Consider the following 57,671-nt stretch of genomic DNA (forward strand, 5'->3'; position numbering starts at 1 on the left):
TCAGGGATGCTTCAAAAAAATGGAGTATGCCGATCCAGAACTGGCGGCTGGCGATGAGCCGTTTTATTATCGAGTTCGGTGACCGCCTGAGCGATCACCTTTAATACGGTGGCAGTTACACAGAATTATTTACAGGGTCTCACTCCCGTTTTTGCAACACCGATTTTGACGATAAGCTGTCTTGCTTGAATCTATCCGGCACCTACATGGGATTTTTTTCCCGCGCCTCGATGAGTTCGGCGCCTGATGAACCTCCAGAAAATATACGGCTTCTGCGAGCCTTTCCGTTTTACAGGTTCCTCAACAGGCCGTTTGCTCGCCTTGTAGCAGTTCTGGCTTACCTTCTGTCGGTTTCCACAGAGGGCCGGACACAGACTTACTCAACCACATCAGTATAAACCTTCGCCGTAAAAGCCCATATTGCGGCACTTGGAACAAGGTGCCGTCTGTTCAAATTGCTTAACCCAGTTACTTTCTGTTCAAAATTAGTCCTAACGTACAATAAATTCAGTTTCCCAAACGGATCCCTTGGGGCACGAGTGTTGTTCTGAGGTGAGCTTATCACCTCTGTTAAGTTGGCAAAATCCAGTAAACCACTTCACTCTCACTTCCTCTCATGACACATAGCTGCCCTTACCCCGTTCCCCCCGCGTTGCGTTCTTATTACATCTACCATTATTCACAAAAACTTAATCCCTTCACCGACCCCCTCCGAACATCCCTTCTCCCTCAGTAGTCTACACTCACCTTTCCTGCTTCGATCGCTGTCACATAATTTCACAGGCAATTATTACTCTCAGGCTAACGATCCATTCCACAGCTTAATTGATGTCCTACTCCTTACGGAGCAGACTTACTGCAGCATAAATCCAGGCAAAAATGATTTGCTGAATCAGGAGGTTGATAATGAATGCTGGCCAAACTCCGGCCCGGAACTGGAACACACGCCGTAGCGAAAAAGCACGCCGTGTCGCTTCCCTTTCGGTGCAGGGTAAGGTAATTCCCACCGAGGGTCTGGTGGATGCGCTGGAAAAACTGATTGCCCCCGGCGACCGCGTGGTGCTGGAAGGTAACAACCAGAAACAGGCCGATTTCCTCTCGCGTATGCTAGCCGAAGTCAATCCGTCCAAAGTCCATGACCTGCATATGATCATGCCGAGCGTCGGACGTAGCGAACACCTCGATATCTTCGAAAAAGGCATCGCCCGCAAACTTGATTTCTCTTTCTCCGGCCCACAGAGCCTGCGCATTTCGCAGCTTTTGCAGGACGGTCAACTGGAAATCGGGGCGATCCACACTTATATCGAACTTTACTCCCGTCTTTACGTTGACCTTTGCCCGAACGTGGCGCTGATTGCCGGTTTTAAAGCGGACCGCAAAGGCAACCTCTACACCGGGCCAAGCACCGAAGACACCCCGGCGCTGGTTGAAGCCGCTGCGTTTCGTGACGGGATCGTCATCGCCCAGGTTAACGAACTGGTGGATGACGAGTGTGACCTGCCGCGCGTCGATATTCCTGGCTCGTGGATTGATTACGTGGTCGTCGCCGATAAGCCGTTCTTTATTGAACCGCTGTTCACCCGCGACCCGCGCCTGATCAAACAGGAACACATCCTGATGGCGATGATGGCGATTAAAGGCATCTACGCCGAGCATCAGGTGCAGTCGCTCAACCACGGCATCGGCTTTAACACCGCCGCCATCGAACTGCTGCTGCCGACCTACGGCGAACAACTCGGCCTGAAAGGCAAAATCTGTAAACACTGGACGCTCAACCCGCACCCGACGCTGATCCCGGCGATTGAAAGCGGTTGGGTGGAAAGCGTGCACTGCTTCGGCGGCGAATTGGGGATGGAAGAGTACATCCGCGCCCGCCCGGACATCTTCTTTACCGGGGCTGACGGCTCGATGCGTTCTAACCGCGCGTTCTGCCAGTTAGCGGGCCAGTACGCGGTCGATATGTTTATCGGCTCGACGTTGCAGGTTGATGGCCTCGCCAACTCCTCCACCGTGACTCGCGGTCGTCTGTCTGGTTTTGGCGGTGCGCCGAATATGGGTCACGACCCACACGGTCGTCGTCATGCAACGCCTGCCTGGCTGAACATGATAACCGAACCGGACCCAATGCAGCGCGGTAAGAAACTCGTCGTGCAGATGGTGGAAACCTTCCAGGCGGGCGCGAAACCGACGTTCGTGGAAAAACTCGATGCAGTCGACGTCGCGCAGTCTTCCGGTATGCCACTGGCTCCGGTGATGATTTATGGCGATGACGTGACCCACGTGCTGACCGAAGAAGGCATTGCCTATCTCTACCGTGCCAAAGACATGGAAGAGCGCCGCGCGATGGTTGCTGCAGTTGCCGGTATCACCGATATCGGTCTTGGCGTTGATGCTAAACGTGTTGCTGAACTGCGTCAGAGCGGCAAAGTGGTGTATCCGGAAGACATGGGCATTCGTCGCAGCGACGCCACCCGTTCTCTGCTTGCCGCAGGCAGCGTGGCGGATCTGGTCGAGTGGTCTGACGGCCTTTATAACCCACCTGCGAAATTCCGGAGCTGGTAATGAAACTCCTGTCACAGACTCATGCCGAGGGTCAGGCCCAGCGACTGGCGTTTATCGCCCGCGACTGCCTTATCGACGAAGCGCGATTAAGCCCGAAGCCGGGTCTGGTGGACAGCCGGGGAAACGGTGCCCATCACGACCTTTCATTGGCACTGATGGAGCGCTCGGCGCACAGCCTGACTCCGACGTTTCTGCAACTGGCCCGGCACAGCTGGCAACGCCCCGCCGATATCGCCCTGCGCGAAACCGTCGGTCGTCTTGGGCGCGAAGGCGAACAGCAAATGATGGCCGCCACTGAGGGCGTGAATACTCATCGTGGCGCGATTTGGGCGCTCGGCCTGTTAGTGAGTGCGGCAGCAATGCTGGACGAAACGGCAAACGCGCAGCACATCGCCGATGCCGCTGCTCTGCTCGCTCGTTTACCGGACAGCGCCGCGCCAAAGGTTTTCAGTAAAGGCCTGAAAGCGACGCACCGCTATCGCGTTCCCGGCGCACGCGAAGAGGCACAGCAGGCATTTCCGCACGTGATGAAACTGGCTCTGCCGCAGCTCTTACGCAGCCGCGCTCAGGGCGCAAGCGAAAGCGAAGCCCGTCTCGATGCGCTGATGGCGATCATGACCTCGCTCAGTGATACCTGCGTGCTTTCCCGCGCCGGAATGCCTGGTCTGGAAGCGATGCAAAACGGGGCGCGTGCGGTGCTGATTGCCGGTGGCAGCGCAACAGCGGCAGGCAAAAAAGCGCTCGCCCGTCTGGACGCGCAGATGCTCGCCCTCAACGCCTCGCCCGGCGGTGCCGCGGATTTGCTCGCCGCCACGCTGTTTCTCGACAGGGTATGCCCGCCCGTGTCTTGCTCAATTTAAAGAGGATGTTATGGAACACATTACATTGTCATTCCCTGCAAACCGCACCTCAAGCGGTAAAGCCCTGGCAGGGGTTGTTGGTTCCGGTGATATGGAAGTGCTGTTCACCGCAGCCGCAGGGGAAACGCTCAGCATTGATATCACCACGTCGGTGGACAACAGCACCCAACGCTGGAATGCGCTGTTTGACCGCCTGAACCTGACGAACGGCCTGCCTGCGGGCAAGCTGATTATCCACGATTTCGGCGCGACGCCCGGTGTGGCGCGCATTCGTATCGAACAGGTTTTTGAAGAGGTGAGCCATGCGTAACGACCCTAGCTTTATTGAATTACGGGCCCGCGAACGCGCCCATGCGCTGCTCGATGACGGCAGCTACCGCGAACTGCTCGATCCGTTCGAAGGCATTATGTCGCCGTGGCTGCCACAGCAAGGCGTCGTGCCACAGTCCGATGACGGCATGGTGGTCGCTCGCGGCACGATTAATGGTCAATCTGCGGTGGTGATTGCCATCGAAGGCACCTTCCAGGGCGGCAGCATGGGTGAAGTCTCCGGCGCAAAAATGGCCGCAGCCCTCGAACTGGCTGCAGAAGACAACCGCAACGGCATTCCGACTCAGGCGGTGTTATGCCTCGAAACCGGCGGCGTGCGTTTGCAGGAAGCCAATCTTGGTTTAGCCGCGATTGCCGATATCCACGCCGCAATTGTTGATTTGCGTCGCTACACCCCGGTCGTCGGCATCATCGCCGGGACCGTCGGCTGCTTCGGTGGGATGTCCATCGCCGCCGCGCTGTGCAGTTATTTGATTGTCACCCGCGAAGCGCGTCTCGGCCTGAACGGCCCGCAGGTTATCGAGCAGGAAGCCGGGATTGAAGAGTACGACTCCCGCGACCGTCCGTTTATCTGGAGCATGACCGGTGGCGAAATCCGCTACGAAAGCGGCCTGGTCGATGCATTGGTCGGTGACGGCATTCACGCAGTGAAATCTGCGATGAACGACGCCATTGCCAAAGGCGTTCCTGCGCAAAACCGCAGCGATAAATATGCCGAGTATCTGGCTCGTCTGACGAATTTCGATACCCGTCAACAAGCCGATACCGCGCAAATCAAACAGCTTTTTGCCGGGGAGGTGAAATGATGAATCAGTCGACTAACCGTGCCGCCGTGTGGCTGGAAAAACTGGCCCCGAACGCGCCACGCATGAGCGGTCTGTGCCCATCCGTGCAGGTCGCAGACAGCGAACTGAATGGCGAAAGCGTGCGTTACATCGCCGTAGTGCCGGATGCCAACAACCATTATCCGCGCGCCGCTAAAGGTGAAGTGGGCCTGCTGGAAGGCTGGACGCTGGCGAAAGTGGTGAACGAAACCATCGACGCCGACGCGAACAGCGACGTGAAGCGCCCAATCATTGCAGTGATTGACGTGCCAAGCCAGGCGTATGGCCGCCGTGAAGAAGCGTTCGGTATTCACCAGGCGCTGGCTGGTGCGGCGGGTGCTTACGCGAAAGCGCGTCTGGCGGGCCATCCGGTGATTGGTCTTATCGTCGGCAAAGCCATGTCTGGTGCGTTTCTGGCACACGGCTATCAGGCCAACCGTCTGATTGCCTTCAACGACCAGGGCGTGCTGGTGCATGCGATGGGTAAAGAATCTGCCGCGCGTATCACTCTGCGCACCGTTGACGCGCTGGAAAAACTGGCGGCGACCATTCCACCGATGGCCTATGACGTCAGCAACTACGCGACACTCGGCCTGCTTTCCGACCTGTTGAACATCAGCAACCCGGACGCGCCAACCGATGCCGACCTGGCGCAGGTGTTAATCATTCTGCAACAGTCGGTGCGTGAAGCGCGTCAGGATCCAAGCCTTAAAAACCGTCTCGGCGCGGACAATCGCCGTAGCTCTGCCCTGGTCCGCGAACGGATGCGCGCAAGCTGGTAACGAGCAGTATCAGAAGTACGTAAAAAAAGACCTGCCGAAAGCGGTCGCCGTCGGGCGCAGTTATAGCGCCCACGGTAAGCCCGCTTTTAGAAAATTATAAACATCGCAAATGTTCAATACGTTACATCGTTCACGCTGGCTCAAAGCGGTAACTGAATGATCGAAAGCAGCCAACGCACAGGCAGCCTGAAAGATGACGCGTATTTCTTTTTTTATCTACAGGTGATCTATGACTTACGTAATCGTTCATGCTCTTGCTCCGATTTTTATCATCATGCTGCTGGGCTTCTGGGCCGGCAAAGCCAAAATGGTCGACAACAAAAATGTGTCGCTACTGAATATCTTCGTAATGGATTTCGCCCTGCCCGCCGCGCTGTTTAGCGCCACCGTGCAGACGCCGTGGGCCGGGATTGTCGCGCAGTCACCGTTGATTGTGGTGCTGACTGGCGCGATGTGGATCACCTATGCGGCTATCTACTTCCTCGCGACCAGCGTCTTTAAAAAATCGCCGCAGGATGCTGCGGTGCTGACCCTGACCGTGGCGCTGCCAAACTATGCAGCACTTGGCCTGCCGATTCTTGGCAGCGTGCTGGGTGAAGGTTCAGCGACATCCCTTTCCGTCGCCGTGTCTATCGCCTGCGGTTCCGTGCTGATGACGCCGTTCTGCCTGTTGATCCTTGAGCGTGAAAAAGCACGCGCTGCCGGTGAAAACAGCGGTTCTACAATGGCGATGCTGCCAGTTCTGATGTGGCGTTCGCTGAAAAAACCGATCGTGATGGGCCCGCTGCTGGGTGTGATCCTGTCGGCAATCGGTATCAAAATGCCGGACCTGTTCCTGTCGGCGATTAAACCGCTGGGCCTGTCTGCCACCGCTGCGGCGCTGTTCCTGACGGGGGTGATTCTGTCTGCCCGTAAGCTGAAACTGAACGCGATGGTAGGCATTGCGACTATCACCAAACTGCTGATCCAGCCGTTTATCGCCTGGGCGATTGTGCTGGCGTTCGGTCTGCACGGCTCAGTGGCCATCACCGCTATTCTGATGATTGCGCTGTCTGCCGGTTTCTTCGGTGTGGTGTTCGGTAACCGCTTTGGTGTTCAGTCGCCAGATGCAGAAGCCGTGCTGCTGTTAAGCTCGGTTCTGTGTATCCTGTCGTTACCGCTGTTTATCACGTTAACCTCAGGCATTTAATATGACTTTCACACCGCGCCCCCACGATTTACTGTGGCTGAAAAAGACCGACGCTTTACTGAACATTCAGGAGGCGTGGGTCGCCAGCCAGTGGCATACCGGATTACCGGTGGTGGTGCGGCGCGATGTGAATAAAGAAAGTGATATTCCGGTTGGCGTGCGTGGCATGAAGCGCGAACAACGCGCCGCCGGATGGGTGAAAGCAGAGGCGGTTTCCCGCGTGATGACGCCAGAAACGCTCGCAGAACGCGAACGCCTGCTGCATTCCCCGTTTGTTTCCCAGCAGCCTGTTCAGGCGGCTATTTTGCTCACCACCTTTGCGTGGCCGTGGCACTGGGGCATTACCGGCAGCACCGGGTATGCGCTCGCCACCGAAATTCCCGTTCTGCACGCCGACAGCGATCTCGATTTGATTATCCGCGCCCCGCAACCGCTGACCGTGGATGAATTACGTCAGTGGCAGGCGCAGGTCGACAAACTGCCGTGCCGTGCCGACACACAAATTGAAACGCCCTTTGGCGCTTTCGCTTTAAACGAGTGGCTACGCGAAGGACGCGTCCTGCTGAAAACCGCCGCTGGCCCGCAACTCACCGCGACGCCGTGGCACAGGGAGCCATCATGAAAATCCTCTTTACCTTTCCCGGTCAGGGCACACAGCGCGCCGGGATGCTGCAAAATCTGCCGGACGGCGATGCCATGCTTAGCAGCGTACGCGCCGTTCTGGGTGATGAAACCGATTCACTCGATACGCCAGAAGCGTTAAAACACACCCGTGCGGTGCAATTGTGTTTACTGATTGCCGGCGTGGCGTGGGCGCGCGAGCTAATTCGCAACGGTGTTGCTCCGGATATCGTCAGCGGTTTGTCGATTGGCGCGTATCCTGCCGCCGTGATTGCCGGGGCGCTGGCCTTTGACGATGCGTTGCGTCTGGTGGCGCTGCGCGGTGACTTGATGGAGCAGGCGTATCCGCACGGCTACGGCCTGACAGCGATTGTCGGCTTGCAGCTTAATCGCGTTGAGCAGTTGGTGGCGGGCAGCAACACCTATATTGCTAACCTGAACGCCGAAACGCAGATTGTCATCGCCGGTCGCGATGAAGACATGGCTGCTGTGGCGCATAAAGCGCTGGAAGCCGGAGCCAGCAAGGCCACACGGCTGGCGGTAAGCGTGCCATCGCATTGCGCGTTGCTGGATAAACCTGCCGTTAAGCTGGCAGAAGCCTTTCAATCAGTGACACTGTCACGCCCACAGCGCGCCTATCTTAGCGGTTCGACCGGGCGCGTGCTGTGGGAGCCGCAAAAAATCGCGGATGATTTGGCGTTTAATATGGCGCGCACGGTGCAATGGCAGGACGCCATGGTCGCCGCCAATCAGCGTGACGCAAAACTGGCAATCGAGATGCCGCCCGGCAGCGTGTTAACCGGGCTGACTCATCTGGCAGGCTGGCAAGGCGACGCCATTTGCATGGATCGTAACAGCGTCGAAGTCGCACAGCATTTGATGAAACGCCTTAACCGCTAAGGCTACGGGCGTACATGCGCCCTTCTGCCGCCAGCGCCAGCAAGTCCTGATCACGTTCGCGGTGATGCGAATACACAATCGAAATCAGCTGGCGCATCTGGTACGGCTCCGCCAGCTTCAACAATTGCACATCGTTCTCATACACTTTTTTCATTCGCCCTGGCATCAACGCAAACCCGACACCTGCCTGCACCAGACTTATCATCGAAAAGATGTCGTTCACGCGCGTCACAATTTCCGGCTCAAAACCCGCGATGTGAAACGCTTCCTGAAATCCGTCATAAGTGGCAAACCCTTCGGCTAACGAAACGAATTTGCGGTCGGCGTAGTCGCGCAGATCGGCATCCAGATGAGTGTCCAGCGGCACGCTAGCGGGTGCGGCTAAAAAGATATCGTCGTGGAACAGTGGAATTACGTCGAATTTCGACCCGGCAAATTCGCCTTCGTTGGTGGAAATCAAAATCGCATCCAGCGCGTCGTCTTCCAGCATATCCAGCAGCATCTGGTTAGAGCCCATGGTTAAATCCAGCTCCAGCGACGGACGGCGCAACTTCATGCCCATGATGATTTTCGGCACCGTTTCCAGTGTCAGCGAATAAAGCGTGCCGATACGCAGACGACCGCGCCCGACGCCTGCCACTTTACGCGTCTGTTCCAGCCCTTTACTCATCAGGCTTATTACGTCCTGACAATATTCCAGCAACGTCCAGGCGGCAGGCAACGGCACCAGATTGCGTCCTTTATGGCTAAACAACGGACAGCCGACGCCTTCTTCCAGCGTATGCAACGCCCGATGCACGCTGACGCTGCTGAGTTCCAGCGCCTCCGCGGTACGCGCGATGTTGCCCTTGTTCATGAACATCATAAAGACGCTGAGTTTACGAAAGGTAATGTCCTGATTGATGTCGTCTTTCATGGCGGCCATTTTGTATTTTTGAGATGAATGATTATACCCGGTTTTATTCATTTCAAGTGGTTATCGTCCCGCTACAGAATCATACAACGTCCTCTCCCTGTTGGAAGAAACAGCGACAGGGAAAAACTAAATTCGTCCTCTCATCAACGGCTTTTGCGGATCGTCTTAACGACGTCTTGCTCCCCGACAAATAATTGCAGATACTGTATGCATAAACAGTAGTTAAGAGGTTGTTTACTGATGAACCCTATTGATGCCGAAGTCGCTATCACCCTGCCGCTTTTTACCGAACGCGTTTCCTGCGGTTTTCCGAGCCCCGCCGCAGACTACATTGATGAGGCTATCGATCTGGTCAAAAGCCTGATCTCGCATCCATCGGCCACCTATGTGTTACGGGTGTCGGGCGATTCGATGCGTGATGCGGCAATTGTCGCGGACTCTATGCTGCTGGTGGATGCGAGTTTGCAGGCCGGCGATGGCGATATCGTGGTGGCGCGTTTGAGCAGTGGATTTACGGTCAAGCGGCTGCGGCTGCATCCTAAGCCGCATCTGATGCCAGAAAACCCGGCCTATGCCCCTATCCCGATTCACGAGAATGATGACGTGCAGATCCTCGGCGTTGTGACGACAGTGATCACCCGCCCGCAGCGGCATTTGCCTTGATTCCCGCGTTCCCTTTATTGTCCCGGCACGCTGATGGCGTTTTAGCCGCTGGGTTATATACTTTCGATATTCTCCGGCCTGCTGTTAATCCTTAACCCTCTTGCGAGACACCATGAAAATCACTCCGACATTGTGTTTGGTCTGTCTTCCCGTGGCTGTTCCCTCCTTCGCCGTGTCTTATTTAAACGGCGATCCTGCGCAATATCAGCATGATGGATTATCGCTCAATGCCTCGCTGGGCTATTTAGGCGGGGAGTCGAAAGAGTTTGTTTATTATCAGGGGCGACAGCTCAGTCGCCTCGACTGGAAATTGAAAAATGCGGCGATTATTAAAGCCGAAGCCAATTATGATTTGTTACCCTGGCTGAGCGTCAATGCGCGCGGCTGGACGACGCTGGCTTCTGGCAGCGGTCATATGAACGATTATGACTGGCAAGATTTACAGTCCAGCCACTACACCGACAGCTCTTCGAGCCCCGCCACGGTGAATGAAGCCAATGAATTTGATTTAAGCGTGCGGGGTTGGGTGTTGAATCAGCAAAATTATAAACTGGGCGCGGTGGCGGGTTATCAGGAAAACCGTACGAGTTGGCTCGCCAGCGGCGGAACCTACGATTATGCAGGCACCGACGCCGATGATAATTACGATCCGAATGCGGCCCGTGAGCGTGGCACGTTTCCTGCTGGGAAGCCCGCCGTGGGCTACCGCCAGGTATTTAAAACGCCTTATATTGGCCTGGCGGGATATTATTCCCTCGAGCAATTTGAATTTAACGGGCTACTGAAATATAGCCATTGGGTCGATGCCACGGATCATGACGTCCATTATATGACCAACGCCACTTCGAGCACGGGCACGAACAATGGCGAACTGTGGGCTGGCGTGGTGAACGCCGGTTATTGGGTCACGTCACAGGCCAAACTCTTTACGGAAGCGAGCTACACGTTTTATCCCAATAAACACGGGGATGAAAATCAGTGGGATAATGACGATCATGAATATGGTCCGGGCGGCGGCGGATTACAAAGCCGGGCATGGAGTCTGACGGCGGGTATGCAATATCTTTGGTGACCTGGAAGAAACAGGAAATGACCGCGATTGTCAGTAATCTTCGGGCAACTTGCGGTCAATCGATACAAGTTTTCCTTTTTTCACCGTAATGTATTCACCTTCTTTCAGCTCTGCCAATACACGGAACACGTAGCTGCGCGACAGATTGGTGCGGCGGATAATAAAGTTCGCGATCCCTTCTGTTTCGTCAATATTCACCGTGCGGCGATAAAGATAGCGTTGCATCATGGCTTTGATGGTGTGATACCCCGAATCCAGTCGCCTTTCCACGTGAACATCGAGAATAAATATCAACATATAAGTCAGAATCGTCGCCAGCTCTTTCATATTTTCCGGCGACGATCCGAAGAAAATACGGTCAAAATCTTCCATGGATATTTTCGATACCGTTGCAGAGGTCATGGCGACATAATTAAACTCAACAATAGGACAAAACCGCTCAAGCAGCCCAATCGGCATATTTTCGATGGTGGTGCCAATGATCCGTGGATCATCGCTTTTCGCTAATGAGATAACGCCTTCGGAGACAAAATAAATACAGTCTTTGTTAAGAACCAAAGGCTCATTAATCTTGAGGCTGAATTTTTCCGCACAGGCTTCAACGTCTGCATGATGCTTATCCAGCTCAAGCGTACGGTAATATTGGTGAATGATTTCAAAGTCAAATTTCATGATGCCTCCTGAGCGAAACACCTATGACTATGCCAGCCGACAGGCCTCGCGACAACGCAATTTCTGTTTTTTAACAGAAGTCCCACCATGGACTTTGCAGGCTTATTCAGGCCGTTAAACTATTCTCTATCTTAATTGGCAACGCAGAGTTGCTCACTTTATAACTCTCTTTTTTTTGAGATAGCCGTCTCAGGCCATCGGGTTTGCGGTCTTTTTTATGCATTTTCCCGGCGTTTTCTGCAAATAACACTAAGTTATCTTGGATAAGTAACCCTTTGTTTACCGGAGTTTTGATGAAAAAGAACGGTTTTACGTTGCGTCTGCTCGCAGGCGCAGTACTGGTCTCCTGCCTGGCCAGCACTCACGCGCTTGCCGCTGATACTGCAGCCCCGATGTCCCCGCTGATGAAACAGCTGAACAACGGTAACTGGTTGCCGCAACAGGAAGCTCAGTCTCTGAGCGACGATCTCTATTATCAGGACGCCGTCCACGCTTATATTCAGACACTGCCCCTGCTGAATACCATCGGTCTACGCGATGGTTCCGAAGCGGCATTTGGCAAGGGTTACAACGTGCTGCCTATCTGGAAAGAGCGTATGGACAGCCGCGCTGTCGTGCCGACGCCAAACGGCGACGTTATCTATTCCATGAGCTATCTGGATCTGAAAGAAACCGGCCCACTGGTTGTCAAAGCACCGGCTAACGTCATCGGCATGTTTACCGATTTCTTCCAGAAAACCATCACCGATGTCGGTGCCATTGGCCCTGACCAGGCTCGCGGTGGTCTTTATCTGCTACTGCCACCAGACTACGAAGGCCCAATTCCTCAGGGGTACTACGTCTTCAAATCCTCCACTTACAACGTCTTCCTGTTCTTCCGCACCATCATGGGCAAAGGCGATGGAAAACCTGATCCGGCACCGGCTGTGAAAAACGCGGAAACAACCCGCATTTACCCACTGTAGGATGTGGAAAAAGAAGTGAAACCGATGCAGTTCCCGGATGCCAGCGGCAAACACGTCAATATGATGTACCCGACCGACAGCGCTTACTGGAAAAAACTGAAAGACTTCATTGATTACGAGCCGTTAACGGCGATCCCGCAGGAAACCCGTAGCGCACTGCTGAGCATTTGGATGGTGAAAGGCAAACCGTTCGCTCCAACCGCGAAGCAACAAGAGTTGCTGAAGAAAGCCGTTGAAATGACGCCGCGTATGATCCTCGCCCGCCGTCAGGTTGGCCGTGACGATCAGCGCCAGCTGTACTACAAAAACCGTCAGTACGAGAACTCCTGGGCGGGCGCGACTGCAGAGTGGATGCAATATGGCACACTGGATGAAAACCAGCGCGCAGCCTTCTTCCAGATTGCTTACTCCAGCGCCGCGGCGATGGTGATGCACACCACTGGGGCCGGTTCTAAATATCCGTACACGGCCAGAGATAAAGACGGCAAGTTCCTGGATGGCAGCAACTCCTACAAACTGCATCTGCCGCCTAACCCGCCTGCGGGTCTGTTCTGGGCAGTCACCGCCTATAACATCACCGATGGCACCATGCCGGAAACCGATCAGCTGCTGCCATCGACCAACGGTTACTACAATTTGCCGAAGAACGAAGATGGCTCTCTGGATATCTGGTTCGGCCCGACGAAACCAGAAGGTGTAGCAGACAACGCCTTTATCAAAACTGTTCCGAATCGCAACTTCCTCGTAGCCCTGCGTCTCTACGGCACCGGAGATGCATTCTACGATCAGACATGGGTACCGGACGACCTGGTACAGACAAATAAATAACAGGAATCATGATGAAATTAAAACACCTTGCTCTCTTTACTGCGCTGGTTTGCAGCGCAGGTGCTATCGCACAATCCGCGCCGTTGACCATTGCGCATCCGACTAAATTTGATCAACTGACGCTGCCATCGGCTGACGTCACCATGCCAGAGGCGTATGTTAAAGCGATCGCTCAGCAGGCCTATATCTGGGGCTGGCCAATGGTTAACCAATTTAACCGCCGCGAAACTATTACTAAAGCGCCGTACCCTGCGCTGAATGGCGGCATGGTGCCGGTGGCACCGATGGGCCAGCTCAGTATGCTGACTGATTACATTAAGCCGCAGGAAACCTTCGTGACCTGCCCGAATCAGGACGTGGCTTACGGCCTTGGTTTCTTCGAACTGGATAAAGAACCGGTGGTTATCCAGGTGCCTGACTTTGGTTCCCGTTTCTGGGTTTACGCTATCTATGATGCGCGTACCAACCAGATTGGTAATGTCGGTAAACCTTACGGCACCAAACCAGGCTTCTATTTGCTGGTCGGCCCGAACTGGAAAGGCGAAACACCAAAAGGCATCACGGGTGTGATTCACTCTTCCACGGAAATGGCGAACATGATCCCACGTCTTCAGATGGACGATACGGCAGAAGACCGTGCTGCCATTCAGGCACCGATCAAAGAAGTGATGTCTTACCCGCTGAGCAAATTCACTGGCAAAATGCAGTCGTATGAATATGCGAAGATCCCATCGATTGGCGGCAAGCCTGATCCTGATGCCGGTGAAACGAAGTGGGTTGTACCTGAGAAGTTCTTTGACCAGTTCGCTAACGTGCTGGACAAAGTCCCCGCACTCCCGGGCGAAGAAGCGATGTACGTTCAGTATCATCACCTTGTAGAAGCCGGTAAAAAAGATCCGCAGATCCGCAAATGGATGGATGAAGCCGCGGCTGAAACAGATAAAACGGTGATTGCTGAGTTCTTCAAATGGAAAAACAACGGTGTTCCTGCGGGCCACGGCTGGAATCGTTCGAAAAATAACGCGCAGTTTGGTGTCGATTACTACAACCGCACCGGCACCGCAAAATCGAACATGTTCGATAACAAGCCGGATGAAACCCAGTATTTCTATACTGATAACGATGCCAGCAACACTCAGCTTTCCGGTGATCACAGCTACACCGTGACCTTCCCGAAAGGTGAAACGCCGCCAGTGAAAGGTTTCTGGTCGATGACGCTGTACAACAGCAAGCATCTGTTCAGCCCGAACGAAATCAACCGTTACTCGCTGGGCACCAAAAACAAAGATCTGAAGTACAACGCGGATGGTTCTCTGACGCTGTATGTCAGCAAAACCAAGCCGGATGCCGCGAAGGTCAATAACTGGCTGCCTGCACCAGACGGTACATTCTCGCTCTATATCCGTGCGTATTGGGGCGAAAATGCGATTCTTGACGGCACCTGGCAGCCACCGAAAATCGAAATGGCGAAATAAAATAACGGTATCAATGCCCCCTGGCCTCATGCCACTGGCATGGGGGCTTCTCTATCCTTTTGCTCATCGATACGTGGCTCAGCGGGGGATTACCAAATAAATAACCGAATATCTCTGCGGGAAATCTTCGGTTGCAGGGATGATTACAGATAATCGACTTTCAGGAACACGATCGAATCCACACGCCCCGGGCTTACGCTGCCTTCTGTCCTTGCATAACCTGCGGCCAGAGGTAGCGTCTGACTTTGCCCATCAATTTGCGGAATGTTCAGCGATAGCGGTTCACCAAGATGAAGAGGATGCTGATCATAAAAGAGCTGTAGCCCTATTCCCTGCGCGCTGCTTGGCTGCTTTCTCAAGGCGAGGATCCCTTGAGAAGCATCGTAGATTTTACCGAACACGGTCAGTGATGCCTGGGTGATGCCGCCTGTACATCTCAACGTCACGTTCAATGGGCGTACGCCATTTTTCATTCCGCGAACGACACCGGACATTTGCAGCGAAGGTAGCGCAATGACTTTATTTTGAACATCCAATTGGCAGTACGCCGCAGGCACAGAAGCATTTAAGACAAAGTTGACCAGCGTCGTACGTTTGCTGCCCGTGTCGTTAATTGTTAATAACGACGGCTGCTGAAAGTTCAGTGACTCTGTTCCCACACCGCCTGCGGTTCTCACCAGTTCGATTTTAAACAGGATGTCACGCGTCGTCAGGTTTTGGTCGGCTTGCAACGTCGATTGCAATGTAAAAGGAAATACCTGCGGCGACGCGTTTGCATGGCGTAAATAAAAGTGGATGCGGATCCCCACGCCCGTTAATGACGTGGGGTAAATATGGTCGCCGACCATATTCGCGGCCATGACGCCAGTGAACATCAATTGCCCCGTTGCAGAAGAACAGGCAATGTCGCTGTCCACATGAGACAACATCGACAGCGATCCTCTTTTTACATACAGCACATCGCCTGGGTGCGTGGTGCTGATGTCTTTGTGGATTTCGCCGTCGATATTAATGGTCAGTAAAGCCGGTAAACTGCTAATTTCGCACGCGGTGGCATACGTTGAACTCAGCAAAATAACCGTGATTACCGCGACGTTACGCAACCAGTGTAGTGAGCCAGAAATGATGGTTTTCATTATGATTCCTTAAACGCATTCCAGCGAGATCAACGTGACGGGCAGATTGCCCGTGTCTTCCGGCAGGTCGAAATGGGCTTTGCATTGCGTATTCAGTGCCGGTAACACGGTTAAATCACCGCTCTCTTGTGCGCCATCAAAATAGACAACCCCTTGATCCCCGACTAAAAACAGGCCATCGCTCCCTTCCAGTTTCACCGTCGAGCCGAAAGGTACAATCTGCCCACGCCAGTTTAACGTCGCCATGACTTTACGCCCCGAGGTCGCGACGAAAGGCGCAAGGACGACAGCGTCTTTGGTCGGCACAACCGTGGCAGAAATATTCTTCAGGGTGACGTTGCGATTCACCCGTTGCGGGTTGAATTGAATATCCGTGCGGGAGTATGGCGACAAATCGGGTACTGCCGCGTAGCCACGCCAGTCGGTGCTGAGATTCTTGCCATTGGTGAGCGCGACATGACTTGCGCCAGGTGCACTCACCAGCGCCTGCGCGCCTTCGGAATATGGCGTCAGCGTCAGGCCATGACGATGCATAATCATGCCGCCATTCAGCCCCCACGTGAGCTGTTTTCGGTCTGGATCCTGGCTGTAATTCAGCGTGGAAGTGCCATTGCTGTTGTCGTACGTGAGGCCTAAACTGTCGCTCACGCCTTGCGAACCGCTGTCTGTGTGGTTATACCCGAGCTGCGCGCTGTAACTTAACGCCCGCGAATCGAGTAAACTGCCGTTCAAACCGACCTGCTGTGAAACATCTTTGCGCAAATTGGTATTGACCAGATAGGTGACGGAGGGGCTGGATCCGGCAAACAGATCTTTCAGCGTGCCGGAGACATTCAGCGCCAGTTGCTTATCCCACTCATTGTCATCGCTGTTTTTACTGGCTCCAGCGTTGACAGACATATTGAGATTACCCACTTCAAAATTCATCCCCATTTGGTACATATCATTGCGGGTACCGTCCTGATTGCTGCTTTTATTCATGGAGATAAACAGACTGCGGCCTTCCGTTAAATCCTGATTCACCGAAAGCGTAATCTGCTTTTTCGGCGCATTGCGATCTTCGGCGGCACTCAATGCATCAGAAAGAGAATAGTACCCGGCAGAATACAGCCGTTCGCTGAGTTGAATGGTGGTCTGCGTGGCAGCAATTTCATTGGCATAGGCAATGCGCGTGCTCTGCCCATGCTTGCTCTGATGTATGCCGCTCACGTCGTCTGCTTTGGCATCGGTGATGTCGGCAGATATTGCACCGGCATAGCCCATGTCCATGCCAAGCCCAACATTCAGCGCTTTATAGCGTTCGCTTACCTGCATGCCACTCAACAGCGTGAGGTTATAGGGCAGGCCATAGCTCAGGGAAAGCTGGGCAACGCTGACGTCACCTTCGTTATCCGTGGTATCGTCCGGCGAAAACGTGCCGAGCGCTAAATTGTACTTGATCTGCTTTTCACGCAGCAGCGTTTGCACCGTGGCATAGGATTGGGTGAAATGCGTTTCCGAGCCATCCGCTTCGGTGATGGTGACGTCCAGCGTCCCTCCCGTTGATACCGGGGAGAGATTGTTCAGGACAAATGCACCCGGCGCCACGTTCGTCTGGTAGATAATATTACCGTGGTCACGAACGGTGATTTTGGCGTTACTTTTGGCAATCCCTCTCACCGTGGGCGCAAAGCCATTCATGCTGGAAGGATACATGTCCATATCCGTCGCCAGTTGAAGGCCTTTCAGCTGAATACTGTCAAACGTGTCTCCGGCGGTATAGGTATCACCGAGCGTCAATTCACTTTTAAGGGCGGGAATTGCCCGCTCAAGATAGGTACCCAGATTGGTGAATTGGCTGCTTTGCCCTTCGCCAAAAGACAGGGTCGAATTGTTACGTAAGCGCCACGGCCCAATATTAATGCCGCTATGCACATTGGCGTAGTTATCGCTCCCGTCGCCCCCTTGTGAACTCGACAAATCCTTTGAGCCTGAAATTTGATATTCCATAAGAATGGCGGGAATTCCGTTATCCCACTCTTCCGGTGGCACTTCGTCATCAGACACTTCAAGCAGCAACGCCTGGGGAATCGACAAGATCAATTTAAGCTGGGTGATGTCAAAGGACGTTTGCGCGTCTGGAATGGCGGTAGCTAATGCCAGCCGTTTGGCATCGTCGTCCCCCTCCAGCGCTTTCAGGTCAACGCCAGACGCGCTCGGATTAACCTGCATTTTTTTATACTCAGCCAACGTCAATTCTGGCGTCGGACGCCCTTCTTCATCTTTCGCCAGATACACATCCTGCGGACCGTAATCTTTACCGTTAACGGTTAGACGGACGCGATAATTCCCTGGCGTAAATTCATGGGATAAGACTTTATCTAAGTTTGCGACTTCTGGAGCACCACCGACGGCTTGTAGCATCGCAGGATCGTACTGATCTGCGCCATAGGCCCACTGACCAGGCAAAAGCAACAACCCGCAAAACGTGGCGGGTGAAAGTTTAAAAAACGACTGCATAGCGTGATATCCGCGCAATTTAAGGCTACAACGTCACGGAGTATTCTTTGCTTTTAACGCCAAAGTCGGTTACGCCAGACCAGATAATTTTAAGTCCACCCGCTTTGCTCTCGATCGGGTAGTCTTTAGTTCCTTTAGGCGAAATGACCGTATTATTGCTTTCGGCAGAAACTTTAACTTCTACGTTATTGATGTCGATTTTATTGAGGATCACGTAATACGGGGAGTTATTCACGACATGCACCATGCCGTTGCTTCCACGCTGCCACTCAATTTTACCGATGGCGCTGGCGGATTCATCTGCCAGGCTTTTAGGACGGAAAATGACTTTAATTCTTTCCGTTACGGCAACAGAAAGTTTGTTTTTAAGGTTTTGCTCTTGTTCGGTAAGTGAAGGCACACCGCGCACGTTCAGCCACAACAGACTTTCTTTATCTGCGGGTAAACCCGTTCCTTGATACACCACCTGAATAATACTTTCGCTGCCGCTGACTAACTGGAACAGCGGCGGTGTCACCACGAAGGGTAACTGTTTGGTTGTGATCTCCGGATTACCCGCAGCATCCAGCCAACTTTGCACTAAATAATTGCGCTTCTCTTCATTTTTAGCCGTCAGCACCGCTTCGCCTTTGGCTTCTTTATAGATAATGCGGTTTGCGCTTAAATGGATAGACGCAACCGATGAGGCACTCCAGATCATGGCCAGGGAAGTCAGTAATACCGTTTTAATCAGTTTCATAATCGCTACACGTTTCATAAGAAAAAAACAGCCAACAGGAGATCTGTTGGCTGTACGAGGGTAAATATTACAGGTAGTTAATTTGCAGCTGCGCAGTCGCGGAGACATTACCACCGGTAATAGCCGGGCTAGCATCACGCACTAACGCAATAGCAATACTGTATTTGTGGAAGTCACTGCCGCCACCGATATTTTCAAGCGTAGTAGTACCCGTATTTACCGGAACCAGCGTAGTCTTGAGGGTTTTGCCAATTCCATCCTGCACCTGCCAGAAACCGATACCCACACTTTGTGCAGGGTTGGTGTCTGCAGTATTTGCCAATACGTTAGGGTCATCTTCACTTGCCGTACCTAAAAATGCCAACTGTCCTTTCTGACCAGTGACACATTTGTCAAAACTCACATTAAGAACAGTATATTTCTCTGGCTTGGAATTGGATGCGCGAATATCCGCGGCAGTCACTTCACCCAAGTCTTTAACGTCTTGAATAATTGGAACACATGCGTTTACATCAACCAGAGACGCAGTAATATCGGTATTGTAAGTATCACCGGTGGCTGCAGCAAATACACTGGCAGAACCAATAAGCATCATCGACAGCGCAACAGCGCGCGCAATTGTCGTTTTAACAGGGATAGACATAATAAATATCCTATAACTTGCAGCAAGATAAATTAATTGCCGCACTGTCCATTAGTGTTTACAGATAGGTAATTTTAATCTGCGCACGCGTTTTAAACTCACCGAGGGTGGCCGCTTTGTCTTCTGGCTTCACGAGGGCAACTAATAAATCGAGTGAACTGTTGTCATACGTGGAATCATCGACGAGATGAGAATCGGTCAGGCCTGAGTTCGCAGCAATCTGCTTCCCATCGCCCCATGCCTGCCAGAAGCCCACGGCAACGTTCGTCGCAGCATCTTCTTCTGTGCTGGTATTACCCAGCAAAGCGCTGTCAACGCTGTCTGCGGTACCCGATACAGAGACCTGCGCCATTTGGCCTTCGTTACATCCCGTGAAACCAATTGAGTAGGTCTTCATACCTTGTGGCACGCCAGATGCTGGCACAATAGGTAATGTTTCGACATTGACGTCGCCGAAATCAACAAAACCTGGGGCATTAACAGCACACGGGTTACTGATAAGGTTACCCGAAACGGCCAACTCGTGAGTTTCAAGACCCACATACGCATTTGCACTGCCGACTGACAATAACGACGCAGCCAGTGCAATTGCCATTACTGTTTTATTAAACTGGGACATATGCTTTCCTTGCGATTACAGATAGTTAATTTGCACTTGAGCAGTAGCCTGGATGGTGCCCGCGGTTGCAACTTTATCTTCTGGCTTAACCAGGGTTGCCTTCAGGATGATTTTACCGGCAGTGCCTTCGCCTTCCGCAGCACCTACGTTAGCTGATTTGGTTACACCGCTATTCACGGCAAGTTTCGCTTCGGTAGCGCCCGTGGTGTCCCAGAATGCAACACCCACGTTTGTGGCTGCACCTTCATCAGTACCGTTCGCGAGAATACTGCTGTCTTTGGCATCCTCAGTACCGATGATAGAAACCTGTGCCATCTGGTCTGCCATACATTCGGTGAAATCAATTTCATAAGTATGACCATCAGCAGAGGTCGTTGCGCTGCTCAGCTGAAGCGAATTAACGTTGACATCGCCAAAAGCGAGGGTTGACGGGAGTACAACCTTACATGGGTTTGATTCAACACTTCCGCTCAATTCGAGTTCATGAACTTCCGAACCGGTATAAGCACTTGCTGTGCCGGCAGAAAGTAACGCGGCAGTAAAAGCTAAACACAGAGTTGTTTTTGCAAAAGCGTTCATATTAATTTCCTTGTTTTCCATTTAAAAAACCATCCCTGACATTTCAGAGGGTTGGCTTGTTATTGTTTATAATAAACAATGCTTTATTTATTTTATTTACAGATACGTAATATTAATTTGTGCAGAGGCAGCAATATTGCCTGGCTTGGCTACCGCTTCTGTTGGTCTGACTAAACTTGCTTGTAGATGAATAGAACCCGACGTTTCATCATTTAATAATTGACCTACATTATAAATGGCAGAACTGCCGGTATTAACGTCGTTTTTTTTACCGGCGTTACCCACATCCCAAAACGAAATGGCGATATTGGTTGCGGATTCTTCTGTGGCTGCGTTGACCAGTGTGGTTGGGTCAGAACTGTCTCCCGTTCCCAAAACAGAGATCTGAGCCATCTGATTTTCAGCACATTGTGTAAATTGAATGTTATACACCTGAGTATTTCCGGCAATCAGTGACGTGCTGGAGCTCAGCGCTAACGTATCAACGTTAATATGGCCGAAATCGATGGTCGACGGGAGATCGATAACACAAGGGTTTACTTGTAGATTCCCCGACACAGTAAATTCATGTGCTTCGTTGCCAGTAAATGCACTCGCTGCACCGGAAAAAACCATTAATGCGACCAACAGATTATTTTTTGTAAAAGTCTTCATTGGATATTCCTTTATCTTTCCATCTTTATGACTGATGATGGACATATTGATTATTGTTATTTGCGAATTAACCGTTGCTGTTACAAATAATCAATTTTAACTTGAGCATCCACTAAAACATTCCCTGCAGTTGGTGCTGCAGATGCTGTTCTTACAGGGCCAAGTTGGAAGATAAATCGAGATGTGGTTCCCATATTCTTTTTGACGGTAGTCCCGGTATTAATGGGGAGCTTAACAACTTTGCTGCCGTTATTATCCCAAAATGCGACCGCAATATTTTTCGCCGCATCTGTAGGTGCTATATATTTTCAATACAGTAGCGTCCATTTCATCCGGTGTACCCAGAATAGAGACCTGCGCCATCTGCCCCGCTTCGCAGCCGCTGATTTCAATCGTGTACATTTGTGCAGTCGAGGAATCAGGGGTATTGCTGTTGCTGTACGGCAGTTTGCCTGAATTAGGATCAATATTGCCTAATTCAACCGTCGAAGGCAGATCAACCTTGCAAGGATTACTTTCTGCAATACCGGTTAAAGAAACGTCACGCTTAACCGTTTCGCTGAATGCGTGTGCTGCACCCATGGTAATGACAGAAAAGGCGAATATTGCCGTCGATATTTTTGATGTGAATCCCAGCATGCTCATACAGAATTACACTCCTTGTTATTATGTTAATAATCACTCTTGGAAACTTTCCCTTTTCGTTCCATAAGACAAGCAGCACTCTTAAAAAAATGCCTATCTCCCCTACTCAGATAAAGATTCCAGCAACAGAATATAATCAGTAAAAGAAAAACCAAAGTCTTCCGATGTCTCATAGTAGACATCGGAACATATTCATTTTCAGTAACAGAATAAAGCGTGGGTGATTACTTCTTTATTTCCAAAGGGCCCATTAAAACTTCACGCAAGTGCCCGTCTTCCAGACGAATTTTTCCATTTTGCTTTAATGTCGCAATGGTTCTCATGATGCCACTACGTGAGTACAACGTACGCTCCTGGACATAGCGTGCGACAGATATTGCATCTCTGACTTCTTCCGGTTCTTTCATTAATTTTAATATATTGTTACAGATAACTTCATGGGCCGATTGAGCCACCATATCATCGGTATACTTGGCTTGATGATAAATGATAAAACTCAATACCTTACATAAATCTTCCCACAAATTTAGTTTTCCAATCACATCCCTGGCTTTCGCATCAGAGATGTAATAGACCGAAAGTACGGATTCTGCCCGACAATAATATTGTTCCGTTGAGGCGTGCAGCATGTTCGTTAAACCGAGGATTGTCGGCCCTTTGGCAACGCCCAACACTAAGCTGTCACCTTCGCGGCGAATGGTTGCCGATCCTTCAAGGATGAGATAACACACCGGCACGCCTCTGCGCAGATAGGTGAGTTTCTTATTCGCGGGGCACTCTATTTTCTTTGCCTGAGACTGAAGAGCCGAGATGATTCGGTCAAACTCAGCCAAAGGTTTCTCTTCATGAAGTGAAGAATATCGCATAGGTTCTTTCCTGAACGCCATCTACTTAATCTGTATTCGGTTGGGACTGTAACGTACGGGTATATTTTATTGACTACATCCGATGCAATAGAAATAAAAGGAAATCAATATTAACAATATGAAATATATATTTTCAGCATTTCAATTATATCAAATAGAATCAATTCCCCTACCCTGACAGCCGCTTTCATGCCCACTTAAGGCAAAGGATTCTCGGGGAGAGTGTCATTTTAGACAACCACGTCACTGTCTAAAAATAGACGATCCAATCAATTGCAAAAAAATATCCGCACCTTACTTATCTCTGCTAACTTCTGCGCTGAGTGAGTTGTTAAATCACGTACCGTAACCTGATACAGAAATCCTTTTTGCATTCAATTACCTCCAGAAAACATCTTGCAGGACACTTGCTTGATTTTATCATTTGCATATACTGTATAAAAACACAGTTAACTGAGGTTTTATGATGCTGTTTTCTTCTCTTTATCAGGCCGTTTTGCATCATGCTTGCACTCGTTGACGTCAATAACTTCTATACATCCTGCGAAACTGCATGGCGTCCCGAGCTAATAGGCACGCCAATCGTTGTGCTTTCCAATAACGACGGCTGCATTATCTCCCGCTCCGCCGAAGCGAAAAAACTCAATATCAAAATGGGCGATCCCTGGTTTAAACAGAAAGCGGCACTGACGCGCCAGGGTGTGGTAACATTCAGCAGTAATTACGCGTTGTACGGCGACATGAGCCACCGGGTAATGAGCACGCTCGAAGAGATGTGTCCGCGAGTCGATATCTACAGTATCGACGAAGCGTTCGTCGACCTGACCGGCGTGAAAGACCTCAAGCAAACCGGGCATGCTATTCGCGATCAAATATTCAAGCGTACTCTGCTGACGGTTGGCGTCGGTATCGCCCCTTCCAAAACACTCGCTAAGCTTGCTAATCACGCAGCGAAAATTTATCCGCAAGCAAAGGGCGTGGTCAATCTGGCCTCGCCCATTAATCAACGAAAACTCATGGAGAGAATGCCTGTGGAAGAAGTCTGGGGCGTCGGGCGGCGTCTGAGCAAAAAACTCAATGCGATGGGCGTAGATACCGCATTGAAACTGGCCGACAGCGACCTGTGGTTTATCCGCAAAAATTTCAGCGTGGTGCTGGAGCGTACCGTACGCGAATTGCGCGGTGAATCCTGCCTTGAATTTGAAGAGTATCCGCCGTCGAAACAGGAAATTATCAGCTCACGCTCTTTCGGTAAACGCACCAGCGACTACCACGAAGTACGCGAAGGCATCTGTACCTGGGCGGCGCGAGCGGCAGAAAAAATGCGTCATGAACGCCAGTTCTGTCGCTACGTCGCCTCATTTATCAAAAGCAGCCCGCACGACGAACACGAGCCCTATTACAGCAACAGCAGCGGCATTCGCCTGCTAACACCGACTCAGGATACGCGCGACATCATTGCCGCCGCCGTCCGTTGTCTCGACGTCATCTGGAAACAAGGGCCGCGTTACCAGAAAGCGGGCGTGATGCTGGGAGATTTTTTCAGCCAGGGCGTGGCGCAGCTCAACCTGTTTGACGATTTCGCCCCACGTTCCAACGGCGAACAATTGATGGCGCTGATAGATACGCAGAATAAAAAAGGCAATAAATTGTGGTTTGCCGGTCAGGGCATTTCCCCAACCTGGACGATGAAACGATCGATGCTTTCTCCTGCCTGGACCACCAAACTGAGCGACATCCCGCGCACCCTCGACTGAAATCGTGGCGTGACATCCCGCGATGAAACACATACGATCTGCTTATGAATCATTCTGGAGCAAAACCATGTCGTCCATTCTTATCAAAACTACCGATGAACTCGCGCGCCAGCGCCACGCGGGCGAACTGTTAGCTTCTGTTTTTGCCATGCTCGATGAATTTATTAAGCCTGGCGTGAGCACCATGGCAATCAACAATCAGGCCGAAGAGTTTATCGTCAATACGCTGAAATCACGCCCTGCGAGCAAAGGACAATATGATTATCCTTATGTGTTGAATACCTCGGTGAATGAAGTGGTTTGTCACGGCATTCCGAAAGAGTCGGAACATCTGAGATCCGGAACCATTGTGAACGTAGATATCACGCTGGAAAAAGACGGCATGATTGCGGACTCCAGCAAAATGTACCTGATAGGCGAAGTTTCCCCGCTGGCTCGTCGGCTGGTGAAGACAACCTATGAAGCGATGTGGAAAGGCATTAAAGCGGTGAAACCAGGCGCGACGCTCGGCGATATCGGCCATGCCATCCAGTCATACGTTGAAAGTCATGGCTACAGCGTTGTACGGGAATATTGCGGGCACGGGATCGGCGTTGAAATGCATGAGGATCCGCAGATCCTGCATTATGGCAAACCCGGCAACGGTGAAGTATTAAAAGAAGGCATGGTCTTTACCATCGAACCGATGGTCAACCAGGGCGACAGCAAAATCAAAACCAAAAAAGACGGCTGGACGGTGATCACCCGCGACAAGAAATTGTCCGCACAGTGGGAACACACCATTGCCGTGACCGCCGACGGTTTTGAAGTATTGACGTTGCGTAAAGGGGAAACCATTCCAGCGTAACGCCCTGCCCGGCGGCGTCGCCGGGCAGGGTCAGGCATCCATCTCATCAAACACCTGCTGCGCTAAATGCAGCGTGGCGTTGGCGGCGGGTAAACCGCAATACAGTGCCGAATGCATAATCAGCTCTTTAAGCTCATCGCGGGTCACGCCGTTGTTGAACGCCGCGCGCAGGTGCATTCTCAGCTCCGCTTCACGGTTCAGCGCAATCAGCATCGCGATGGTTATCATGCTGCGTGTGTGATGACTCAATCCCGGACGCGTCCAGGTTTCGCCCCACGCATAGCGGGTGATGAAGTTCTGAAACTCCTCGTTGAGCGGCGACAAATGGTCTAGCGTACGCTCAACATGCGCATCCCCGAGCACTTTGCGACGGACTTCCATGCCCTGCTGATAACGTACTTCGTCGTCCATTATTGCCCCCGGAAATACGTCAGCAGCGCAGATGCAAACTCATCGGCGGCTTCAACGTTAGAAAGATGCGATGCGGGTAGCGTCACGCGCTGGCTGCCTGCAATGCTTTTATAGAGATAGTCCGCATCAGCGACAGTCGTTACCGGGTCGTCTTGCCCGGCGATGATTAACATCGGAGCGGTAATCGCACTCACCTCAGCACGTAGATCCGCCGCGGCTAAAGCTTCACAGCCCTCGGCATAACCTTCCACATCCATATGCGACAACTGATGCACCAGTTGTTCCACCACTTCCGGCGCGTGCTGGCGAAACCGTCGGGTAAACCAGCGATCGGCGGTTCCGGCAGCCACTACGTCCATCCCCTCCTGACGCACCGCACGAGCGCGGGAAAGCCAGCTCGCCTGATCGCCAATTCTCGCGGCGGTGTTCGCCACCGCAAAACCGTAAAACCGCTCGGGCGCAAAGCGTGCCAGCCAGAGGCCAATCAGGCCGCCAATCGAAATCCCGCAGAAACAGGCTTTGTCGATATTCAGGTGATCGAGCAGCGCAATCACATCTTCACCCAATTGCGCGAGGCTGACTTTGCCGCGTTTGGTGGTTTGTCCGTGGCCGTGCATGTCGTAGCGCAGTACGCGAAAATGGGCAGTCAACGCCGCCATTTGCGGATCCCACAATGAAAGCGTGGTGCCCATCGAATTGGACAGCACCAGCACCGGAGCGTTTTCCGGGCCATCAATCTGATAATGAAGCGTCATAACGTTGCTCCTGATATCGCGTCAGTACCTGACGCACAAAATGATCGGCGCTGCCGGTCGCCCGGGACGGGTCCAGCAACGCAGTAAGTTCTGCAGACGTAAAATGTGAAGTGACTCGCGCGTCGTTTTCCAGCAGCGATAACAACGGGCGTTTGTCATCCAGCGCCTGGTGACACAGGGTTTCTACCCGATGATGCGCTTCCTGTTTGCCGATAAACGTCGCCAGCGCCAGGGTGACGGATTCCGCCATAATCAATCCATGCGTGATATCGAGGTCTACACGCATTTTCACAGCATCAACCTGCATCCCACGCACCAGTTGTTCGCTTTGGTCGATAGCCGCGCCGGTCAACATTAACAACTCCGGCAACACTTCCCACTCGGCCTGCCAACCACCAAGCGCCCTTTCATGCTGCTGAATTTGACTGGCATACAGCGTTGCCATCAGTCCTGGCATACGCTGCGCCACCGTGAGGATTGCCGCACAGCCGACAGGATTACGTTTATGCGGCATGGTCGATGATCCGCCGCGCCCTGCTGCAATCGGTTCGCTGACTTCAGCCACTTCGGTTTGCATTAATAAGGCAAAATCACTGGCGAATTTGCCGAGTGTGCCGCACACCCCCGCATACCAGTGCCCCACTTCCAGCAATCTGTCGCGTTGGCTGTGCCACGGCGTGTCAGGCAACGTCAGGACTAAATCTTCCGCTAACGCCTGCGCCACCGCCGGGCCTTGATCCTTGAGTGAGGCAAGCGTGCCCGCCGCGCCGCCAAACTGTAGGCTCAGCACACGGCTTTGTATTTCACGCAGACGTAATTGCCAGCGCAGCAGAGCATCCAGCATGCCAGCGAGTTTCAGACCAAAAGTGATGGGGAGCGCGTGCTGCATCCAGGTGCGGCCCGGCATTACCGTTGCACGATGGATGTCGGTTTGCTCAGCCAATGCCGAGAGAAGCGTTGTCAGCGTGGTGTCGGTTTTCAGCAACGCCTGGCGCAACTGCAACATAAAACCGGTATCAATGGCATCCTGACTGGTCGCGCCCCAGTGTACGTAGCGGGCCGCATCCGCATCGTTGGTTTTCACCTTCGCGGTTAGCTGTTTGACTAAAGGGATCGCCAGATTCCCCGCGCTGGCAGCGGCTTCGGCGAGCAATGGCAAGTCGATATTTTGCACCTGACAGGCGTTTTCTATCGCCGTGACTGCAGATGCAGGGATCACACCGCAGCGCGCTTCGGCACGTGCCAGCGCGGCTTCAAAGTCGAGCATCCCCTGCACGGTATTCGCGTCACTGAAAATCTCCGTCAACGCGCTCCCACGCAACAACGGGGTCAACACATCCATTCCTGCTCCTTAAACCCGTTCAATAATCAGCGCGATCCCCTGACCAACGCCGATGCACATGGTGCAAAGCGCATAGCGTCCGCCAGTACGTTTCAACTGGTACGCGGCGGTCATTGCCAGCCGTCCGCCGGACGCCCCGAGCGGATGCCCCAGCGCAATCGCCCCGCCGTTAGGATTGACGTGTGCTGCGTCGTCTGCCAGCCCTAACGACCGCGTGACCGCTAACGCCTGCGCGGCAAACGCTTCATTCAGTTCTATCACATCCATCTGGTCGAGCGTCAAGCCCGTTTGCGCCAGCACTTTGCGCACCGCCGGAGAAGGACCAAAGCCCATAATCCGTGGTGCAACGCCTGCCGTCGCCACACCAACCACGCGCGCCAGCGGTTGTAAATCATTGGCGATGAGCGCCTGTTCGTTCGCCAGCAGCAGTGCGCATGCGCCATCGTTAACGCCAGACGCATTGCCCGCCGTGACGCTGCCGTCTGCTCGCACAACCCCTTTCAGTTTAGCCAGTGTTTCAATCGAGGTACTGCGCGGGTGCTCATCCTGAGTAAAATTAAGCAGCTCGCCCTTACGCTGCGGTATTGCCACTGCAATTAGCTCGTCGTTAAACAGCCCTTTTTCCTGCGCGGCAGCGGTTCGCAACTGGCTACGCAACGCAAACGCATCCTGATCGGCGCGTGAAATACCAAATTCCTGCGTCACGTTCTCGGCCGTTTCTGGCATGGAATCGACGCCATACAACGCTTTCATCACTGGATTGATAAAACGCCAGCCAATGGTGGTGTCTTCCATTTTCATGCTGCGGCTATACGCGCTTTCAGCTTTGCCCATTACGAACGGCGCACGCGACATGCTTTCCACACCGCCTGCAATCATCAGATTTGTTTCACCGCTTTTGATGGCTCGCGCCGCGATACCAATCGCGTCCAGGCTGGAACCACACAGGCGGTTGACGGTGCTACCCGGTACGCTCTCCGGCAGCCCCGCCAGCAACAAAGCCATTCGTGCCACATTGCGGTTATCTTCTCCCGCCTGATTGGCGCAACCGTAAATCACGTCGTCGATTCGTGCCGGATCAAGCCCCGGGTTACGCTCCAGTAACGCTTTAAGCGGCAGCGCGGCTAGATCATCGGCGCGCACGGTCGCAAGCGATCCACCAAACCGGCCAAAGGGGGTGCGCACAGCGTCGCAGATAAATGCCTGAGTCATCGTCATTCCTTATGCGCTCTGCGCCAACTGGCTAAAGGTCAGTTTGACGGGAGTGATCCGCTGTAACTCTTCAAAAGAGAGACCGTTAAATATTTCCCGCACAGTCGGCCCTTCTGGCGTAATGTCGATCACTGCCAGATCGGTATAAATGCGGCTAACACAGCCGATGCCGGTTAGCGGATAAGAACAGTGCTCGACCAGTTTGCACTCACCGTCGCGGGTGAGGTGATCCATCATCACAAACACTTGTCGCGCGCCGATAGCGAGATCCATCGCCCCACCGACTGCGGGAATGGCGTCCGGCGCGCCGGTACTCCAGTTAGCGAGATCACCGCCGACGGAAACCTGATACGCGCCAAGCACGCAGATATCGAGATGGCCGCCGCGCATCATCGCGAACGAATCGCCGTGATGGAAAAAGCAGCCGCCTGGTAGCAGCGTGACGAACTCTTTCCCGGCGTTAATCAATTCAGGATCTTCTTCGCCCGGCAGCGGTTTCGGCCCCATTCCCAGCAGGCCATTTTCGCTGTGCAGGAAGATTTCTTTATCCGCCGGGAGATAGTTGGCAATGCGGGTCGGTAAACCGATCCCCAGATTCACATACGCGCCTTCGGGAATGTCCTGCGCCACGCGTTTTGCCATGTCGTCACGAGTCAGTTTTTGCATGTTTTTCTCCTCAGGCGCTTTTGCTCACGGTCATGTTAGCCAGCGAAAACACGCGCTGAACGAAGATCCCCGGTGTTACCACATGTTCCGGGTCGAGTTCGCCTAACGGCACGATGTCCGACACTTCTGCAACGGTGATTTTTGCCGCTGTCGCCATAATTGGCCCGAAATTGCGCGCCGCTTTGCGGTAGATCAGATTGCCCCAGCGATCCGCCTGATGCGCTTTGATCAGCGCGAAATCCGCGTGAATCGGATATTCCAGCACGTAATGACGACCGTCGATTTCCCGTGTCTCTTTGCCTTTTGCCAGCGGTGTGCCGTAGCCGGTTGGCGTGAACACCGCCCCAAGTCCTGCGCCTGCAGCCTGGATCCGCGCCGCCAGATTGCCCTGTGGCACCAGTTCCAGCTCGACTTTTCCACGACGATAAAGTTCATCAAAGATTTGTGAATCCACCTGACGCGGGAATGAACAAATCATTTTGCGTACCCGCCCGGCTTTCAGCAGCGCCGCGAGGCCAATTTCACCGTTTCCGGCATTGTTATTGATGATGGTGAGGTCACGAGCGCCCTGTTCTATCAGCGCGTCTATCAGGAAAGTGGGCTGTCCGGCGGGGCCGAAGCCACCAATCATGACGGTGGCACCATCGGGGATCCCGGCTATGGCCTGTTCCGGCGTCGGGACGCTTTTGTCGATCATCAGGTCGCTCCTTGTTCGTGCGGTTATCGCACTTTTATGCGTTGTTCGCACAAAATGTGACCCGCTTAACGATGTTGGTCAAGGGCGATAATCGAAATATGGTGCGATTATCGAACATCCTGTATCTTTGTTTTCAGAATGTGATCGGTGGCAACCCTGGAGACAAAAACATGACTAAACATCCCGACGACGTGCTGAGCGGCGAGAGCGACCCGTTCAAAGGTGATCCAAATTATATGGCTTCCCTGGCGCGCGGGCTGGAGGTGATTCAGGCGTTTACCCCGCAGCGACCGGTGCTGTCGATTTCCCAAATCAGCCAGAAAACCGGTATTCCGCGAGCGGCAGTCCGTCGCTGTCTGTACACGCTCGGCAAGCTCGGCTTTGTGTATGCGGAAGACGGCAAAAATTTCCAGTTGCGCCCGCGTATTTTGTCGCTCGGTCACGCCTGGCTGGCTTCAACGCCACTGGCGCGTTCGGCACAACCAGTGTTGAAACATCTGAGTGAAATGCTGAATGAGTCCTGCTCAATAGCCACCCTTGATGGCGACGATATTCTCTATATCGCGCGGGCATCAAGTTCACGGATTATGACCATCGATTTGGATATCGGCAGCCGTCTTCCCGCATGGGCTACGTCAATGGGCCGCGTGTTGCTGAGTCATCAGTCAGAAGAGAAGCTGAACGATATGCTGGCGCGGGTGACGATGATTCGCTATACGCCGCAAACAGTGGATTCGGTGAGCAAGCTGCGCACGGAGCTGAAACGCGTGCGCCAGCAAGGCTACGCGCTGAACGATCAGGAACTGGAAATGGGTTTACGCTCACTGGCGGTGCCTTTGTTCAACCCGCAGGGTCATTGTGTAGCGGCGCTTAACGTCGGCGTGCATGCGGGTCAGGTTTCCGCCAGTGAAATGGTGGAACGGGTGCTACCGGAACTGCAAAAGGCAGCAACAGAGTTAACCCTGCTGCTACGTTAACGGCTGCGTTTGGCGTGCCGTTCCCAGTTATCCTGTTTTGCCTGTTCGGATTTTTTTAACGCCACATAGCATGCCCCGCTGCCGCCATGATGCGGCAGCGCGCTACAAAACGCCTGCACGTCTTCGAACTCCGTCAACCAACGCGCCAGATAGCTCCGAATCACGTTGGCGTGTGAGTTGTCGGCTTTGCCTTTACCGTGAACGATCAGCACATTGCGCAAGCCATCCTTGTGCGCCAGAAGAATAAACGCAAACAGCATCTGCCGACACTGCTCGACCGGTTGACGCAGCAACGTCAGACTCGCCTGTTGCGTGTATTTTCCTGTGCGGAGTTTATCCAGCACACCGTTTTGCAATCCTTCTTGCTTGTACTCCAACGGCGTGCCGAGCGGGACGATATCCAGAAAACCGGTGGTAAGGAAATTATCGAGCTGTAGGATGTCGATACGCTGAGGCGCACGGGTGTTGCGACTGGGTTGCCAAAGCACTTCGTTGCTGCGCTTCAGGGGCTGGACATCCTCCATGGCGTCAAGAAACATGAATTTGTCGTCTGGGTTCATCGTCTTTTCCTCCTCCCGCTACGTCGACTCAGGCTGCTGAAAAACAACTATAGACGCGCCCTGCCTCACGCTCAACGCGTTTTAGCTTTCTGGAAACTGATTGCTGAAAGAATATATCGCGGTTCAAATATTAACCGAATGGAGAATAGAAACAGTTAACCACTACTTAATTAAAATTAACGCGGGGTAACATACAAAAATAATGTTAAAAAATCGTGAAATCCATCACCCAAAAGTACTGGTAATTAACGTTGAATTCGCTATAACTGTAATACCTGCAGGGGGGACTCAATTGCAGGAACACGTTACGGAAATATTGCTGTGTATACTGCGGGGTCTGGCGGATGTCGACAGATCCTGTTTTTTTTGATGCTAAAAGAAGAAGTTACCCGCGAAATTGTAAGCCCCGTTATTAATGAACAAAGAATGAATATTTTTTCAAATCGCTGGCAATAACGCTCCGTCTGTCCTGCCCTCACACCGATATATTCTATAGCTCACAAGTAAATACCCCCTTAAGCACCTTTAAACCCGACGAACAAAATAGTGTGCCGCTTTTTAACGTATTTTTAGGCGTTAAACGTTACGGTGCATTTTTATATTTCCTGCCGGATTATCTTTTTGGGGTATGGATGCGTTTATCGCGGGCATGGTATCTTGTCAGCCTCTCCATTGGGCCGAGGATGAACCGCGGCGGGACTAAGGAAACGAGATGCTGAGGTTACTGGAAGACAAAATCACGACCCCGCTTGGGCCACTGTGGATCCTCTGTGATGAACAGTTTCATCTGCGCGCCGTCGAATGGGAAGAGCACAGCGATCGCATGGTGCAACTGCTCGACCTTCATTATCGTGCAGAAGGTTATGAACGCTTGCCGGTCAGTAATCCCGATGGCTTGAGCACTAAAATGAAAGCCTACTTCGAGGGCGATCTCAGCATCATTGATACGCTTCCCAGCGCTACTGGAGGCACGCCGTTTCAACGTGAAGTCTGGCAGGCACTGCGCGCAATCCCCTGCGGCCAGGTAATGCATTACGGACAACTGGCTGAATTGTTGGGCCGTCCGGGTGCGGCGCGCGCAGTCGGGGCCGCAAATGGTTCTAATCCCGTCAGCGTCGTCGTGCCTTGTCATCGCGTCATTGGACGCAATGGCACCATGACGGGCTATGCCGGTGGCGTTCAACGCAAAGAGTGGCTGCTGCGCCATGAAGGTTATCTGCTACTTTGATGATTAGTGCCATTTGGGAGGCTTGCAATAATTTATTAATAAAAAACCACAGTTTTAGTCCAGTAATTTCAGTGAGATATAGACATTACGGACTTTCCCCTGCTTATATTGCGTGAATCGGGATTCCGAGACTTACTTGCTCCCTAAAAAGATGTTAAAATTGACCAATATCAATTAAAGCCTGAGCAAATCTATGATCCCGGAAAAGCGAATTATTCGACGCATCCAGTCTGGCGGTTGTGCTATCCACTGCCAGGATTGCAGCATCAGCCAGCTCTGTATCCCGTTCACCCTGAATGAACACGAGCTCGATCAGCTTGATAATATCATCGAGCGTAAAAAGCCGATTCAGAAGGGTCAGACCCTGTTTAAAGCAGGCGATGAGCTGAAATCTCTGTATGCCATCCGCTCCGGGACCATCAAAAGCTATACCATCACCGAACAAGGTGATGAGCAAATCACTGGCTTCCATTTGGCAGGCGATTTGGTCGGCTTTGATGCTATCGGCACCGGTCATCACCCAAGTTTTGCACAGGCGCTGGAAACCTCTATGGTTTGCGAAATCCCGTTCGAAACGCTGGATGACCTTTCCGGTAAAATGCCTAATCTGCGTCAGCAGATGATGCGTTTGATGAGCGGCGAAATCAAAGGCGACCAGGACATGATCCTGTTGCTGTCGAAGAAAAACGCGGAAGAGCGCCTGGCGGCGTTTATCTATAACCTCTCTCGTCGTTTTGCTGAGCGTGGTTTCTCGCCGCGTGAGTTCCGTTTGACCATGACCCGTGGCGATATCGGTAACTACCTCGGCCTGACCGTAGAAACCATCAGTCGTCTGCTGGGTCGTTTCCAGAAAAGCGGCATGTTAGCGGTAAAAGGTAAGTACATTACCATCGAAAATAGCGATGCCCTGGCAATCCTTGCCGGTCACGCCCGCAACGTCGCCTGATTCCTCTCTTTTCCTTTCGCCGGATCGTTAAATTTTCCTGATTTATTGATCTGGCGAAGGTTATTCTCTGTTTCAATCCCTCCGGATGGGTTATCTTTTATTTACAGACTGTGGTGACAGTTGTAAGGAGACCCTGTATGGCAAAGTATCAAAACATGCTGGTAGCCATCGATCCTAACCAGGACGATCAACCCGCATTACGGCGTGCCGTTTACCTTCATCAACGGATTGGTGGATCGATCAAAGCCTTTTTGCCGATCTATGATTTTTCCTACGAGATGACCACCCTTCTGTCGCCTGACGAGCGTACCGCTATGCGTCAGGGCGTCATCAGCCAACGGACCGCGTGGATCCGTGAACAGGCAAAATTCTATCTGGATGCCGGTGTGCCCATTGACATTAAAGTGGTCTGGCACAACCGTCCCTTCGAAGCCATTATCCAGGAGATACTGAGCAGCGGGCATGACCTGTTGCTTAAAATGGCCCATCAGCACGATAAACTTGAAGCGGTGATTTTCACACCCACCGACTGGCATCTGTTAAGAAAATGCCCATGTCCGGTGTGGATGGTGAAAGACCAGCCGTGGCCGGAAGGCGGAAAAGCCATTGTGGCGGTGAATCTAGCCAGCGAAGAGGAGTATCACAACGCCCTCAACGACAAACTGGTGCGTGAAACGCTGCAACTCGCCGAAGAAATTAACCACACCGAAGTCCATCTGGTTGGGGCTTATCCGGTGACGCCAATTAACATCGCGATTGAACTGCCGGATTTTGATCCGAGCGTCTATAACGATGCTATTCGCGGTCAGCACTTGCTGGCGATGAAATCGCTGCGCCAGAAATACAGCATTTCAGAAGAAATGACTCACGTCGAAAAAGGTCTGCCGGAAGAAGTTATCCCTGATCTCGCCGAGCATTTACAGGCGGGGATTGTGGTGCTCGGAACGGTTGGCCGCACCGGGTTGTCAGCCGCATTCTTGGGCAACACTGCAGAACAGGTGATCGACCATTTACGTTGCGACCTGTTGGCATTGAAACCCGATCAGTATCAGACGCCCGTGGAACTTGATGATCCAGACGACGACTGACCGTCAGGCGTTCTGACCATAAAAAAAACCGATGAGGGAAAAACTCATCGGTTTTTTTATAACTGACGTCAGGATCAATGGATACCCATGCGCCAGGCGTAGTCGATCTCTTCTTTCAACTCGAGTGAAGAAAGTGCCAGAAGGTCGGCAAATTCCAGCTCCAGATGTTTCACTCGTTTCAGATATTGTGCAGGCGTTAACGGGGTTGTGTCACGACGGAGAAATTCGACAGCCAGCTGTTTGGGGGTTAATTCGGTATCCATAGCATCCTCTTTTACGTTGATAACCCCGTCAGTATAGCAGCCCTGCCTGATTGTTTTTTGACCAAAAACAACAGCGGGCTGAATACAAGAATCATCGCACTGTCAAAACGTTTCCCAGTTATCCCCGCTAGCCAGCGCTGGACGCTGCGGCGTATAAGTTGGAGCTGCGGACGCTTTCGGCTGACGAACCGTGCCACCCTGCTGCAAACGGAATGCCCCGACAGCTTCGGTCAGGCGTGCTGCCTGTTCTTCCAGAGAACCCGCCGCGGCGGAGGCTTCTTCCACCAGCGAGGCGTTCTGCTGCGTGACGTTATCCATTTCCGTAATGGCCTGGCTGACCTGCAAAATCCCCCGGCTCTGTTCGTCAGATGCCGCGGCAATTTCAAGCATGATATCGGTGACGCGTTTCACCGCTTCCACGATTTCGCTCATGGTGCTGCCAGCGGCAACAACTTCACCGGATCCGCGCTCAATCAACGTGACAGATTCGCTAATCAATCCTTCAATTTCTTTCGCCGCCTGAGCACTGCGGCTCGCCAGCGTACGCACTTCGCTGGCGACAACGGCAAATCCACGCCCCTGTTCGCCCGCACGTGCCGCTTCAACCGCTGCGTTAAGTGCCAGAATATTGGTCTGGAAAGCGATACTGTTAATCACCGCGGTGATCTCAGAAATTTTCTTCGAACTGCTGGAAATGCTTCCCATCGTCGACACGACGCCCGAGACAATCTGCCCGCCGCGAGTGGCTTTGCCAGAGGCGTCTTCCGCCAGTTTGGTCGCGTGATGTGCGTTGTCGGCGTTCTGTTTCACCGTCGCCGTCAGTTGCTCCATGCTGGCTGCGGTCTGTTCGATGGCTGCCGCCTGCTCTTCGGTGCGAGAAGAGAGATCAGTGTTGCCCGCAGAAATTTCACTGGTCCCACGGTAGATCTCTTCCGCGCCCTGACGCACAGAGCCCACAGTGCCCGCTAATGCGTGCTGCATTTTTTGCAGATCGTAGCTGAGTTTACCGATTTCACTGCGTCCGGTGGCTTCATCCGGCAGGGTTAAATCGCCATCGGCAATTTGCTCGATGCGGTGCAACGCGTTGCGCAGTGGGTTAATCACCGTGCGGCGTAAGGTGACAAATGTCATCAGCGTCAGCAACAGCGCCAGCACGAAAGCGCCTATCATAAACGCCAGGCCGAGTTGAGTGCGGTGATGGGCGGTATCAGAAAGATGACGCGCGCGGTCGCTACGAATTTTAATCGCTTTCAGCAGCACGTCGTTATACGCGGCATCCAGTTGACGGGCTTTTTCGTTTTCATGATTGATGATCGCCTCAAACATGCCGTTTTTGGCATATTTTAACATCGGCTTCATCCCTTCGATATAGGCGTTATAACGGGCGTTGATTTCGCCATCCAACGCTTCGTCCGCAGGGGTTTTCACTTCGCGGTTTACATATTGCTTGAACCCTTCCTGCGACTGCTTAATACGCAGTTCCGCTTCGGCGATATTGCGCTTCATGTCATCCATTTCAGCAATACGGCTGGCGGCACCCGCATGGATCAGGTTGATTCGCGCGGTACGGAGGTGGTTCGAGCTGTTCGACAGCCCCATGCGCACTTCTAATTCTTGCGTAACGTCATTCTGATCGCTATCGGCCTGTAGCAGGAAATAGCCCGCCAGACCTGAACTCAGGGCGAACAGCAACAGGATCCCGCCAAGAATGGAGGAGAACAGCGGCACGAGACGGATGTGATGTAAAAAACTGACTGTTTGCGACTTTTGCCCTACGGCTGATTTGTCCATGGCTTATCGACTCTCTTATTGTAGAGGCGTACCAAAAAACGCCCGTGAGATTGTCATCGGCCTGGAGAGGAAATTGCTTACCGGTAAAAGCGCCACACCGGTCACACTTTGGACATAAAACGAGGAAAAGCCAGCGGATTGCGCCGCTGGCCTGTGTATCAGTTATCGCCGAAATGGATAACGGTACGGATAGATTTGCCTTCGTGCATCAGATCAAAGGCTTCGTTGATCTGGTCAAGTGGCAGACGGTGGGTGATGAACGGGTCGAGATCGATTTTACCGACCATCGCATCTTCAACCATACCCGGCAGTTGTGTGCGGCCTTTCACGCCGCCAAATGCCGAACCGCGCCATACGCGCCCGGTCACCAGCTGGAACGGACGGGTTTTGATTTCCTGACCTGCACCGGCCACGCCGATAATAATGCTTTCGCCCCAGCCTTTGTGGCAGCACTCAAGCGCGGCACGCATCACGTTCACGTTGCCGATGCACTCGAAGCTGAAATCCACACCGCCGTCGGTCAGTTCAACGATCACGTCCTGCACCGGTTTGTCGGAGTCGTTCGGGTTGATGAAATCGGTCGCGCCCATTTCACCCGCCAGTTTGAATTTTTCGGCGTTGGTGTCGACGGCAATAATGCGCCCGGCTTTCGCCTGCACCGCGCCCTGAATAACGGCCAGACCGATACCGCCAAGGCCGAATACCGCAACGGTGTCGCCCTCTTTCACTTTTGCCGTGTTATGCACCGCACCGATGCCAGTGGTGACGCCGCAACCGAGCAGGCAAACTTTATCCAGCGGAGCCTGCGGATTCACTTTCGCCAGGGAAATTTCCGCGACGACGGTGTATTCGCTGAAGGTACTAGTGCCCATATAGTGATAAATCGGCTCGCCGTTGTAGGAGAAACGCGTGGTGCCGTCTGGCATCAGACCTTTACCCTGAGTGGCGCGAACGGCCTGGCAGAGGTTGGTTTTCCCGGATTTACAGAACTTACATTCGCGGCATTCGGCGGTGTACAGCGGAATGACGTGGTCGCCCGGTTGGAGACTGGTGACGCCTTCGCCGACTTCAACCACAATCCCGCCACCTTCGTGGCCTAATACCGCCGGGAACACGCCTTCTGGGTCATCACCGGACAACGTAAACGCATCGGTATGACACACGCCGGTATGGGTAATTTTCACCAGCACTTCACCTTTCTTCGGCGGAGCAACGTCGATTTCGACAATTTTCAGCGGCTGGCCCGGACCAAACGCAACTGCAGCACGTGATTTCATTTCCGTCTCTTCCCTTCTTGTCAGTTATTTTAAATACGAGCGTAGCAGATGACCGACTTCCGCCATGCGCACGGTGCGCCAATTAAGCAATACCTAAGACTGTAACGACGCCAGTCGCGCAGCAAAGCCGACGAATACCAGGCCAATCAGGCTGTTCCCCAGTTTCACCAGTTTTTTACGGCTGCCGACAAAACGCGTCACCAGCGAGCCGGACACAATCAGGAAACTGAGATATACAAAGCTGACCATTTCCAGCGTCACCCCGAGGATCAGAAACGCAAGCCCTGGTGTTGCGGAATTCACGTCGATAAATTGCACAAAGAAAGAAACGTAGAACAGAATGGCTTTCGGATTGGTGAGACTCAGCGTCAGTGCACGTTTAAAAATGGTGCTGCGCTGATCGGCAGTGTGCGTGTGTTCACCGCCTTTCTGCTTAATCACGGCCCACAGCATTTTGATGCCGAGGTATAACAGATACAACGCACCGAGATAGCGAACGATATTAAACAGCACAGGGGTCGTTTTAATCAGCGTGGCGACACCAGCGTAGGAGAGAAACATCAGCACCGCATCGCCGATAAACACCGCAAGTGCAGCCAGATACCCCGTACGAATACCATACGCAGCCCCGGTTTTAAGCACGAAGAAGGTATTCGGCCCCGGCACCAGAATGATAAAAATCGCCCCGACCAGATAGGTCCAGTAATTCAGTACCCCGAAATCCGCAAACACGCCGTTCTCCCTTCACTGCTGCTGTTTCAAAATGTGACGGCCATCATAACAAAAAAGCCGCCTCCCTTTCACTGGAAGACGGCTTTAAGCGCACGATTTACCGTATAAAAATTACAGCGCTTTCAGGATCGCATCCACAGAAGCTTTGGCATCGCCAAACAACATGTGGGTGTTCTCTTTGAAGAACAGCGGGTTCTGTACGCCAGCATAGCCGGTGTTCATCGAACGTTTGAAGACAATCACGTTCTGCGCTTTCCACACTTCCAGCACTGGCATTCCGGCAATTGGGCTCTTCGGATCGTCGAGCGCCGCCGGGTTCACGGTGTCGTTCGCACCGATCACAAGCACCGTGTCGGTGTCGCGGAAGTCGTCGTTGATTTCGTCCATTTCCAGCACGATGTCATACGGCACTTTCGCTTCTGCCAACAGCACGTTCATGTGACCCGGCAGACGACCCGCAACCGGGTGAATACCGAAACGCACTTTGATCCCGCGCGCACGCAGTCGCTCTGTGATTTCTGCTACTGGATACTGTGCCTGCGCCACCGCCATGCCGTAGCCTGGGGTGATAACCACAGTTTGTGAGTTTTTCAGCATATCTGCGGTGTCTTCCGCCGTGATTTCACGGTGTTCGCCCACTTCTTCATCTGCGCCCGTTGAAGAGCCGTCTGTGCCGAAACCACCAGCAATTACGCTGAAGAACGAACGGTTCATTGCCTTACACATGATGTAAGAGAGAATCGCACCGGAAGAACCCACCAACGCACCGGTCACGATCAGCAAGTCGTTGCTCAGCATGAAACCTGCCGCCGCGGCTGCCCAACCGGAGTACGAGTTCAGCATAGACACTACGACCGGCATGTCCGCGCCACCGATGGAAGCCACCAGATGCCAGCCGAACGCCAGCGCAATGACCGTCATGATCAACAGTGCCAGCACTTGCATGCCTACACTGTCAGTACGCACGAACACCACCAGCATCACGAAAGAAACCACCAGCGCCGCGAGGTTCATTTTATGACGGTTCGGCAACATCAGCGGCTTAGAGGAAATCTTGCCACGCAGTTTGCCAAACGCCACGATAGAACCAGTGAACGTCACCGCACCGATGAAGATGCCAAGGAACACTTCGGTCAGATGGATGTTGACCAGAATCGGCTCCAGGCCTGGTTCGTGATACAGATAGCTGTTGAAGCCTACCAGCACCGCCGCCAGACCGACGAAGCTATGCAGCACCGCAACAAGTTCTGGCATTTCGGTCATTTCGACACGTTTCGCCAGACGAATACCAATCGCACCGCCGATGACCATCGCCACCAGGATCCACGCCACGTTGCCCGTTTCCGGTCCAAAGATGGTCGCAATCAGCGCAATCGCCATCCCGGCCATGCCGAAATAGTTGCCCTGCTGAGACGTTTCGTGTTTCGAAAGCCCTGCCAGACTGAAAATAAACAGGATTGCGGCAACAATGTATGCAGCTGTAACTAATCCTCCAGACATGTGTTACCCCTTACCCTTTGCGGAACATTTTCAGCATGCGCTGAGTCACGGTGAAACCACCGAAAATATTGATGCTGGCGATCAGCACGGCGATAAAGCTAAGGAAGCTCACCCAGCCGCCGTGACCGATTTGCAGCAGTGCGCCGACCACGATAATCCCGGAAATGGCATTCGTAACCGACATCAGCGGCGTATGCAGCGCATGAGAAACGTTCCACACCACGTAGTAACCGACCACGCAGGAAAGCGCGAACACGGTGAAATGACCGAGGAACTCTTTCGGCGCAACGTCAGCAAGCCAGCCAAACAGAATGATTGCCAGTGCCATCAGCGCATATTTGCGCCACGGCGAAGCGGGTTCTTTTGGTTCGACAGGCGCAGCTTCAACTTTTGCTGCCGCTTTTGGCTGCGCAGAAACCTGAATCGGCGGCGCAGGCCAGGTGACTTCGCCTTCACGCACCACGGTCACGCCACGAATAACGACATCTTCAAAGTCGATATTAATGTTGCCGTCTTTTTCTTTGCACAGCAGTTTGAGCAGATTCACCAGGTTGGTGCCGTACAACTGTGAAGATTGTGTTGGCAGGCGTCCGGCCAGATCGGTATAACCAATGACTTTCACGCCGTTCGCAGTGGTGAAGACTTCACCCGGCACAGTGTACTCACAGTTACCGCCGTTTTGCGCCGCGAGGTCAACAACCACGCTGCCCGGCGTCATGGAATCCACCATTTCACGGGTGATGAGTTTTGGTGCTGGTTTACCCGGAATTAACGCAGTGGTAACGATAATGTCGACGTCTTTTGCCTGGGCCGTAAACAGTGCCATTTCCGCTTCAATAAAGGCCGCAGACATCACTTTGGCATAACCATCGCCGCTGCCTGCTTCCTCTTCGAAATCCAGTTCAAGGAACTCGGCGCCCATACTCTGCACCTGTTCTTTCACTTCCGGTCGAGTGTCGAAGGCACGCACGATAGCGCCGAGGCTATTTGCCGCGCCAATCGCCGCCAGACCTGCAACGCCTGCGCCAATCACCATCACTTTGGCGGGTGGCACTTTACCGGCAGCGGTAATTTGTCCGGTAAAGAAACGACCGAATTCGTGGGCAGCTTCGACAATCGCGCGATAACCGGCGATGTTCGCCATCGAACTCAACGCATCAAGCGACTGCGCGCGCGAAATACGCGGCACGGAGTCCATCGCCATGACGTTGACATTACGCTCAGCCAGTTTTGCCATCAGCTCCGGGTTCTGCGCCGGCCAGATGAAGCTAATCAGCGTGGTGCCGGGGTTAAGTAACGCGATTTCCGCGTCAGTCGGGGCATTCACCTTCAGAATAATGTCAGACTGCCAGACGGCATCTGTACTGACAACGTCAGCGCCCGCCTCGGTAAAAGCATGATCGTCGAAGCTCGCAAGCTTACCGGCCCCGCTTTCAACAGCCACTGAAAAGCCGAGTTTAAGCAGCTGCTCCACCGTTTTCGGTGTAGCTGCAACACGGGTTTCCAGGGCCAGCGTCTCTTTTGGTACCGCAATACGCATAGTTTTCCCTTCCATCGATTGTAATGATGGTTTGTTGTCTCATCGGGTTCCGTCCCTGTCAGCATCAGCTCACGAAGAGGCGAATCACCCGCAAAATAAAACAGTAACAAACTTTCTATAACCTACTGAAAATAACGGTTGTGATCCACCTTCCGGAAACAGTAATTTTGATTTTATTAGGGAAAAGTCACTTCTGCGGGTCTCAGGCAGTAATATTTACCTGATTTTGTTCGTCGGGCCTGATAATTCGCTTAAGCGAAGCGGTAAAACATGATTATTCGCGGGGCATATACAGGTCATTAACATTGCATTAACTTATAAAAGTTATAATGATTATCGCTTTTCCTGGTCAACTCCCCGTTTATGCAACATATCGTGATAAGTTATCTCACCCTGCTGTCGGGGTCGCACAAGATGAGCAAAATCACGCAGACAGTAACGTAAATTAAATGCAATAATCATCGACGTTTTAGTCACTAACAACTACCAGCACCTGGTTTGCGCAAGGCGAAGGATTATTTTTATGAAGCTTAAGAACACCCTCCTGGCGTCCGCTCTCCTGTCTGCAACGGCCTTTTCTGCCGTTGCCGCCACCGAGTTAACGCCGGAGCAAGCGGCCGCCCTCAAGCCGTACGATCGTATCGTTATCACCGGTCGTTTTAATGCCATTGGTGACGCCGTGGATGCCGTTTCCCGTAAAGCAGACAAAGAAGGCGCAGCTTCTTTCTATGTTGTCGATACGTCTGATTTCTCCGGCAGCGGCAACTGGCGTGTCACCGCAGACTTCTATAAAGAAGATGCCCCGAAAGCCGACGTCGTGAAAAACCGCGTCATTGATGGCGTAACCGAACTGCCGAAAGACCAGGCTGCTCTGGTTGAGCCGTTCGACACCGTCACCGTTCAGGGCTTCTACCGTAGCCAGCCTGACGTGAACTCCGCCATCGCCAAAGCGGCGAAAGCGAAAGGTGCGGCATCCTTCTTCATCGTGCGCCAGGTCGATGCGAATGGCGGCGGTAACCAGCGTGTAACGGCTTATATCTACAAAGCCGATGCGAAAAAACGTGTGGTGCAGAGCCCGGATGCGATCCCTGCTGACTCTCAGGCGGGTCGTGCAGCGCTGGCTGAAGGCGGCGAAGCCGCGAAGAAAGTGGAAATCCCGGGTGTAGCAACGTCATCTACCGTGGGTTCAACCGCTGCTGGCACAGGTGTTGGTCTGTTCTTCGAAACGCAATCAACCAAAGGCGGGCGTTACAGTGTCACGCTGCCTGACGGCACTAAAATCGAAGAGCTGAACAAAATCACTGCCGCGCAAATGGTTCCGTTCGATGACGTTCAGTTCACTGGTAACTACGGCAACATGACCGAAATCTCTTACCAGGTGGCAAAACGCGCAGCGAAAAAAGGCGCGAAGTATTACCACATTACTCGTCAGTGGCAGGAACGCGGTGGCAACATGACCATCAGCGCCGACCTCTATAAGTAATCGCTTTACATACGCCTCAGGCAGCTTCGGCTGCCTTCGAATTGCTGACAAAGAAGAAAAAAGCGTGGTTTTTTCTTCTTTGTGGTTATCAGCCGAAAATCAACAAGTTGATTTTCCTTGTTTTCGACTGAAACTCTATGACAGATGTGCGTTGAAATACGGTCTGTCATCACTATCAAGGCAGCTTCGGCTGCCTTTTTTATTTTTTTCTGGCGCATCTCATTGCATGCCAGTAACTCTCTCCGTAAAATCCCGCGCCGTAGCGTAATCCTCCATTTTTATGCGTTTTAGCCAAATAAATATTCTGGCTGTTATTGTTCCTTCAACAGGATGCTCATGGAAAAGAAACTCGGCCTTAGTGCCCTGACGGCCCTGGTACTCAGCTCAATGCTGGGCGCGGGCGTTTTCAGTTTGCCGCAGAACATGGCCGAAGTTGCCAGCCCTTCTGCGTTGCTTATCGGCTGGGCCATCACTGGCGTAGGCATTTTATTCCTCGCGTTTGCGATGTTGCTGTTAACCCGTATTCGTCCTGATCTGGACGGCGGGATTTTCACCTACGCTCGCGAAGGATTTGGTGAACTGGTCGGCTTTTGCTCGGCCTGGGGTTACTGGCTTTGCGCGGTGATCGCCAACGTTTCCTATTTGGTTATTGTCTTTTCCGCGTTGAGCTTCTTTACCGATACGCCGGAATTACGCCTGTTCGGCGACGGTAACACCTGGCAGGCGATGCTGGGCGCGTCAGTCCTGCTGTGGGTGGTGCATTTCCTGGTATTACGCGGCGTGCAGACCGCAGCCAGCATTAACCTGGTGGCGACACTGGCGAAACTGGTGCCACTCGGTCTGTTTATCGTCTTAGCGGCGATAGCGTTTAAAAGTGAAACCTTTAACCTTGATTTCAGCGGCGTCGCGCTGGGCGTTCCCGTATGGGAGCAAGTCAAAAGCACGATGCTCATTACGCTGTGGGTGTTTATTGGTGTCGAAGGTGCGGTTGTTGTTTCTGCCCGCGCACGCAATAAGAAAGACGTGGGCCGCGCCACGCTGCTGGCTGTGATTTCAGCCCTGAGCGTTTATCTGCTGGTCACACTGCTGTCATTGGGCGTCGTACCGCGAACTGAGCTCGCGGAAATGCGTAACCCGTCAATGGCGGGCATGATGGTGCGAATGATGGGTTCCTGGGGCGAAGTCGTCATTGCCGCCGGTCTGATCGTTTCTGTGTGCGGCGCGTACCTGAGCTGGACGATTATGGCGGCGGAAGTGCCGTATCTGGCCGCAACTCATAAGGCGTTCCCGCGCATTTTCGCACGTCAGAATGACAACAACGCGCCGTCCTCTTCACTGTGGCTGACCAACATCAGCGTGCAAGTTTGTTTGATCCTGATATGGCTGACCGGTTCGGATTATAATACGCTGCTGACCATCGCCTCAGAAATGATTCTGGTGCCCTATTTCCTCGTCGGCGCTTTTCTGCTGAAAATGGCGACTCGCCCGTTGCATAAAGCCGTGGGTATCGGTGCCTGTATTTATGGCTTATGGTTATTGTATGCTTCCGGCCCAATGCACCTGCTGCTGTCCGTCGTGTTGTATGCACCCGGTCTGCTGGTCTTTATCTATGCTCGCCGTACCCATCAGCTGGATAATGTCCTGAAACGCCGTGAAATGGCCTTGATTGGTTTATTACTGGTTGCCGCTGTGCCGGCAACGTGGATGTTAGTGGGGTAATGCGCTTACCCCATCGCTACGCTTAGGAGAGAACGATGGGAGAACGCTTGACCCGCCCAGTCCTGATTACCGGTGGAGGCCGCCGCATCGGCCTCGCCCTTGCCCACCATTTTATTAATCAACAGCAGCCGGTGATTGTTAGCTACCGCACGCGCTATGACGCCATCGGCGTGCTGGAACGTGCCGGGGCGCTGTGTATCGCGGCTGATTTTTCCAGCGATGACGGCATTCTGTCGTTTGCAGAAAGCGTGAAATCCCACACCGATGGCCTTCGGGCGATTATTCATAACGCCAGCGCCTGGCTGCCAGAAAAGCCCGATATCCCTCTTAGCGACGTGATGCACCAGATGATGCAGATCCACGTTAATGCGCCCTATCTGCTTAATCATGCACTGGAACCGTTACTGCGCGGTCACGGTCATGCAGCCAGCGATATCCTCCATTTCACCGATTACGTGGTGGAAAAAGGCAGTGATAAGCACATTGCCTACGCCGCCAGTAAAGCCGCACTGGATAACATGACCCGCTCGTTCGCCCGTAAGCTGGCGCCAGAAGTGAAAGTTAACGCCATCGCGCCTGCACTCATTCTGTTTAACGAAAGTGACGACGCGGAATATCGCCAGCAGGCGCTGAAAAAATCGCTGATGAAAGTCGCGCCGGGCGAAAAAGAAATTATCGATCTGGTGGATTATCTGCTGACCAGTTGTTATGTCACCGGGCGCACCTTTGGCGTTGATGGCGGGCGTCCTCTGCGTTAGTAGAAGCGACTTATTTTACCTGTGACAGACTGAAATTCATTTCATGAATAGCGTCAGGGAAAGGAAGTTACATTGTTTATGAAAGATTAATAGCACCCTACAGATTGGCGGTGTATTTTAGCTTTTTTCGCAGCGCATGATGGTTATGAATAAGATTGTTTTTGTGGAAGATGACCCGGAAGTCGGGTCGCTGATTGCCGCCTATCTCGGCAAGCATGATATGGACGTTTACGTCGAACCGCGCGGCGATCGCGCCGAAGAAGTTGTTCTGCGCGAAAAACCCGATCTGGTGCTGCTGGACATTATGCTACCCGGCAAAGACGGCATGACTATTTGCCGAGATTTACGTGCACAATGGCAAGGGCCGATCGTCCTGCTCACCTCGCTCGACAGCGACATGAACCATATTCTGTCGCTGGAAATGGGCGCCAGCGATTACATTCTCAAAACTACGCCACCTGCGGTGCTGTTAGCGCGTCTGCGTTTGCATTTACGTCAGCACGTTGCGACGCCTGCGGGTGAAAAACCAGCTTCCGGTCTGACGCCGCATAAAGCCATTCGTTTTGGCACCCTGGCTATTGACCCGGTAAACCGTCAGGTCCAACTGAGCGGTGTGAACGTCACGCTTTCGACAGCGGATTTTGATCTGCTGTGGGAACTCGCGACCCACGCCGGGCAAATAATGGACCGCGACGCGCTGCTGAAAAACCTACGCGGCGTGAGCTATGACGGCATGGATCGCAGCGTGGATGTTGCCATTTCCCGTCTGCGTAAGAAGCTACTCGACAGCGCAACCGAGCCATACCGAATTAAAACCGTGCGTAATAAGGGCTATCTGTTCGCGCCCCACGCCTGGGATAACTAATTTTCCGTACTTCCGGGGCCAGAAATGAAAAAGTTGTTCGTGCAGTTTTACCTGCTGCTGTTTGTCTGTTTTCTGGTGATGACCATGCTGGTCGGGCTGGTATACAAATTCACCGCTGAACGCGCAGGCCGACAATCGCTCGACGACTTGATGAAAAGTTCGCTGTACCTGATGCGCAGCGAACTGCGTGAAATCCCGCCCCGGGACTGGAGCAAAACCCTTAAAGAGCTCGACCTCAATCTCTCGTTCGATTTGCGCATTGAGCCGCTGAATAAATTCCAGTTGGCGGAAAGCTCGATGGAGCATTTGCGTCGCGGTGATATCGTCGCGCTCGACGATCAATACACTTTCATCCAGCGTATTCCGCGCAGCCATTACGTGCTTGCCGTCGGCCCGGTGCCTTATCTCTATTATCTGCATGAAATGCGGCTGTTAGACGTCGCGCTGCTGGCATTCATTGCCATTTCGCTGGCCTTCCCTGTGTTTATCTGGATGCGCCCGCACTGGCAGGATATGTTGCGTCTGGAAACGGCGGCTCAGCGTTTTGGTGAAGGCCATCTCGAAGAACGCATCCATTTTGATAGCATGTCGAGTTTTGAACGGCTCGGCGTGGTGTTCAACCAGATGGCGGACAACATCAACGCGCTGATTGCCAGCAAAAAACAGCTAACGGACGGTATTGCTCATGAACTGCGTACCCCGCTGGTGCGTCTGCGTTATCGCCTCGAGATGAGCGAGAATCTGACCGAGGCTGAATCACAGGCGTTGAACCGCGATATTGGTCAACTGGAAGCCCTGATCGACGAACTGCTGACCTACGCTCGCCTTGACCGCCCACAGAATGAACTTATCCTCACTACGCCCGATTTACCCGAATGGATCACCGCACATGTCGATGACATTCAGACAGTGAACCCACAACGCGACGTGACCATAGCTCATCTCACTCGCGGCAATTATGGCGCGCTGGATATGCGCCTGATGGAACGCGTGCTGGATAACCTCGTCAATAACGCGATGCGCTACAGCCGTCAGCAAATTCAGGTCAGCCTGACACAGCACGCCGGGCGTGCAACGTTGGTGGTCGATGACGATGGCCCAGGCATTGCGCCAGATGAACGCGCGCGTGTTTTCGAGCCGTTTGTGCGTCTTGACCCGAGCCGTGACCGCGCCACTGGCGGCTGTGGGCTTGGGTTAGCGATTGTGCATTCGATTGGTCTGGCGATGTCCGGAGAAGTGTCCTGCGAGGCCAGCCCAATCGGCGGCGCGCGTTTTTGCTTTAGCTGGCCGGTAAATCATCAACTGAGTTTCTCAGCCACTGCCTGACCAAACGTTGCACAATGCCCGACGCCGCGCTACAGTAAAAACAACTTAGTATGTTGTAACTAATGTGGGTGATATGGCTGATTACGACTTGATTGAGCGTTTGACCGCGACCTTCCGCCAGATGGAACATGAGTTACTGGAACTCCAGCAATTGCTGGCTGACTGTCGCTTGCTCGCCGCACGAGTGTTTGAATTGCCAGAAGTGACAAAAGAGCACGAGCATGACCCGCTCTCCACTATTTCGGTCATTCAGCATTTGGGCGAAACCGCGCGACTGAAAGCGCTGAACCACTTTACCCACCTGTTTATCCAGCAGCAGTCGGAAAATCGCAGCAGCAAAGCGGCAGTGCGTTTGCCCGGTGTGATTTGTCTGCATCCCGCCCCCGAACAGCTTGAGGCGCTGGATAACAAAATCCGCACCATTAACGCGCTGAAAGCGGCTTTCGAAACCATTGTCACCGTTGAATCTGGTTTGCCCTCTGCCGCGCGTTTTGAATGGGTGCATCACCATTTACCTGGGCTGATTACACTCAGCGCCTACCGCACGCTGACGCTGCTGCGCGATCCAGCCAGCATCCGCTTCGGCTGGGCTAATAAGCACATTATTAAGAATTTGACCCGCGATGAAGTGCTGAAGCAGTTGGAAAATAGCCTGCGTTCACCCCGCTCTGTACCGCCATTTACGCGCGAACAGTGGCAGGAAAAACTGGAGCGTGAATATCAGGACATCGCGGCGCTGCCGCAGAAAGCAAAACTGAAAATCAAGCGACCGGTGAAAGTGCAGCCGATTGCGCGCGTGTGGTATGCGGGGCAGCAAAAGCAGGTGCAATATGCCTGTCCGGGGCCAATGATCGCGCTGATCTCCGGCACGCAAGGCGTGAGCGTGCCGGAGATTGGGGAATTACTCAATTACGACGAAGACAAAGTGCAGTATCGCTATAAGCCAGCCGCGCAGTCGCTGGATCTGATCATTCCGCGACTGCACCTGTATCTCGCTAACGACTGATTTTCATGCTGCCGACCATCGCTTCCGGGCGCACCCATTCGTCAAATTCAGCTTCAGTAAGATAGCCCAGTTTGAGCGCCGAGGCTTTCAGCGTCAGCCCCTCTTTATGCGCTTTCTTGGCAATTTCTGCCGCTTTATCGTAACCAATGTGGGTGTTGAGCGCCGTCACCAGCATCAGCGATTCGTTCAGTAACTGGTCGATGCGCGCCCGGTTCGGCTCGATGCCCACCGCACAGTGCTCGTTAAAGCTTTCCATGCCGTCAGCCAGCAGGCGCACCGATTGCAGGAAATTATGAATGACCATCGGGCGATAGACATTCAGTTCGAAATTACCGGATGCGCCGCCCATGTTCACCGCTACGTCGTTACCCATCACCTGACAGCACAGCATTGTCATCGCTTCGCACTGCGTCGGGTTTACTTTGCCCGGCATGATGGAACTGCCCGGCTCGTTTTCCGGAATCGACAATTCACCGATACCGCAGCGTGGGCCGGAAGCCAACCAGCGCACATCATTGGCGATTTTCATTAGCGAAGCTGCCAGCCCTTTCAGTGCGCCATGCGCGTGAACCAGCGCGTCACAGGTCGCCAGCGCCTCGAATTTATTGGGGGCGGTAATAAACGCCTGATTCGTGATCGCCGCCAGCTCATCGGCGACCCGTTTGGCATATTCCGGATGGGTGTTCAGCCCGGTTCCGACCGCCGTGCCTCCCAGCGCCAATTCGCTCAGATGCGGCAGCGTCAGGTCGATGTGTTTGAGATTGTGCTCCAGCATCGCTACCCAACCGGAGATCTCCTGCCCCAGCGTCAACGGCGTGGCATCCTGCAGATGCGTGCGGCCGATTTTGACGATATCGGCGAAAGCGTGGGATTTATCGCTCAGCGTTTTTTTCAGCGCCTGGAGCTGCGGGATCAGATGTTCACGCAGAGCAATGACTGCCGCGACGTGCATCGCCGTAGGGAAAACATCGTTGGAGCTTTGGCTTTTGTTGACGTCATCATTTGGATGAATTTTGCGCTCCATGCCACGCACGCCGCCGAGCAGTTCGCTCGCACGGTTCGCCAGCACTTCGTTCATGTTCATGTTGCTCTGCGTGCCCGACCCGGTTTGCCAGATGGCGAGGGGAAATTCATCGGCGTGTTTTCCTGCCAGCACTTCATCGGCGGCGCTTACGATAGCGTTGGCTTTCTCGGCGGTGAGCAGTTGCAAATCCTGATTGACCTTAGCGGCAGCGCGTTTGGTCAGCGCCAGGGCTGCGATCAGCGATACCGGCATTTTTTCGGTGGAAATCCGAAAGTGTTCGAGCGAACGCTGCGTTTGCGCGCCCCATAGCTTGTCAGCCGGGACCTCAATCGCGCCCATGGAATCACTTTCGCGACGATGCGTTGTCATGACTTTCTCCTTGATAACAATGAAATGGGGGGAATAAGGATAAGTATTGCTGACTGGGGGATTGCTGCATGGCGCTTTGTGCGCTCTTTGCTTGCGTGGCAATTGCCTGACGATTGCCCGGCGGCGCTGCGCTTGCACGGACCTACGGATACAGGCCTACAGGAAAACGAGCATACAGTAGAAGTTAGCCCGGCAGAACACCGGGCTAGAACGCTATTTCAGGCAGGCGGAACACTGTGAGGACTGGATCTGTTTGAAGAAGTCATTGCCTTTGTCATCGACCAGAATGAACGCCGGGAAATCTTCGACTTCGATTTTCCAGATAGCTTCCATGCCCAGTTCAGGATACTCGACGCATTCCAGACTCTTAATACTGCCCTGCGCCAGTACGGCTGCCGGGCCGCCGATGCTGCCGAGGTAGAAGCCGCCGTGCTTGTGGCACGCGTCTGTTACCTGCTGGCTGCGGTTGCCTTTGGCAAGCATGATCATACTGCCACCTTCGGCCTGGAGCTGATCGACGTAGGAATCCATGCGCCCTGCGGTGGTTGGGCCAAGTGAGCCCGACGCATAACCTTCCGGGGTTTTAGCCGGTCCCGCATAATAAATCGGGTGATCTTTCACGTATTGCGGCAACCCTTCGCCGTTGTCCATGCGCTCTTTGAGTTTCGCGTGCGCGATATCACGGGCAACGATAATGGTGCCGTTGAGCGACAAACGCGTGGAGACAGGGAAATCTGACAGTTGCGCCAGGATCTCTTTCATCGGCCGGTTGAGATCGATTTTCACCGCCTCGCCTTCTCCGGCGTTACGCAGTTCTTCCGGAATGTATTTCCCCGGATTGTGCTCCAGCTTTTCGATCCACACACCATCGCGGTTAATTTTCGCCTTAATGTTGCGGTCTGCAGAACAGGACACACCCATACCGACTGGGCAAGACGCACCGTGACGCGGCAGACGCACAACGCGAATATCGTGGGCAAAGTATTTGCCACCGAACTGAGCGCCGAGGCCCAGGTTCTGCGCTTCCACCAGCAGCTCTTGCTCAAGCTGAACGTCGCGGAATGCCTGACCGTGTTCGTTCCCTTCGGTCGGCAAGCCGTCATAGTATTTGGTCGACGCCAGTTTCACCGTTTTCAGCGTCGCTTCTGCTGAGGTGCCACCAATCACAAACGCGACATGATACGGCGGGCACGCGGCGGTGCCAAGCGTACGCATTTTTTCAACGAGATAGTTTTTCAACTTCGCCGGGGTGATCAGCGCTTTGGTTTCCTGGTACAGATAAGTTTTGTTAGCCGAACCGCCACCCTTCGCGATGCACAGGAACTTATATTCTTCGCCGTCGACGCTGTAGAGGTCAATCTGCGCGGGCAGGTTAGTGCCGGTGTTGACCTCTTTGTACATATCCAGCGGAGCGTTTTGCGAATAACGCAGGTTGTCTTCAATGTATGTGTCATAGACGCCGCGCGCGAGTGCGGCTTCATCGCCGCCGCCAGTCCAGACGCGCTGGCCTTTTTTACCCATGATGATAGCGGTGCCGGTGTCCTGGCAGGTCGGCAGAATGCCTTTCGCCGCAATATCGGAGTTACGCAGGAATTGTAGCGCGACATACTTGTCGTTTTCGCTGGCTTGCGGGTCACTCAGAATATCTGCGACCTGCTGTTGATGCGCCGGGCGCAGCATAAACGAGGCATCGTGGAAGGCGTGTTTTGCCAGCAGCGTCAGTGCCTGCGGGTCAACTTTAAGGATTTCCTGTCCGTCGAATTCAGCAACGGTGACGTGGTCTTTACTGAGAAGATAGTATTCGGTGTCATCCTTTTTCAGCGGAAAAGGATCCTGATAGATAAAAGGTTTGTTCGACATGGTTCTCTCACTTACGACATTGGCAAAATTGACTCTCGGGCAGATTATCCATACGCCCTCGGAACAGCGAGTCCGCATATCCTACACAATTTTTTAACAAAAACTGAGACTAGTACGACTTTTTCCAGGAGTGGGTTACTTCCGCACTGTTTATTGGTTTAATACGCAAAGATAATTCTCTTAAAAATACAGGGCTTGATAATGCAAAAACTCATCAACTCAGTGCAGAACTATGCCTGGGGTAGTCAAACTGCGTTAACGGAACTCTACGGTATCGCCAATCCGGACAACCTGCCCATGGCAGAACTGTGGATGGGCGCGCATCCGAAGAGCAGCTCAAAAATCACCGACGCCAGCGGCCAGGTTCGTAGCCTGCGCGATGTGATCGACGCCGATAAAGCCGCACTGCTGGGCAAAAACGTCGCCGACCGTTTCGGCGAACTGCCGTTCCTGTTCAAAGTGCTGTGTGCCGATAACCCGCTATCGATTCAGGTTCACCCAAACAAGAAAGCGTCCGAAGAAGGTTTCGCCAAAGAGAACGCGGCAGGCATTCCACTGGACGCCGCTGAACGTAATTATAAAGATCCGAACCACAAACCGGAGCTGGTTTTCGCCCTCACTCCGTTCCTGGCGATGAACGCGTTCCGCGAATTCTCAGACATCGTTTCGCTGCTGCAGCCAGTGTCCGGCGCGCATACGTCGATCGCCCATTTCTTGCAGGAACCCAACGCTGAGCGCCTGAGCGAACTTTTCGCAAGCCTTTTGAATATGCAAGGTGACGAAAAATCTCACGCGTTAGCGGTGTTGAAAGCTGCACTGAACAGCCAGCACGGCGAGCCTTGGGAAACCATTCGCTTTATCGCTCAGTTCTACCCGGACGATAGCGGCCTTTTCTCTCCGCTGCTGCTGAACGTGGTGAAACTGAATCCGGGCGAAGCGATGTTCCTGTTCGCAGAAACCCCGCACGCCTACTTGCAAGGTGTTGCACTGGAAGTGATGGCGAACTCCGATAACGTGCTGCGCGCCGGTCTGACGCCGAAATACATCGATATTCCGGAACTGGTCGCGAACGTGAAATTCACGCCAAAACCTGCCGCAGAGTTGCTGACTCAGCCGAGCAAGCACGGCGCCGAGCTTGATTTCCCGATCCCGGTAGACGATTTTGCTTTCTCTCTGCATGACCTCAGCACCCAGGGTGCAGACGTCGCACAGCAGAGCGCGGCAATCCTCTTCTGCCTCGAAGGCGAAGCGGTGTTGCGCAAAGGTGACCAGCAACTGGTGCTGAAACCTGGCGAGTCGGCCTTCGTTGCCGCCAACGAGTCCCCGGTGAGTCTGAGCGGTGTGGGTCGTGTCGCTCGCGTTTATAATAAGCTCAAGTAAATACTGAAGATTAGGGTAACTCTTGCTAAGCTTGAGGCAGCCTAACGACATCACAGGCGGATAATTCCGCCTGTTTTCATTTATGGACAAAACGCTATGAAAAAATCGCTGGTTGCAGTTGGCATTATTGTGGCTTTAGGAGTGGTGTGGACCGGGGGCTCCTGGTACACCGGTAAACAACTGGAAGGTCGTCTGGCCGATATGGTGGCGCAGGCGAATGCACAGCTCGCAAGCACCGCGCCGGAAGCCGGTATCCAATTGGCGTATCAAAATTACCAGCGTGGCGTATTTAGCAGCCATTTACAGATGGTGGTGAAACCGGCAGACGGCTCGAAAAGTAGCTGGCTGAAACCGGGTCAAACCGTCGTGCTGGATGAAAATGTCTCCCACGGTCCTTTCCCTCTGGCCTCGTTAAAATCGTTTAACCTTGCCCCGGCGATGGCGACCGTTGAGTCGAAACTGGTTAACAACGAAGCCACTAAGCACCTGTTCGAATTTGCGAAAGGCCAATCGCCTTTTGATATCAGCACCCGCATTGGTTATTCCGGCGACACGAATTCTGACATCACGCTCAAGCCGCTGAATTACGAAAAAGGTGAAGAGAAAGTTGCCTTTAGCGGCGGTGAGTTCAAGCTTGATGCCGATCGCGACGGCAACGTCTTCGCGCTGAACGGCAACATTGAGAGCGGCGTTATCAACGCGGTCAATGAATACAACCAGAAAGTCCAGCTGACCTTCAATAACCTGAAAACCGACGGCGACAGCAAACTCACCACTTTTGCTGAGCGAATCGGTAATCAGAAAGTGACGCTGGATAAATTAGCTGTCGCGGTTGAAGGCAAAGAATTGGCGCTGCTGGACGGCATGACCATCGACGGGAAATCTAATCTGTCGAAAGATGGCAAAAGCATCGACACCTCGCTGGATTACACGCTCAATAGCCTGAAGTTGCAGGGCCAGGATATGGGCAGCAGCAAACTGGCGCTGAAAATTGGGCAGATTGACGGTCAGGCATGGCATCAGTTTAGCCAGCAGTACAACGGCCAGGTGCAGGCGCTGCTCGCGCAGCCGGGCGTGATGGATAATCCGGAAGTGTATCAGCAGAAAGTGACCGAAGCGTTCTTCAGCGCCCTGCCGCTGCTGCTGAAAGGCGAGCCGGTGATCACCGTTGCCCCATTGAGCTGGAAGAACAGCAAAGGTGAAACCACCTTTAACCTGTCACTGTTCCTTAAAGATCCGTCCCAGGCTGTCGTCGCCCCACAGACGCTGGCGCAGGAAGTGGATCGCAGCGTGAAATCGCTCGAAAGTAAGCTGGTTATTCCGATGGATATGGCAACCGAGTTTATGACTCAGGTGGCGCGTCTGGAAGGCTACCAGCAGGCCGATGCCGAGAAACTGGCAAGCCAGCAGGTGAAAGGTCTGGCGGCGATGGGTCAGATGTTCCGCATCACCACCCAGCAGGACAACAATATTCAGGCCAGCATGCAATATGCTAACGGTCAGGTCACGCTGAACGGGCAGAAAATGCCACTGGCAGATTTTGTGGGAATGTTTGGCGTGCCTGATGTGGCCATTCCGGCACCGGGTGAAACCACACCTGCGCCGCAAGGCAATGCTGCACCAGAGCAACATGGTGAAGCCGCGCCTCAGCCACCGGCTGATTTCCCTGAGCCACCGGCAGATAGCCCGGACTAAGTCCCTGGCAGACAATATCGAAAACGGCAGCCTCGTGCTGCCGTTTTTTATGACTGTTTTACCAACCGCGGCGGCATAATCTGATTCCGCGCTGTGCTTTTCCTGTCTTCGATGCGCTGCAACATTCTTTCCGCCACGCTTTTGCCCATTTCCCGCGCGGGCGTTATCACCCAACTCATCGGCGCGTCATCCAAATCTTTCTCAGGGACTTCGGCAAACGCTGCCAACGCCACGCGCTTGTCATAATAATCGACAGCCTCATCGCCACTTTTCCAGCCAGCGCGCATCAACCCGAGCCACGCGCCCATCGCCACAATATTGTTGTAACAGACCACGGCGGTGATGGTTGGGTTATGTCGCAGCAGATTGGTTAATGCCTGGGAGGCCTGCTTCTGGCTGGTTTCACACTCGACGACCCATTCGCTGTGGAACGGCAAACCAAATTTCAAAAGCGTCGCACAATAGCCGCCAACACGTTCAGCGCGGGTCAGCGATGCACTTTGCCCGCCAAGCCAGGCAATCCGTTGATGCCCTCGACGAATCAGATGCTCCGTGATCATCTGCGACGCCTGCATGTTGTCAGGCCGTATCAAATCCACATCATCGAGATAGCTCGCTCGCGAGGCAAAGACCAGCGGGATGCCACTTTCATCAGCTTTGTCACGCAACTCAGCGCCCCTGTCTACCGCCCCGGCAATCACCACGCCGTCAACGCCCTGTGACACCAGCGTTTCGAAGCGTTGCAGCATGTGCTCGCCTTTGCGTCCGCCCTGGGTGAGAAACACCATCTTTCCCTGCGACTCGAGCGCTTCAATCAGTCCGGCGGCCAGTTCTGCATAAAATGGCGCAGACAAATCGCCGACGATAAGACCAATCACACCCGACTGCCCTCCGCGCAGCGAAGCCGCCTGCCGGTTACGAACAAATCCGAGTTGTTCAATCGCAAGGCTTACCCTTTCACCCGTCGCAACGGAAATGCGCCCTTTGCCGCTTAACACCAGTGAGACGGTGGCAACCGAGACCCCCGCCGCATGCGCGACATCGTTGATGGTGACTTTTTTTGCAATGGCCATGCGCCGCTTGCCACTCCTGTGTAGCGATAAAACGTTTTATCAATGGGTTATATTTATAAACCTTATTATCATTTCATTATGTGATTTTGCTCGCACTAAAATTAGGTAAAACGTTTTATCTTTTCACTGCATTCTACAACTACAACAGTTTTATCAGAACAAGGAGTCGTTTTATGACGGCGAAAGCAGCACCTAAAACCACCGTCTGGGAATTTTTCCAGCAGTTGGGCAAGACCTTCATGTTGCCGGTGGCACTTCTCTCCTTCTGCGGGATTATGATGGGCATCGGCAGCTCGCTGAGCAGCCATGACGTCACGACTCTGCTGCCGTGGCTGGACACCCCGTTCCTGCAGGCCGTCTTTGTCTGGATGGGGAAAATCGGCTCGTTTGCCTTTAGCTTCCTGCCAGTGATGTTTTGTATCGCTATCCCACTGGGCCTGGCGCGTGATAACAAGGGCGTTGCAGCCTTTGCCGGTTTCGTCGGT

General features: G+C 53.1%; 55 protein-coding genes (1 of these 55 running past the window's edge). 28 read left to right on the forward strand and 27 right to left on the reverse strand.

Going from position 1 to position 57,671, the window contains the following annotated elements; all coding sequences use genetic code 11:
- The first annotated feature begins 906 nt into the window (after window positions 1-906).
- From mdcA to mdcH, 8 genes are all read left to right on the forward strand, one after another.
- Entirely contained in the window at window positions 907-2,562 is a 1,656-nt protein-coding gene (gene mdcA / locus VH187_RS11620) for a malonate decarboxylase subunit alpha (RefSeq protein WP_329701609.1), read from the forward strand.
- Window positions 2,562-3,422, forward strand: coding sequence for a triphosphoribosyl-dephospho-CoA synthase (locus tag VH187_RS11625; protein ID WP_329701610.1), 861 nt, complete (start codon window positions 2,562-2,564; stop codon window positions 3,420-3,422). The genes mdcA and VH187_RS11625 overlap by 1 nt, the downstream gene beginning before the upstream one ends.
- A 10-nt stretch (window positions 3,423-3,432) precedes the next feature.
- Window positions 3,433-3,732, forward strand: a complete 300-nt coding sequence (mdcC, locus tag VH187_RS11630; protein ID WP_329701611.1) for a malonate decarboxylase acyl carrier protein — start codon at window positions 3,433-3,435, stop codon at window positions 3,730-3,732.
- Complete coding sequence (locus tag VH187_RS11635; RefSeq protein WP_329701612.1) at window positions 3,725-4,558, forward strand: biotin-independent malonate decarboxylase subunit beta; 834 nt, start codon at window positions 3,725-3,727, stop codon at window positions 4,556-4,558. The genes mdcC and VH187_RS11635 overlap by 8 nt, the downstream gene beginning before the upstream one ends.
- Window positions 4,555-5,358: a biotin-independent malonate decarboxylase subunit gamma gene (gene mdcE / locus VH187_RS11640; RefSeq protein ID WP_329701613.1), complete on the forward strand. Its 804-nt coding sequence runs from the start codon at window positions 4,555-4,557 to the stop codon at window positions 5,356-5,358. Before VH187_RS11635 ends, mdcE begins: the two co-directional genes overlap by 4 nt.
- Before the next feature lie 229 nt (window positions 5,359-5,587).
- The gene (locus VH187_RS11645; RefSeq protein WP_329701614.1) at window positions 5,588-6,547 is read left to right on the forward strand and encodes an AEC family transporter; all 960 of its coding nucleotides are present in this window, start codon (window positions 5,588-5,590) and stop codon (window positions 6,545-6,547) included.
- A gap of 1 nt (window position 6,548) precedes the next feature.
- Complete coding sequence (locus VH187_RS11650; protein ID WP_329701615.1) at window positions 6,549-7,169, forward strand: malonate decarboxylase holo-ACP synthase; 621 nt, start codon at window positions 6,549-6,551, stop codon at window positions 7,167-7,169.
- Window positions 7,166-8,068, forward strand: a complete 903-nt coding sequence (gene mdcH / locus VH187_RS11655; RefSeq protein ID WP_329701616.1) for a malonate decarboxylase subunit epsilon — start codon at window positions 7,166-7,168, stop codon at window positions 8,066-8,068. Before VH187_RS11650 ends, mdcH begins: the two co-directional genes overlap by 4 nt.
- Here the strand turns inward: mdcH and VH187_RS11660 are convergent.
- A complete protein-coding gene (locus VH187_RS11660; protein ID WP_329701724.1) occupies window positions 8,058-8,984 on the reverse strand; it encodes a LysR family transcriptional regulator in 927 nt (308 codons plus the stop codon). The genes mdcH and VH187_RS11660 overlap by 11 nt on opposite strands.
- 240 nt (window positions 8,985-9,224) lie before the next feature.
- Here VH187_RS11660 and umuD point away from each other — a divergent pair, with 240 nt between their 5' ends.
- A complete protein-coding gene (gene umuD, locus VH187_RS11665; RefSeq protein ID WP_329701617.1) occupies window positions 9,225-9,647 on the forward strand; it encodes a translesion error-prone DNA polymerase V autoproteolytic subunit in 423 nt (140 codons plus the stop codon).
- A gap of 112 nt (window positions 9,648-9,759) precedes the next feature.
- Window positions 9,760-10,719, forward strand: a complete 960-nt coding sequence (locus VH187_RS11670; protein WP_329701618.1) for an omptin family outer membrane protease — start codon at window positions 9,760-9,762, stop codon at window positions 10,717-10,719.
- A 30-nt stretch (window positions 10,720-10,749) separates the two neighbouring features.
- Here VH187_RS11670 and VH187_RS11675 read toward each other — a convergent pair whose 3' ends face one another.
- The gene (locus tag VH187_RS11675) at window positions 10,750-11,391 is read right to left on the reverse strand and encodes a helix-turn-helix domain-containing protein (protein ID WP_329701619.1); all 642 of its coding nucleotides are present in this window, start codon (window positions 11,389-11,391) and stop codon (window positions 10,750-10,752) included.
- Between the two features lie 293 nt (window positions 11,392-11,684).
- Between VH187_RS11675 and VH187_RS11680 the strand changes: the two genes are divergently transcribed.
- From VH187_RS11680 to VH187_RS11690, 3 genes are read left to right on the forward strand one after another with little or no spacing between them, the layout of a single operon-like run.
- Complete coding sequence (locus VH187_RS11680) at window positions 11,685-12,356, forward strand: DUF1254 domain-containing protein (RefSeq protein ID WP_329701620.1); 672 nt, start codon at window positions 11,685-11,687, stop codon at window positions 12,354-12,356.
- Window positions 12,357-12,380: 24 nt separating this feature from the next.
- Window positions 12,381-13,184: a DUF1214 domain-containing protein gene (locus tag VH187_RS11685; RefSeq protein ID WP_329701725.1), complete on the forward strand. Its 804-nt coding sequence runs from the start codon at window positions 12,381-12,383 to the stop codon at window positions 13,182-13,184.
- Window positions 13,185-13,195: 11 nt separating this feature from the next.
- Window positions 13,196-14,659: a DUF1254 domain-containing protein gene (locus tag VH187_RS11690; RefSeq protein ID WP_329701726.1), complete on the forward strand. Its 1,464-nt coding sequence runs from the start codon at window positions 13,196-13,198 to the stop codon at window positions 14,657-14,659.
- Window positions 14,660-14,802: 143 nt separating this feature from the next.
- Here VH187_RS11690 and VH187_RS11695 read toward each other — a convergent pair whose 3' ends face one another.
- The 9 genes from VH187_RS11695 to VH187_RS11735 all read right to left on the reverse strand — a co-directional run bounded on the left by VH187_RS11695 (window position 14,803) and on the right by VH187_RS11735 (window position 23,039).
- The gene (locus VH187_RS11695) at window positions 14,803-15,795 is read right to left on the reverse strand and encodes a fimbrial protein (protein WP_329701621.1); all 993 of its coding nucleotides are present in this window, start codon (window positions 15,793-15,795) and stop codon (window positions 14,803-14,805) included.
- Between the two features lie 9 nt (window positions 15,796-15,804).
- Window positions 15,805-18,294, reverse strand: coding sequence for a fimbria/pilus outer membrane usher protein (locus VH187_RS11700; RefSeq protein WP_329701622.1), 2,490 nt, complete (start codon window positions 18,292-18,294; stop codon window positions 15,805-15,807).
- Between the two features lie 25 nt (window positions 18,295-18,319).
- Entirely contained in the window at window positions 18,320-19,033 is a 714-nt protein-coding gene (locus VH187_RS11705) for a fimbrial biogenesis chaperone (RefSeq protein WP_329701623.1), read from the reverse strand.
- A 67-nt stretch (window positions 19,034-19,100) separates the two neighbouring features.
- Complete coding sequence (locus VH187_RS11710; protein ID WP_329701624.1) at window positions 19,101-19,676, reverse strand: fimbrial protein; 576 nt, start codon at window positions 19,674-19,676, stop codon at window positions 19,101-19,103.
- Between the two features lie 58 nt (window positions 19,677-19,734).
- Window positions 19,735-20,295 carry a fimbrial protein gene (locus VH187_RS11715; RefSeq protein ID WP_329701625.1) on the reverse strand — a complete coding sequence of 187 codons (561 nt, stop codon included), beginning with the start codon at window positions 20,293-20,295 and terminating at the stop codon, window positions 19,735-19,737.
- A gap of 15 nt (window positions 20,296-20,310) precedes the next feature.
- Window positions 20,311-20,895, reverse strand: coding sequence for a fimbrial protein (locus tag VH187_RS11720; protein WP_329701626.1), 585 nt, complete (start codon window positions 20,893-20,895; stop codon window positions 20,311-20,313).
- Between the two features lie 75 nt (window positions 20,896-20,970).
- Complete coding sequence (locus VH187_RS11725; RefSeq protein ID WP_329701627.1) at window positions 20,971-21,528, reverse strand: fimbrial protein; 558 nt, start codon at window positions 21,526-21,528, stop codon at window positions 20,971-20,973.
- A 252-nt stretch (window positions 21,529-21,780) separates the two neighbouring features.
- The gene (locus VH187_RS11730) at window positions 21,781-22,173 is read right to left on the reverse strand and encodes a hypothetical protein (RefSeq protein ID WP_329701628.1); all 393 of its coding nucleotides are present in this window, start codon (window positions 22,171-22,173) and stop codon (window positions 21,781-21,783) included.
- A gap of 224 nt (window positions 22,174-22,397) precedes the next feature.
- Complete coding sequence (locus tag VH187_RS11735; RefSeq protein WP_329701629.1) at window positions 22,398-23,039, reverse strand: helix-turn-helix domain-containing protein; 642 nt, start codon at window positions 23,037-23,039, stop codon at window positions 22,398-22,400.
- Between the two features lie 503 nt (window positions 23,040-23,542).
- On the opposite strand from VH187_RS11735, the gene umuC reads away from it, so the two are divergent.
- On the forward strand, window positions 23,543-24,796 hold the full coding sequence (umuC, locus tag VH187_RS11740) for a translesion error-prone DNA polymerase V subunit UmuC (protein ID WP_329701630.1): 1,254 nt from the start codon (window positions 23,543-23,545) through the stop codon (window positions 24,794-24,796).
- A gap of 67 nt (window positions 24,797-24,863) precedes the next feature.
- Window positions 24,864-25,643, forward strand: a complete 780-nt coding sequence (map, locus tag VH187_RS11745) for a type I methionyl aminopeptidase (RefSeq protein WP_329701631.1) — start codon at window positions 24,864-24,866, stop codon at window positions 25,641-25,643.
- Window positions 25,644-25,673: 30 nt separating this feature from the next.
- Here map and pcaC read toward each other — a convergent pair whose 3' ends face one another.
- The 6 genes from pcaC to VH187_RS11775 are packed head-to-tail and all read right to left on the reverse strand — an operon-like array spanning window position 25,674 to window position 30,726.
- Window positions 25,674-26,054, reverse strand: a complete 381-nt coding sequence (pcaC, locus tag VH187_RS11750) for a 4-carboxymuconolactone decarboxylase (protein WP_329701632.1) — start codon at window positions 26,052-26,054, stop codon at window positions 25,674-25,676.
- Entirely contained in the window at window positions 26,054-26,809 is a 756-nt protein-coding gene (gene pcaD / locus VH187_RS11755) for a 3-oxoadipate enol-lactonase (RefSeq protein ID WP_329701633.1), read from the reverse strand. Before pcaD ends, pcaC begins: the two co-directional genes overlap by 1 nt.
- Entirely contained in the window at window positions 26,787-28,151 is a 1,365-nt protein-coding gene (locus VH187_RS11760) for a 3-carboxy-cis,cis-muconate cycloisomerase (RefSeq protein WP_329701634.1), read from the reverse strand. The genes pcaD and VH187_RS11760 overlap by 23 nt, the downstream gene beginning before the upstream one ends.
- 9 nt (window positions 28,152-28,160) lie before the next feature.
- Window positions 28,161-29,363 carry a 3-oxoadipyl-CoA thiolase gene (gene pcaF, locus VH187_RS11765; protein ID WP_329701635.1) on the reverse strand — a complete coding sequence of 401 codons (1,203 nt, stop codon included), beginning with the start codon at window positions 29,361-29,363 and terminating at the stop codon, window positions 28,161-28,163.
- A gap of 9 nt (window positions 29,364-29,372) precedes the next feature.
- Window positions 29,373-30,029 (reverse strand): 3-oxoacid CoA-transferase subunit B, encoded by a 657-nt coding sequence (locus VH187_RS11770; RefSeq protein ID WP_329701636.1) that lies wholly within the window; start codon window positions 30,027-30,029, stop codon window positions 29,373-29,375.
- A gap of 10 nt (window positions 30,030-30,039) precedes the next feature.
- Window positions 30,040-30,726, reverse strand: a complete 687-nt coding sequence (locus tag VH187_RS11775) for a 3-oxoacid CoA-transferase subunit A (RefSeq protein WP_329701637.1) — start codon at window positions 30,724-30,726, stop codon at window positions 30,040-30,042.
- Window positions 30,727-30,896: 170 nt separating this feature from the next.
- Between VH187_RS11775 and VH187_RS11780 the strand changes: the two genes are divergently transcribed.
- Entirely contained in the window at window positions 30,897-31,703 is an 807-nt protein-coding gene (locus VH187_RS11780) for an IclR family transcriptional regulator domain-containing protein (protein ID WP_329701638.1), read from the forward strand.
- On the opposite strand, the gene smrA is transcribed toward VH187_RS11780, so the two are convergent.
- A complete protein-coding gene (smrA, locus tag VH187_RS11785) occupies window positions 31,700-32,263 on the reverse strand; it encodes a DNA endonuclease SmrA (RefSeq protein WP_329701639.1) in 564 nt (187 codons plus the stop codon). The genes VH187_RS11780 and smrA overlap by 4 nt on opposite strands.
- A gap of 712 nt (window positions 32,264-32,975) precedes the next feature.
- On the opposite strand from smrA, the gene ogt reads away from it, so the two are divergent.
- The 3 genes from ogt to uspE all read left to right on the forward strand — a co-directional run bounded on the left by ogt (window position 32,976) and on the right by uspE (window position 35,525).
- On the forward strand, window positions 32,976-33,491 hold the full coding sequence (gene ogt / locus VH187_RS11790; protein ID WP_329701640.1) for a methylated-DNA--[protein]-cysteine S-methyltransferase: 516 nt from the start codon (window positions 32,976-32,978) through the stop codon (window positions 33,489-33,491).
- Window positions 33,492-33,684: 193 nt separating this feature from the next.
- Entirely contained in the window at window positions 33,685-34,437 is a 753-nt protein-coding gene (gene fnr, locus VH187_RS11795) for a fumarate/nitrate reduction transcriptional regulator Fnr (protein WP_329701641.1), read from the forward strand.
- 137 nt (window positions 34,438-34,574) lie between these two features.
- Window positions 34,575-35,525 carry a universal stress protein UspE gene (gene uspE, locus VH187_RS11800; protein ID WP_329701642.1) on the forward strand — a complete coding sequence of 317 codons (951 nt, stop codon included), beginning with the start codon at window positions 34,575-34,577 and terminating at the stop codon, window positions 35,523-35,525.
- Window positions 35,526-35,599: 74 nt separating this feature from the next.
- Here uspE and VH187_RS11805 read toward each other — a convergent pair whose 3' ends face one another.
- The 6 genes from VH187_RS11805 to pntA all read right to left on the reverse strand — a co-directional run bounded on the left by VH187_RS11805 (window position 35,600) and on the right by pntA (window position 42,628).
- Complete coding sequence (locus VH187_RS11805) at window positions 35,600-35,788, reverse strand: YdiH family protein (protein ID WP_329701643.1); 189 nt, start codon at window positions 35,786-35,788, stop codon at window positions 35,600-35,602.
- A 102-nt stretch (window positions 35,789-35,890) separates the two neighbouring features.
- Window positions 35,891-37,579 carry a methyl-accepting chemotaxis protein gene (locus tag VH187_RS11810; protein ID WP_329701644.1) on the reverse strand — a complete coding sequence of 563 codons (1,689 nt, stop codon included), beginning with the start codon at window positions 37,577-37,579 and terminating at the stop codon, window positions 35,891-35,893.
- A gap of 158 nt (window positions 37,580-37,737) precedes the next feature.
- Entirely contained in the window at window positions 37,738-38,856 is a 1,119-nt protein-coding gene (locus tag VH187_RS11815) for an S-(hydroxymethyl)glutathione dehydrogenase/class III alcohol dehydrogenase (protein ID WP_329701645.1), read from the reverse strand.
- Between the two features lie 93 nt (window positions 38,857-38,949).
- A complete protein-coding gene (gene leuE / locus VH187_RS11820) occupies window positions 38,950-39,588 on the reverse strand; it encodes a leucine efflux protein LeuE (RefSeq protein ID WP_329701646.1) in 639 nt (212 codons plus the stop codon).
- Window positions 39,589-39,699: 111 nt separating this feature from the next.
- Window positions 39,700-41,088, reverse strand: a complete 1,389-nt coding sequence (pntB, locus tag VH187_RS11825) for a Re/Si-specific NAD(P)(+) transhydrogenase subunit beta (protein WP_329701647.1) — start codon at window positions 41,086-41,088, stop codon at window positions 39,700-39,702.
- 10 nt (window positions 41,089-41,098) lie between these two features.
- Window positions 41,099-42,628: a Re/Si-specific NAD(P)(+) transhydrogenase subunit alpha gene (pntA, locus tag VH187_RS11830; RefSeq protein WP_329701648.1), complete on the reverse strand. Its 1,530-nt coding sequence runs from the start codon at window positions 42,626-42,628 to the stop codon at window positions 41,099-41,101.
- 523 nt (window positions 42,629-43,151) lie between these two features.
- On the opposite strand from pntA, the gene ydgH reads away from it, so the two are divergent.
- From ydgH to tus, 6 genes are all read left to right on the forward strand, one after another.
- Window positions 43,152-44,111: a DUF1471 family protein YdgH gene (gene ydgH, locus VH187_RS11835; protein ID WP_329701649.1), complete on the forward strand. Its 960-nt coding sequence runs from the start codon at window positions 43,152-43,154 to the stop codon at window positions 44,109-44,111.
- A gap of 336 nt (window positions 44,112-44,447) precedes the next feature.
- On the forward strand, window positions 44,448-45,830 hold the full coding sequence (locus VH187_RS11840; RefSeq protein WP_329701650.1) for an amino acid permease: 1,383 nt from the start codon (window positions 44,448-44,450) through the stop codon (window positions 45,828-45,830).
- A gap of 35 nt (window positions 45,831-45,865) precedes the next feature.
- Window positions 45,866-46,588, forward strand: coding sequence for a dihydromonapterin reductase (gene folM / locus VH187_RS11845; RefSeq protein WP_329701651.1), 723 nt, complete (start codon window positions 45,866-45,868; stop codon window positions 46,586-46,588).
- A gap of 145 nt (window positions 46,589-46,733) precedes the next feature.
- The gene (rstA, locus tag VH187_RS11850) at window positions 46,734-47,453 is read left to right on the forward strand and encodes a two-component system response regulator RstA (RefSeq protein WP_329701652.1); all 720 of its coding nucleotides are present in this window, start codon (window positions 46,734-46,736) and stop codon (window positions 47,451-47,453) included.
- 24 nt (window positions 47,454-47,477) lie between these two features.
- Window positions 47,478-48,779 (forward strand): two-component system sensor histidine kinase RstB, encoded by a 1,302-nt coding sequence (gene rstB, locus VH187_RS11855; RefSeq protein ID WP_329701653.1) that lies wholly within the window; start codon window positions 47,478-47,480, stop codon window positions 48,777-48,779.
- Window positions 48,780-48,852: 73 nt separating this feature from the next.
- The gene (gene tus, locus VH187_RS11860; RefSeq protein ID WP_329701654.1) at window positions 48,853-49,785 is read left to right on the forward strand and encodes a DNA replication terminus site-binding protein; all 933 of its coding nucleotides are present in this window, start codon (window positions 48,853-48,855) and stop codon (window positions 49,783-49,785) included.
- On the opposite strand, the gene fumC is transcribed toward tus, so the two are convergent.
- Window positions 49,775-51,178 (reverse strand): class II fumarate hydratase, encoded by a 1,404-nt coding sequence (gene fumC, locus VH187_RS11865; protein WP_329701655.1) that lies wholly within the window; start codon window positions 51,176-51,178, stop codon window positions 49,775-49,777. The genes tus and fumC overlap by 11 nt on opposite strands.
- Window positions 51,179-51,391: 213 nt before the next feature.
- A complete protein-coding gene (fumA, locus tag VH187_RS11870) occupies window positions 51,392-53,038 on the reverse strand; it encodes a class I fumarate hydratase FumA (protein ID WP_329701656.1) in 1,647 nt (548 codons plus the stop codon).
- A 201-nt stretch (window positions 53,039-53,239) separates the two neighbouring features.
- Here fumA and manA point away from each other — a divergent pair, with 201 nt between their 5' ends.
- Window positions 53,240-54,418, forward strand: a complete 1,179-nt coding sequence (manA, locus tag VH187_RS11875) for a mannose-6-phosphate isomerase (protein ID WP_329701657.1) — start codon at window positions 53,240-53,242, stop codon at window positions 54,416-54,418.
- 96 nt (window positions 54,419-54,514) lie between these two features.
- Entirely contained in the window at window positions 54,515-56,113 is a 1,599-nt protein-coding gene (locus VH187_RS11880) for a YdgA family protein (protein ID WP_329701658.1), read from the forward strand.
- Window positions 56,114-56,160: 47 nt separating this feature from the next.
- On the opposite strand, the gene VH187_RS11885 is transcribed toward VH187_RS11880, so the two are convergent.
- The gene (locus VH187_RS11885) at window positions 56,161-57,186 is read right to left on the reverse strand and encodes a Mal regulon transcriptional regulator MalI (protein ID WP_329701659.1); all 1,026 of its coding nucleotides are present in this window, start codon (window positions 57,184-57,186) and stop codon (window positions 56,161-56,163) included.
- Between the two features lie 173 nt (window positions 57,187-57,359).
- On the opposite strand from VH187_RS11885, the gene malX reads away from it, so the two are divergent.
- On the forward strand, window positions 57,360-57,671 hold the 5' end (the start) of the coding sequence (gene malX, locus VH187_RS11890; RefSeq protein WP_329701660.1) for a maltose/glucose-specific PTS transporter subunit IIBC. Its footprint extends 1,281 nt past the window's final position; only the first 312 of its 1,593 coding nucleotides appear in the window; it begins with the start codon at window positions 57,360-57,362; its stop codon lies off the right edge, out of view.

Origin of the sequence: Scandinavium sp., assembly GCF_036271055.1 — a bacterium.
GTDB lineage: Bacteria > Pseudomonadota > Gammaproteobacteria > Enterobacterales > Enterobacteriaceae > Scandinavium.

Coding starts and splice junctions, on each gene's coding strand:
- VH187_RS11690 (WP_329701726.1), top strand. CDS start 13,196: ATGAAATTAAAACACCTTGCTCTCTTTACTGCGCTGGTTTGCAGCGCA.
- VH187_RS11725 (WP_329701627.1), bottom strand. CDS start 21,528: ATGAAGACTTTTACAAAAAATAATCTGTTGGTCGCATTAATGGTTTTT.
- VH187_RS11660 (WP_329701724.1), bottom strand. CDS start 8,984: ATGAAAGACGACATCAATCAGGACATTACCTTTCGTAAACTCAGCGTC.
- VH187_RS11645 (WP_329701614.1), top strand. CDS start 5,588: ATGACTTACGTAATCGTTCATGCTCTTGCTCCGATTTTTATCATCATG.
- umuC (WP_329701630.1), top strand. CDS start 23,543: ATGCTTGCACTCGTTGACGTCAATAACTTCTATACATCCTGCGAAACT.
- VH187_RS11675 (WP_329701619.1), bottom strand. CDS start 11,391: ATGAAATTTGACTTTGAAATCATTCACCAATATTACCGTACGCTTGAG.
- VH187_RS11720 (WP_329701626.1), bottom strand. CDS start 20,895: ATGGAAAACAAGGAAATTAATATGAACGCTTTTGCAAAAACAACTCTG.
- VH187_RS11695 (WP_329701621.1), bottom strand. CDS start 15,795: ATGAAAACCATCATTTCTGGCTCACTACACTGGTTGCGTAACGTCGCG.
- ydgH (WP_329701649.1), top strand. CDS start 43,152: ATGAAGCTTAAGAACACCCTCCTGGCGTCCGCTCTCCTGTCTGCAACG.
- tus (WP_329701654.1), top strand. CDS start 48,853: ATGGCTGATTACGACTTGATTGAGCGTTTGACCGCGACCTTCCGCCAG.
- VH187_RS11685 (WP_329701725.1), top strand. CDS start 12,381: ATGCAGTTCCCGGATGCCAGCGGCAAACACGTCAATATGATGTACCCG.
- VH187_RS11815 (WP_329701645.1), bottom strand. CDS start 38,856: ATGAAATCACGTGCTGCAGTTGCGTTTGGTCCGGGCCAGCCGCTGAAA.
- rstB (WP_329701653.1), top strand. CDS start 47,478: ATGAAAAAGTTGTTCGTGCAGTTTTACCTGCTGCTGTTTGTCTGTTTT.
- map (WP_329701631.1), top strand. CDS start 24,864: ATGTCGTCCATTCTTATCAAAACTACCGATGAACTCGCGCGCCAGCGC.
- smrA (WP_329701639.1), bottom strand. CDS start 32,263: ATGAACCCAGACGACAAATTCATGTTTCTTGACGCCATGGAGGATGTC.
- VH187_RS11805 (WP_329701643.1), bottom strand. CDS start 35,788: ATGGATACCGAATTAACCCCCAAACAGCTGGCTGTCGAATTTCTCCGT.
- VH187_RS11625 (WP_329701610.1), top strand. CDS start 2,562: ATGAAACTCCTGTCACAGACTCATGCCGAGGGTCAGGCCCAGCGACTG.
- mdcC (WP_329701611.1), top strand. CDS start 3,433: ATGGAACACATTACATTGTCATTCCCTGCAAACCGCACCTCAAGCGGT.
- uspE (WP_329701642.1), top strand. CDS start 34,575: ATGGCAAAGTATCAAAACATGCTGGTAGCCATCGATCCTAACCAGGAC.
- pcaF (WP_329701635.1), bottom strand. CDS start 29,363: ATGACTCAGGCATTTATCTGCGACGCTGTGCGCACCCCCTTTGGCCGG.
- ogt (WP_329701640.1), top strand. CDS start 32,976: ATGCTGAGGTTACTGGAAGACAAAATCACGACCCCGCTTGGGCCACTG.
- pcaC (WP_329701632.1), bottom strand. CDS start 26,054: ATGGACGACGAAGTACGTTATCAGCAGGGCATGGAAGTCCGTCGCAAA.
- VH187_RS11650 (WP_329701615.1), top strand. CDS start 6,549: ATGACTTTCACACCGCGCCCCCACGATTTACTGTGGCTGAAAAAGACC.
- pntB (WP_329701647.1), bottom strand. CDS start 41,088: ATGTCTGGAGGATTAGTTACAGCTGCATACATTGTTGCCGCAATCCTG.
- mdcH (WP_329701616.1), top strand. CDS start 7,166: ATGAAAATCCTCTTTACCTTTCCCGGTCAGGGCACACAGCGCGCCGGG.
- VH187_RS11840 (WP_329701650.1), top strand. CDS start 44,448: ATGGAAAAGAAACTCGGCCTTAGTGCCCTGACGGCCCTGGTACTCAGC.
- VH187_RS11770 (WP_329701636.1), bottom strand. CDS start 30,029: ATGCAAAAACTGACTCGTGACGACATGGCAAAACGCGTGGCGCAGGAC.
- pcaD (WP_329701633.1), bottom strand. CDS start 26,809: ATGACGCTTCATTATCAGATTGATGGCCCGGAAAACGCTCCGGTGCTG.
- VH187_RS11810 (WP_329701644.1), bottom strand. CDS start 37,579: ATGGACAAATCAGCCGTAGGGCAAAAGTCGCAAACAGTCAGTTTTTTA.
- pntA (WP_329701648.1), bottom strand. CDS start 42,628: ATGCGTATTGCGGTACCAAAAGAGACGCTGGCCCTGGAAACCCGTGTT.
- folM (WP_329701651.1), top strand. CDS start 45,866: ATGGGAGAACGCTTGACCCGCCCAGTCCTGATTACCGGTGGAGGCCGC.
- fumA (WP_329701656.1), bottom strand. CDS start 53,038: ATGTCGAACAAACCTTTTATCTATCAGGATCCTTTTCCGCTGAAAAAG.
- VH187_RS11670 (WP_329701618.1), top strand. CDS start 9,760: ATGAAAATCACTCCGACATTGTGTTTGGTCTGTCTTCCCGTGGCTGTT.
- VH187_RS11715 (WP_329701625.1), bottom strand. CDS start 20,295: ATGTCCCAGTTTAATAAAACAGTAATGGCAATTGCACTGGCTGCGTCG.
- VH187_RS11730 (WP_329701628.1), bottom strand. CDS start 22,173: ATGAGCATGCTGGGATTCACATCAAAAATATCGACGGCAATATTCGCC.
- VH187_RS11700 (WP_329701622.1), bottom strand. CDS start 18,294: ATGCAGTCGTTTTTTAAACTTTCACCCGCCACGTTTTGCGGGTTGTTG.
- VH187_RS11780 (WP_329701638.1), top strand. CDS start 30,897: ATGACTAAACATCCCGACGACGTGCTGAGCGGCGAGAGCGACCCGTTC.
- VH187_RS11735 (WP_329701629.1), bottom strand. CDS start 23,039: ATGCGATATTCTTCACTTCATGAAGAGAAACCTTTGGCTGAGTTTGAC.
- fnr (WP_329701641.1), top strand. CDS start 33,685: ATGATCCCGGAAAAGCGAATTATTCGACGCATCCAGTCTGGCGGTTGT.
- VH187_RS11760 (WP_329701634.1), bottom strand. CDS start 28,151: ATGGATGTGTTGACCCCGTTGTTGCGTGGGAGCGCGTTGACGGAGATT.
- VH187_RS11880 (WP_329701658.1), top strand. CDS start 54,515: ATGAAAAAATCGCTGGTTGCAGTTGGCATTATTGTGGCTTTAGGAGTG.
- VH187_RS11710 (WP_329701624.1), bottom strand. CDS start 19,676: ATGTCTATCCCTGTTAAAACGACAATTGCGCGCGCTGTTGCGCTGTCG.
- rstA (WP_329701652.1), top strand. CDS start 46,734: ATGAATAAGATTGTTTTTGTGGAAGATGACCCGGAAGTCGGGTCGCTG.
- manA (WP_329701657.1), top strand. CDS start 53,240: ATGCAAAAACTCATCAACTCAGTGCAGAACTATGCCTGGGGTAGTCAA.
- VH187_RS11885 (WP_329701659.1), bottom strand. CDS start 57,186: ATGGCCATTGCAAAAAAAGTCACCATCAACGATGTCGCGCATGCGGCG.
- fumC (WP_329701655.1), bottom strand. CDS start 51,178: ATGACAACGCATCGTCGCGAAAGTGATTCCATGGGCGCGATTGAGGTC.
- VH187_RS11635 (WP_329701612.1), top strand. CDS start 3,725: ATGCGTAACGACCCTAGCTTTATTGAATTACGGGCCCGCGAACGCGCC.
- VH187_RS11680 (WP_329701620.1), top strand. CDS start 11,685: ATGAAAAAGAACGGTTTTACGTTGCGTCTGCTCGCAGGCGCAGTACTG.
- VH187_RS11705 (WP_329701623.1), bottom strand. CDS start 19,033: ATGAAACTGATTAAAACGGTATTACTGACTTCCCTGGCCATGATCTGG.
- mdcE (WP_329701613.1), top strand. CDS start 4,555: ATGATGAATCAGTCGACTAACCGTGCCGCCGTGTGGCTGGAAAAACTG.
- VH187_RS11775 (WP_329701637.1), bottom strand. CDS start 30,726: ATGATCGACAAAAGCGTCCCGACGCCGGAACAGGCCATAGCCGGGATC.
- mdcA (WP_329701609.1), top strand. CDS start 907: ATGAATGCTGGCCAAACTCCGGCCCGGAACTGGAACACACGCCGTAGC.
- umuD (WP_329701617.1), top strand. CDS start 9,225: ATGAACCCTATTGATGCCGAAGTCGCTATCACCCTGCCGCTTTTTACC.